59 protein-coding genes and 1 tRNA gene (1 of these 60 cut by a window edge) are annotated in these 56,155 nt (G+C 60.7%); 26 read left to right on the top strand and 34 right to left on the bottom strand.

Features of this window, described 5'->3' with window-relative positions:
- The 7 genes from manA to QM600_RS07365 form a co-directional block, all read right to left on the bottom strand.
- Positions 1–353: the 5' portion of a mannose-6-phosphate isomerase, class I gene (manA, locus tag QM600_RS07395; protein WP_283260815.1), read on the bottom strand. 886 nt of this gene lie to the left of the window's left edge; 353 of the gene's 1,239 nt are visible here — the first part of the coding sequence; the start codon lies at positions 351–353; its stop codon lies beyond the left edge, outside the window.
- A gap of 12 nt (positions 354–365) precedes the next feature.
- Positions 366–1,289 carry a UTP--glucose-1-phosphate uridylyltransferase gene (locus QM600_RS07390; RefSeq protein WP_283260814.1) on the bottom strand — a complete coding sequence of 308 codons (924 nt, stop codon included), beginning with the start codon at positions 1,287–1,289 and terminating at the stop codon, positions 366–368.
- A 301-nt stretch (positions 1,290–1,590) separates the two neighbouring features.
- Positions 1,591–2,733 carry a cellulase family glycosylhydrolase gene (locus QM600_RS07385; protein WP_283260813.1) on the bottom strand — a complete coding sequence of 381 codons (1,143 nt, stop codon included), beginning with the start codon at positions 2,731–2,733 and terminating at the stop codon, positions 1,591–1,593.
- A 91-nt stretch (positions 2,734–2,824) separates the two neighbouring features.
- Complete coding sequence (locus tag QM600_RS07380; RefSeq protein ID WP_283260881.1) at positions 2,825–4,432, bottom strand: ArnT family glycosyltransferase; 1,608 nt, start codon at positions 4,430–4,432, stop codon at positions 2,825–2,827.
- 140 nt (positions 4,433–4,572) lie between these two features.
- Positions 4,573–6,519 carry a hypothetical protein gene (locus QM600_RS07375; protein WP_283260812.1) on the bottom strand — a complete coding sequence of 649 codons (1,947 nt, stop codon included), beginning with the start codon at positions 6,517–6,519 and terminating at the stop codon, positions 4,573–4,575.
- Positions 6,520–6,670: 151 nt separating this feature from the next.
- Positions 6,671–7,057 (bottom strand): ANTAR domain-containing protein, encoded by a 387-nt coding sequence (locus QM600_RS07370; RefSeq protein WP_283260811.1) that lies wholly within the window; start codon positions 7,055–7,057, stop codon positions 6,671–6,673.
- Positions 7,058–7,378: 321 nt separating this feature from the next.
- Positions 7,379–7,663 (bottom strand): ANTAR domain-containing protein, encoded by a 285-nt coding sequence (locus tag QM600_RS07365; RefSeq protein ID WP_283260810.1) that lies wholly within the window; start codon positions 7,661–7,663, stop codon positions 7,379–7,381.
- A gap of 187 nt (positions 7,664–7,850) precedes the next feature.
- On the opposite strand from QM600_RS07365, the gene QM600_RS07360 reads away from it, so the two are divergent.
- The 5 genes from QM600_RS07360 (at position 7,851) to QM600_RS07345 (ending at position 10,487) form a co-directional block, all read left to right on the top strand.
- On the top strand, positions 7,851–8,411 hold the full coding sequence (locus QM600_RS07360; RefSeq protein ID WP_283260809.1) for a GAF domain-containing protein: 561 nt from the start codon (positions 7,851–7,853) through the stop codon (positions 8,409–8,411).
- Positions 8,411–8,539: a hypothetical protein gene (locus QM600_RS29780; RefSeq protein ID WP_502942904.1), complete on the top strand. Its 129-nt coding sequence runs from the start codon at positions 8,411–8,413 to the stop codon at positions 8,537–8,539. The genes QM600_RS07360 and QM600_RS29780 overlap by 1 nt, the downstream gene beginning before the upstream one ends.
- Before the next feature lie 23 nt (positions 8,540–8,562).
- Positions 8,563–9,336: an ANTAR domain-containing response regulator gene (locus QM600_RS07355; protein WP_283260808.1), complete on the top strand. Its 774-nt coding sequence runs from the start codon at positions 8,563–8,565 to the stop codon at positions 9,334–9,336.
- A gap of 199 nt (positions 9,337–9,535) precedes the next feature.
- Positions 9,536–9,994, top strand: coding sequence for an anti-sigma factor (locus QM600_RS07350; RefSeq protein ID WP_283260807.1), 459 nt, complete (start codon positions 9,536–9,538; stop codon positions 9,992–9,994).
- Between the two features lie 289 nt (positions 9,995–10,283).
- Positions 10,284–10,487, top strand: coding sequence for a cold-shock protein (locus QM600_RS07345; RefSeq protein WP_003943666.1), 204 nt, complete (start codon positions 10,284–10,286; stop codon positions 10,485–10,487).
- Positions 10,488–10,593: 106 nt separating this feature from the next.
- Here the strand turns inward: QM600_RS07345 and tatA are convergent, their stop codons facing one another.
- Genes tatA through QM600_RS07330 form a run of 3 tightly spaced genes read right to left on the bottom strand, consistent with a single transcriptional unit; the run spans position 10,594 to position 13,095 of the window.
- A complete protein-coding gene (tatA, locus tag QM600_RS07340; RefSeq protein WP_283260806.1) occupies positions 10,594–10,791 on the bottom strand; it encodes a Sec-independent protein translocase subunit TatA in 198 nt (65 codons plus the stop codon).
- On the bottom strand, positions 10,791–11,462 hold the full coding sequence (locus QM600_RS07335; protein ID WP_283260805.1) for a Rid family hydrolase: 672 nt from the start codon (positions 11,460–11,462) through the stop codon (positions 10,791–10,793). The genes tatA and QM600_RS07335 overlap by 1 nt, the downstream gene beginning before the upstream one ends.
- 52 nt (positions 11,463–11,514) lie before the next feature.
- On the bottom strand, positions 11,515–13,095 hold the full coding sequence (locus tag QM600_RS07330; RefSeq protein ID WP_283260804.1) for a flavin monoamine oxidase family protein: 1,581 nt from the start codon (positions 13,093–13,095) through the stop codon (positions 11,515–11,517).
- A gap of 238 nt (positions 13,096–13,333) precedes the next feature.
- Between QM600_RS07330 and QM600_RS07325 the strand changes: the two genes are divergently transcribed.
- Positions 13,334–14,860 carry an APC family permease gene (locus QM600_RS07325; protein ID WP_283260803.1) on the top strand — a complete coding sequence of 509 codons (1,527 nt, stop codon included), beginning with the start codon at positions 13,334–13,336 and terminating at the stop codon, positions 14,858–14,860.
- The gene (locus tag QM600_RS07320) at positions 14,860–15,612 is read left to right on the top strand and encodes an IclR family transcriptional regulator (RefSeq protein WP_283260802.1); all 753 of its coding nucleotides are present in this window, start codon (positions 14,860–14,862) and stop codon (positions 15,610–15,612) included. The genes QM600_RS07325 and QM600_RS07320 overlap by 1 nt, the downstream gene beginning before the upstream one ends.
- A gap of 3 nt (positions 15,613–15,615) precedes the next feature.
- Here QM600_RS07320 and QM600_RS07315 read toward each other — a convergent pair whose 3' ends face one another.
- The 6 genes from QM600_RS07315 to QM600_RS07290 all read right to left on the bottom strand — a co-directional run bounded on the left by QM600_RS07315 (position 15,616) and on the right by QM600_RS07290 (position 20,730).
- Positions 15,616–17,139: a hypothetical protein gene (locus QM600_RS07315; RefSeq protein WP_283260801.1), complete on the bottom strand. Its 1,524-nt coding sequence runs from the start codon at positions 17,137–17,139 to the stop codon at positions 15,616–15,618.
- 32 nt (positions 17,140–17,171) lie between these two features.
- A complete protein-coding gene (locus tag QM600_RS07310) occupies positions 17,172–17,384 on the bottom strand; it encodes a hypothetical protein (RefSeq protein WP_283260800.1) in 213 nt (70 codons plus the stop codon).
- An 83-nt stretch (positions 17,385–17,467) separates the two neighbouring features.
- On the bottom strand, positions 17,468–17,749 hold the full coding sequence (locus tag QM600_RS07305; protein ID WP_283260799.1) for a hypothetical protein: 282 nt from the start codon (positions 17,747–17,749) through the stop codon (positions 17,468–17,470).
- Positions 17,750–17,779: 30 nt separating this feature from the next.
- Entirely contained in the window at positions 17,780–18,349 is a 570-nt protein-coding gene (gene dcd / locus QM600_RS07300) for a dCTP deaminase (protein WP_283260798.1), read from the bottom strand.
- 74 nt (positions 18,350–18,423) lie between these two features.
- Positions 18,424–19,950: a flavin-containing monooxygenase gene (locus QM600_RS07295; protein ID WP_283260797.1), complete on the bottom strand. Its 1,527-nt coding sequence runs from the start codon at positions 19,948–19,950 to the stop codon at positions 18,424–18,426.
- A 156-nt stretch (positions 19,951–20,106) separates the two neighbouring features.
- The gene (locus QM600_RS07290; RefSeq protein WP_283260796.1) at positions 20,107–20,730 is read right to left on the bottom strand and encodes a TetR/AcrR family transcriptional regulator; all 624 of its coding nucleotides are present in this window, start codon (positions 20,728–20,730) and stop codon (positions 20,107–20,109) included.
- 81 nt (positions 20,731–20,811) lie between these two features.
- On the opposite strand from QM600_RS07290, the gene QM600_RS07285 reads away from it, so the two are divergent.
- Positions 20,812–21,771, top strand: coding sequence for an alpha/beta hydrolase (locus QM600_RS07285; RefSeq protein ID WP_283260795.1), 960 nt, complete (start codon positions 20,812–20,814; stop codon positions 21,769–21,771).
- Between the two features lie 57 nt (positions 21,772–21,828).
- Positions 21,829–21,902: transfer RNA gene (locus QM600_RS07280), tRNA-Gly, on the top strand.
- A gap of 54 nt (positions 21,903–21,956) precedes the next feature.
- On the opposite strand, the gene QM600_RS07275 is transcribed toward QM600_RS07280, so the two are convergent.
- On the bottom strand, positions 21,957–22,715 hold the full coding sequence (locus tag QM600_RS07275) for an MFS transporter (RefSeq protein WP_283260794.1): 759 nt from the start codon (positions 22,713–22,715) through the stop codon (positions 21,957–21,959).
- Between QM600_RS07275 and QM600_RS07270 the strand changes: the two genes are divergently transcribed.
- Together QM600_RS07270 and QM600_RS07265 are read left to right on the top strand one after the other, a co-directional pair.
- The gene (locus QM600_RS07270) at positions 22,714–23,082 is read left to right on the top strand and encodes a thiolase C-terminal domain-containing protein (RefSeq protein ID WP_283260793.1); all 369 of its coding nucleotides are present in this window, start codon (positions 22,714–22,716) and stop codon (positions 23,080–23,082) included. The genes QM600_RS07275 and QM600_RS07270 overlap by 2 nt on opposite strands.
- A 73-nt stretch (positions 23,083–23,155) precedes the next feature.
- Positions 23,156–23,767, top strand: a complete 612-nt coding sequence (locus QM600_RS07265) for an amidohydrolase family protein (protein WP_283260792.1) — start codon at positions 23,156–23,158, stop codon at positions 23,765–23,767.
- A gap of 10 nt (positions 23,768–23,777) precedes the next feature.
- On the opposite strand, the gene QM600_RS07260 is transcribed toward QM600_RS07265, so the two are convergent.
- Complete coding sequence (locus tag QM600_RS07260) at positions 23,778–24,683, bottom strand: hypothetical protein (RefSeq protein WP_283260791.1); 906 nt, start codon at positions 24,681–24,683, stop codon at positions 23,778–23,780.
- Between the two features lie 466 nt (positions 24,684–25,149).
- Between QM600_RS07260 and QM600_RS07255 the strand changes: the two genes are divergently transcribed.
- The 3 genes from QM600_RS07255 (at position 25,150) to QM600_RS07245 (ending at position 28,875) form a co-directional block, all read left to right on the top strand.
- Positions 25,150–26,337 (top strand): sensor histidine kinase, encoded by a 1,188-nt coding sequence (locus tag QM600_RS07255; protein WP_283260790.1) that lies wholly within the window; start codon positions 25,150–25,152, stop codon positions 26,335–26,337.
- Positions 26,334–27,014 (top strand): response regulator transcription factor, encoded by a 681-nt coding sequence (locus QM600_RS07250; RefSeq protein ID WP_283260789.1) that lies wholly within the window; start codon positions 26,334–26,336, stop codon positions 27,012–27,014. The genes QM600_RS07255 and QM600_RS07250 overlap by 4 nt, the downstream gene beginning before the upstream one ends.
- Positions 27,015–27,189: 175 nt before the next feature.
- On the top strand, positions 27,190–28,875 hold the full coding sequence (locus QM600_RS07245; protein WP_283260788.1) for a sulfatase family protein: 1,686 nt from the start codon (positions 27,190–27,192) through the stop codon (positions 28,873–28,875).
- A gap of 29 nt (positions 28,876–28,904) precedes the next feature.
- Here the strand turns inward: QM600_RS07245 and QM600_RS07240 are convergent, their stop codons facing one another.
- The 5 genes from QM600_RS07240 to QM600_RS07220 all read right to left on the bottom strand — a co-directional run bounded on the left by QM600_RS07240 (position 28,905) and on the right by QM600_RS07220 (position 34,978).
- On the bottom strand, positions 28,905–29,897 hold the full coding sequence (locus tag QM600_RS07240; protein ID WP_283260787.1) for a hypothetical protein: 993 nt from the start codon (positions 29,895–29,897) through the stop codon (positions 28,905–28,907).
- Between the two features lie 53 nt (positions 29,898–29,950).
- Positions 29,951–30,655, bottom strand: a complete 705-nt coding sequence (locus QM600_RS07235) for a hypothetical protein (protein WP_283260786.1) — start codon at positions 30,653–30,655, stop codon at positions 29,951–29,953.
- Complete coding sequence (locus tag QM600_RS07230; protein ID WP_283260785.1) at positions 30,652–31,755, bottom strand: hypothetical protein; 1,104 nt, start codon at positions 31,753–31,755, stop codon at positions 30,652–30,654. Before QM600_RS07230 ends, QM600_RS07235 begins: the two co-directional genes overlap by 4 nt.
- Positions 31,752–33,899 (bottom strand): MMPL family transporter, encoded by a 2,148-nt coding sequence (locus QM600_RS07225; RefSeq protein ID WP_283260784.1) that lies wholly within the window; start codon positions 33,897–33,899, stop codon positions 31,752–31,754. Before QM600_RS07225 ends, QM600_RS07230 begins: the two co-directional genes overlap by 4 nt.
- A 197-nt stretch (positions 33,900–34,096) precedes the next feature.
- Positions 34,097–34,978 (bottom strand): mycobacterial-type methylenetetrahydrofolate reductase, encoded by an 882-nt coding sequence (locus QM600_RS07220; RefSeq protein ID WP_283260783.1) that lies wholly within the window; start codon positions 34,976–34,978, stop codon positions 34,097–34,099.
- A gap of 13 nt (positions 34,979–34,991) precedes the next feature.
- Here QM600_RS07220 and QM600_RS07215 point away from each other — a divergent pair, with 13 nt between their 5' ends.
- Both QM600_RS07215 and QM600_RS07210 read left to right on the top strand, forming a co-directional pair.
- Entirely contained in the window at positions 34,992–35,129 is a 138-nt protein-coding gene (locus QM600_RS07215; protein WP_283260782.1) for a hypothetical protein, read from the top strand.
- Between the two features lie 12 nt (positions 35,130–35,141).
- Positions 35,142–36,506 carry an MFS transporter gene (locus QM600_RS07210; RefSeq protein WP_502942906.1) on the top strand — a complete coding sequence of 455 codons (1,365 nt, stop codon included), beginning with the start codon at positions 35,142–35,144 and terminating at the stop codon, positions 36,504–36,506.
- Between the two features lie 130 nt (positions 36,507–36,636).
- On the opposite strand, the gene QM600_RS07205 is transcribed toward QM600_RS07210, so the two are convergent.
- On the bottom strand, positions 36,637–37,731 hold the full coding sequence (locus QM600_RS07205; protein WP_283260880.1) for an AI-2E family transporter: 1,095 nt from the start codon (positions 37,729–37,731) through the stop codon (positions 36,637–36,639).
- A gap of 234 nt (positions 37,732–37,965) precedes the next feature.
- On the opposite strand from QM600_RS07205, the gene QM600_RS07200 reads away from it, so the two are divergent.
- Positions 37,966–38,676, top strand: a complete 711-nt coding sequence (locus tag QM600_RS07200) for an enoyl-CoA hydratase/isomerase family protein (RefSeq protein ID WP_283260781.1) — start codon at positions 37,966–37,968, stop codon at positions 38,674–38,676.
- A gap of 15 nt (positions 38,677–38,691) precedes the next feature.
- On the opposite strand, the gene QM600_RS07195 is transcribed toward QM600_RS07200, so the two are convergent.
- Entirely contained in the window at positions 38,692–41,049 is a 2,358-nt protein-coding gene (locus QM600_RS07195; protein ID WP_283260780.1) for an arylsulfatase, read from the bottom strand.
- Between the two features lie 262 nt (positions 41,050–41,311).
- Between QM600_RS07195 and QM600_RS07190 the strand changes: the two genes are divergently transcribed.
- Positions 41,312–42,190, top strand: coding sequence for an HAD family hydrolase (locus QM600_RS07190; protein ID WP_283260879.1), 879 nt, complete (start codon positions 41,312–41,314; stop codon positions 42,188–42,190).
- A gap of 185 nt (positions 42,191–42,375) precedes the next feature.
- Here the strand turns inward: QM600_RS07190 and QM600_RS07185 are convergent, their stop codons facing one another.
- Entirely contained in the window at positions 42,376–42,564 is a 189-nt protein-coding gene (locus QM600_RS07185; protein WP_283260779.1) for a hypothetical protein, read from the bottom strand.
- 163 nt (positions 42,565–42,727) lie between these two features.
- Here QM600_RS07185 and QM600_RS07180 point away from each other — a divergent pair, with 163 nt between their 5' ends.
- Both QM600_RS07180 and QM600_RS07175 read left to right on the top strand, forming a co-directional pair.
- Positions 42,728–43,078, top strand: coding sequence for a DMT family transporter (locus QM600_RS07180; RefSeq protein WP_283260778.1), 351 nt, complete (start codon positions 42,728–42,730; stop codon positions 43,076–43,078).
- Positions 43,075–43,401, top strand: coding sequence for a DMT family transporter (locus QM600_RS07175; protein WP_283260777.1), 327 nt, complete (start codon positions 43,075–43,077; stop codon positions 43,399–43,401). The genes QM600_RS07180 and QM600_RS07175 overlap by 4 nt, the downstream gene beginning before the upstream one ends.
- Before the next feature lie 33 nt (positions 43,402–43,434).
- Here QM600_RS07175 and QM600_RS07170 read toward each other — a convergent pair whose 3' ends face one another.
- Positions 43,435–44,868 carry a cellulase family glycosylhydrolase gene (locus tag QM600_RS07170; RefSeq protein WP_283260776.1) on the bottom strand — a complete coding sequence of 478 codons (1,434 nt, stop codon included), beginning with the start codon at positions 44,866–44,868 and terminating at the stop codon, positions 43,435–43,437.
- Between the two features lie 53 nt (positions 44,869–44,921).
- Between QM600_RS07170 and QM600_RS07165 the strand changes: the two genes are divergently transcribed.
- Positions 44,922–45,515, top strand: a complete 594-nt coding sequence (locus tag QM600_RS07165; RefSeq protein WP_283260775.1) for a hypothetical protein — start codon at positions 44,922–44,924, stop codon at positions 45,513–45,515.
- 56 nt (positions 45,516–45,571) lie between these two features.
- On the opposite strand, the gene QM600_RS07160 is transcribed toward QM600_RS07165, so the two are convergent.
- Positions 45,572–46,051, bottom strand: coding sequence for an RNA polymerase subunit sigma (locus tag QM600_RS07160; protein WP_283260774.1), 480 nt, complete (start codon positions 46,049–46,051; stop codon positions 45,572–45,574).
- 329 nt (positions 46,052–46,380) lie between these two features.
- Here QM600_RS07160 and QM600_RS07155 point away from each other — a divergent pair, with 329 nt between their 5' ends.
- A complete protein-coding gene (locus QM600_RS07155; RefSeq protein WP_283260773.1) occupies positions 46,381–47,286 on the top strand; it encodes a class I SAM-dependent methyltransferase in 906 nt (301 codons plus the stop codon).
- Here QM600_RS07155 and QM600_RS07150 read toward each other — a convergent pair.
- From QM600_RS07150 to QM600_RS07140, 3 genes are all read right to left on the bottom strand, one after another.
- Positions 47,270–47,710 carry a hypothetical protein gene (locus QM600_RS07150; protein WP_283260772.1) on the bottom strand — a complete coding sequence of 147 codons (441 nt, stop codon included), beginning with the start codon at positions 47,708–47,710 and terminating at the stop codon, positions 47,270–47,272. The two genes, QM600_RS07155 and QM600_RS07150, sit on opposite strands and share 17 nt — an antisense overlap.
- 151 nt (positions 47,711–47,861) lie before the next feature.
- Entirely contained in the window at positions 47,862–48,647 is a 786-nt protein-coding gene (locus QM600_RS07145) for an oxidoreductase (protein WP_283260771.1), read from the bottom strand.
- A 280-nt stretch (positions 48,648–48,927) separates the two neighbouring features.
- Complete coding sequence (locus QM600_RS07140) at positions 48,928–49,083, bottom strand: DUF6131 family protein (RefSeq protein WP_243617966.1); 156 nt, start codon at positions 49,081–49,083, stop codon at positions 48,928–48,930.
- A gap of 204 nt (positions 49,084–49,287) precedes the next feature.
- On the opposite strand from QM600_RS07140, the gene QM600_RS07135 reads away from it, so the two are divergent.
- Entirely contained in the window at positions 49,288–50,373 is a 1,086-nt protein-coding gene (locus tag QM600_RS07135) for a M48 family metallopeptidase (protein WP_283260770.1), read from the top strand.
- Positions 50,374–50,544: 171 nt separating this feature from the next.
- Here the strand turns inward: QM600_RS07135 and QM600_RS07130 are convergent, their stop codons facing one another.
- Positions 50,545–50,910, bottom strand: coding sequence for a hypothetical protein (locus QM600_RS07130; RefSeq protein ID WP_283260769.1), 366 nt, complete (start codon positions 50,908–50,910; stop codon positions 50,545–50,547).
- 112 nt (positions 50,911–51,022) lie between these two features.
- Here QM600_RS07130 and QM600_RS07125 point away from each other — a divergent pair, with 112 nt between their 5' ends.
- Positions 51,023–52,057, top strand: coding sequence for a baeRF2 domain-containing protein (locus QM600_RS07125; RefSeq protein ID WP_283260768.1), 1,035 nt, complete (start codon positions 51,023–51,025; stop codon positions 52,055–52,057).
- A 20-nt stretch (positions 52,058–52,077) separates the two neighbouring features.
- On the opposite strand, the gene QM600_RS07120 is transcribed toward QM600_RS07125, so the two are convergent.
- Together QM600_RS07120 and QM600_RS07115 are read right to left on the bottom strand one after the other, a co-directional pair.
- Positions 52,078–53,013: a MinD/ParA family ATP-binding protein gene (locus QM600_RS07120; protein WP_283260767.1), complete on the bottom strand. Its 936-nt coding sequence runs from the start codon at positions 53,011–53,013 to the stop codon at positions 52,078–52,080.
- 513 nt (positions 53,014–53,526) lie between these two features.
- Positions 53,527–54,225 (bottom strand): carboxypeptidase-like regulatory domain-containing protein, encoded by a 699-nt coding sequence (locus QM600_RS07115; RefSeq protein WP_283260766.1) that lies wholly within the window; start codon positions 54,223–54,225, stop codon positions 53,527–53,529.
- A 204-nt stretch (positions 54,226–54,429) separates the two neighbouring features.
- Between QM600_RS07115 and QM600_RS07110 the strand changes: the two genes are divergently transcribed.
- Positions 54,430–54,957, top strand: a complete 528-nt coding sequence (locus tag QM600_RS07110) for a hypothetical protein (RefSeq protein ID WP_283260765.1) — start codon at positions 54,430–54,432, stop codon at positions 54,955–54,957.
- Positions 54,958–55,068: 111 nt separating this feature from the next.
- Positions 55,069–56,155, top strand: a 1,087-nt coding sequence (locus QM600_RS07105; RefSeq protein WP_283260764.1) for a PepSY-associated TM helix domain-containing protein, incomplete at its 3' end; no start/stop codon positions are given.

Genomic DNA, 56,155 nt, shown 5'->3' with positions numbered 1-56,155 from the left:
GGAATTCCGCCGCGATTCTCGCCGGCATATCCGGCGCGTGCCTGCACTTCCGTGGGATGCGCCTGGAGCGACAAGGATCGCTGCACCGCAAGAACTTTGAGCAGGAACGGCAATCGTCCGCCGAAAGCGTCACGGCATTGCGAACCCAGCGAAGCCAAGGGATCAGTTCCGATCCGCTCCACGAGCGTGGCCGGACCGGAACTCTCGGGCAGCGGCGACGGCGCCGATTCATGGGCACCGAACCACATTTCAGCTTCGGTAGTCGATGACGGGGCAGTTCGTCCAGTGAGTTCGGCCAGGGTTGTCCGCGAACCCCAGTCGTACGATTTGATCACCCCGGCAATCAGTTCCACAGCCGTACCCGATCAGTACGTAAGTTGCGGATCAGGCTGACGCAGACGCTCTTCCAGCCACACACGCAAGGCCGGTCCGTAGTCGTCCCGGCCGAGAGCGTGGTCCAACGATGCACGGAGGAAGCCGCCTGGATTCCCGAGGTCGTGCCGAGTACCTTTGTGAACGACGACATGCACCGGATGCCCTTCGGCGATCATCAGTGCGATGGCGTCCGTCAACTGCAACTCCCCGCCTTTGCCCGGTTCGATCCTGCGAAGAGCATCGAAGATCGTGCGATCGAGAAGGTAGCGCCCGACAGCAGCCAATGTGGAAGGAGCAGAGGCTGTTTCCGGCTTCTCGACCATTCCGACCACTTGCAATACGTCCCGATCACTGTTGTCGCGGGCCGGTAAGACGTCGAAAATTCCGTAGGCACTGACCTCGTCGGGCGCAACCTCGAAGGCACACAGTACCGATCCACCGTACTCGGACCTGACCTTCGCCATTCGATCCAAGACACCGCAGGGATGCACCAAGTCATCCGGCAAGAGAACTGCAAAGGCATCCTCGTCATCACCGAGAACGGATTCGGCAAGACCCACCGCATGTCCGAGTCCCAACGGCGACTCCTGCACAACCGATTCCACCGAGATCAACGCCGGCGCCTTGCGGACCTTCTCGAGTAGATGAAGCTTGCCCGACTCCTGAAGTTTTCCTTCGAGTACAAGATCTTCGAGGAAATGACCCGTCACACCAGCTTTACCGGGCGCCGTGACGATCACCAGACGATTCGCTCCGGCCCGCGCCGCTTCACCGGCTACCAGTTCGATTCCAGGTGTATCCACCACTGGCAGCAACTCTTTCGGCACCGTTTTGGTAGCGGGAAGAAACCGCGTGCCGAGGCCCGCCGCCGGTACGACGGCAGTCTTGACCGAGCACCTGTCAGTCGTAGTCATCAATCACCTTTCAGAGCGTCCGAATGCGCTGCACACCAGCGATACACACCAGCGAGCTATATATCGTGGCCGAAACAACATGTGCCTTCACGCGATTCGCGCGGTACGTACAGACCGATGGCAACGTTGCCATGTCGACAAGTACTTGACCGCGAACCTACCCTACGGACAGCAGCACCCGCGAGAGCAGCAACCACACTCGCGCACTACGTCCACTCCGCGCACAGACGTAAGTCCCGGGCCCTTTGCCGTTCCCGAACTTTCCTCCGGCACAACCGAATCGATCCGGAGCCAATCGACTCTAGTCTGCTTGATCCCCGATCACTGCGTAGAGCGGATCTTCGTACCCGATATCCATCGTGCATTCCGCGAGACGTGGATCCGGCACAAATGCCCACAACAACGCTCCTGCAGTCCCGGCCGCCTTCTGCCCGGACAGCTTGGTATCGATGTGATCCGCCCGGTCATCGAGATCCTCGCAAGACCCTGCGTTCTCCCCGATCTCAGCGACCAGCAGCGGCTTACCGACATCAGCGGCCTGCACGATACGTCGGGCCAGTCCGTTCCACTGATCACCCGGCAGCGGCACTCCGTCCGCTCCGTAGTCGTGATACTGCACCACGTCAACTGCAGGAGACGCACTCACATACTGATAGTCGTCACCAGCGGTTCCGCACTGCCCGCCGCCGGTAAACCCGGCAGTGATCAACGTATTCGGATCCGTGGACCGTAACTCCGCGCCGGCATCATCGAAGAACTCACGCAACACCTGGGCAGCATCAGGCGGACAATTCCGAGTCCACCAATTGCAGGCTGCATCCGTACATTCACTGGTCTCGGGCTCACCCACCAACTCCCACGCCGCCAACGACGGTGAATCCCGCCACCGCAGGGCCGCAGAGTTCATCCAGTCCTGAAAACTCATCGTCTCCCGACCGAACTCGGGTGTGTAGTTCTTCCACCCGTCCACATACCAGTCCCTCGATTTGAACTTCCCGGTTTCACAGGCCCCGTCCTGCGGCGACAGCACCGGTACGAGCAACTGATCGTGCCGCTCAGCGGCATCGAATACCGCATCCATCGGGCCGTAGTCCATCTGACCGGTAAAACGATTGATCGCCAACGCCTGGAAAGCGTCGAACCGTGTGAGCGATCGGGGTGGCAGGGATCCGAAGTACTCGTCGAGATCCACCATCGCACCGCAACCGAAGTTCACCGACCAATCGGTCGCGAGCTGGTACGCGTTGAATCCTGTCGGCCACCACGCCTGACCGTCGAGGCTCAACCCGCTCTCGGAAGCGTCGACGCGAGAGCTTCCCCGGGCACCCACCGGTGAGGAGAACACGCCGACTACAAGAAGGGCGGTCACCACGCTCACCAGCGACATAGCGACACGGGAGTAGCCGGTCCAACGGGGACCTGACCGAAACTCTTCAGCAGACATCTTCGCCCATCATCTCGAATATCGCTTGTCCACGACTGAATCTCTCATCGATCAGTCTCTCACTGCCCTGCAGAATCCACAGCACTTACGATCAACGCCCGGCCTGTTGATTGCCTGTCACGCGGTACAGTCGCCAACTCGACGGATCCATACCGCCGTCGTTGGGCACTTCAAGAACCAGCGCACCCACGCCACCTGCGCCGGTCTCGTACATCGTCGGGTATCGGCGGTTGATCGCGTCGGATGTCCCGCGGCCGGTGTTCGGAACCGACAAAATGTACTCGACACCGAACTCCGAAGGATTGTTCAGGATCCGCACGAAATCACTGTCGGACGGAACCACGAATTGTCTCGGATGATCCGACGCCGCTACGACGGCATAACTTTCCACCGTGTCGAGAAGGACCGATCCTTCCGGCAATTCCAGGTCGTCGAGGTACTTCGCGATCCGCCGTTCGGCTCCGAAGGTCCGTAAATTGGTCTGTTCCTCGAGGTTCTGGCGGCCGGGAATGACAGCGCTCGCTATCGAGTGCTCGAGCACTGCCAGCCGCGCATTTCCCATCGCTACGAGTGTCACGGCGGTAGAGCCGGCGAGCAGGCAGAGTGAGATTACGAGGGGGATGGATGGATGCACGCGCGCCGGGGTTACCGGAGGCGCCGTTGCGGCACGTCCCGGTCGGCGGGAGATCACTGCTGCTCCGCGCGGGGCGATCAGGATCACCAGCACAAAGCACAGCGGTATGACGGAGATGTAGAACCGCAAGAGCGGGAATGTCGATCCCATTGCATAGAGCAAGGTTTGAGCACCCAGTACTGCGCCGAACAACGCCAAAGGAACCACGACGTCAGGGTCGCGGCGGCGGATTGCAAGGAATATCGCGCATCCTGCGAGTACCGGTAGCGTCGGCCCGAGAACTGCGATTTCACTGATGGAGAAGATAATTCGATGGATCGGTGTATCCACGTTCGACCCGGATTGCTCGAGGATGGCACTGTTTCCGTAGACGGACGAGAACTGTTGGAAGGCTTGTCCGGTGATGAGCCAGCTGGCGGACGACCACACCGCGAACGCCAAGAACCCAGGGATGGCAAGTACTGCGCCGTCGAGCGCCGCGGCCCACAGACGGACGACGGGTTGGTCATCACCGTCTTCGGCTTTCGGATACCGGAGCCAACTCACGACAACGACGAGTACGACCGCGACAAACAGCGGAGCGAGAGCGTCGTACCTGGTCAGATATGCCAGGCTCAATGCCAGTCCCGCGGCGATGAGATCGTGCACGTCGTCGTTGTGCATCCACCGCATGAGTCGACGCGCTGCCCAGATCACGAAGAACAGGAATGGCGCCTCGCTCATGCCACTCGCCGCGTACATGACGATCATCGGGTTGACCGCAAAGAGGACCGTCAGTACGGCAGTCACCCATCGATCACACCCACGGTCGCGACTGACACCGCGAATCTGGATTACTGCGCCGGCCATGAACGCAGCCGACATCACCACCGCAGTGATGTTCCATCGCAACAGTTCCGGCCACCAATTGCCAAGTATGCCCATCGGGATCTGTACGGCAGCTGTCAACGGCGTGAACACGAAGCCGATTGCGGCAAAGTGCGGATCACGGCTCAGCAGCATCGCTGATACAGCTGCGACGCGACTGAGCGAATCCGTGAAGATGAAGCCGATTCCGGCATTCATCCACACACCTAACGCGGTGTAGGCCGCGAAGAGGAAGAAGAACAGTCGCCACGGTTTCTGCTCGGGCTTGCCGTGTTCGGTGTCGGCGACCCTCGCCGACCTCGGATGAACGGGCTTCCGATGGGCAGCGCTCGTTACCGTCACTTCGTGCGGCGCCTGACCAACAGCAAGCCACCGACAGCCGCCACCATCAGCACGACCGTGCCTAACCCGATCCAACCCACCGTCACGAGGGAAAGCCCGGTGTCGACGTCCGATGCGGCAACAGTGCCCAGCGGTGCAACGTTCACGCCGATGTCGAATGGTTCGGCGCCCGCCGGAGCCACGACGAGGTCACCGGTGAGTCGGGCGAATCGATTCTTGTCCCCGTCCAACCAGTTCAGGATCGCATCGGCATCGGCAGGATTGCCGTTGGATGTCAATGCCACGACTTCGCTGTGGGAATTCGACATCACCTGGAGCGCACCGTATGCAGAACCGAATTCGAGTCCCCGCAACCGCAGAAGACCCTGATCAACAGTATCCATCGGCAGTTTCACGGAGGTCGGCAATGCGCCGTCAGCTGCGATCAGCAGTGTCGGCAGCGGGCTTGTTGCCGCATCCCCGAATGACAGGACCCGCGGTTGCAGGGGCATGTAGCTCAACCGCTGCATCTGCACGACAAGTCGCTGAGCGCGGACCAGGTCGGCAAAATCGCCACGACTGAGTCCGACGTCGACGGTCGGCAGCATCGACTGCGGCAGTGACTGGAATCCTCCGGGAACAGGAGGAAAGGCATCGGACGACGTGATCGTGCTCGACGGATCTAGCGTCAGGGTGGAGGGACTGCTCGTCCCACATTGAAAGTCTCCCGTGACGTCCAGAGCGACGGCGACGGACATGTTTCGAGTCAGGAGCTCGTTGGGCACCTCGACGGTGACGTCGAAACTGCCACTGCTGTTCGCCGCCGACGACTCGAGACGCTTACCGTCGAGACTGACGGACAATTCACCACTTCTCGAATTCGGTAGGGGCACATACGTTCCTATGAGCCGAATGGAGACGTTTTTGAGTGAGCGACCGAGCTGCGACTGACTGAACGGGACATCCACCTCGATGTGATTGAGCCCGGACGCCGTCAGGGTGCCCAGCCGCAGCTTCTCGAGCGTGATTGCGTCTTGTGAGATCTCGGCGACAGCACTGTCCGGCGATACGACGGCTTTACTCGCAGCCCAGTAGCCGTCGAAGTTGGCTGCCAGCAGACTTACCTGTGGTATCAGAGTCTTGTTGTCACCCACGATCTTCAGAACCGGGAACCCGTTCGGTGCAGACACCAGTTCGATACCGGCATTATTGTCGGTTCCGACAACGATGGCGCGCTCGAACAGATTCGGCGCCACGTCCGGCAATACCTGGCCTGGCGGCAACTGCTCGACCACAACCGTTTCGGGTTGACTGCCGTACTGGTTGACGATTGCAGTACTCAGTTGCAGCGCCGCACTCTGCTGAGCGGGAGAGGAGCCGTCGGCGACGAAGATCGTTGCCTTTCGCAGGATCGGAGGAAAGAAGGTGGCGACTGTCGTCGGCTGCTGCTCAATTCCGTCAAACACCACGGATGTATCACGTAGAGATAAGGATTGGTAGTGGCTTCGGTCATAACAGCGGTCGTCAAGTGGCACCACGTGTGCAGCCATCGAGAGAGTGATCGCCCGATCAGCGACAGCCAATCCGTTCAGCGGTATGGATACGGGAAGTCCCTGCCCGACAGTTCCCGCGTCGAAGTCGGTCCGCGACACGAACCGGCCGTCTGCACTTACCTCGAGCCACCCCCGACTGAAATCTGTCGGGGCGGTGAGAGTTCCGATCACCGTGGTAGCAGTCAGTCCGTCCGGCACCGGAATCGTGACGATGACCGGGGTGTCCTGCGCGGGAAACGCCACGTCGGCGCCCCGTCCGAGTTCGGTGAAGGAGATTGCCCCAACCTCGCCGGTTGTGGTTGTTTCCCCGGATGAGTCACCGAGATCCTGCGCCTGCGCAGGGAAACCGATTAAGGACACGGCCACCATCAGAGCGGCAGATGCCACCACCACCGTACGACGTACTCTCACAACCGGAGTCTCCCTCTACACCTTGCGGGGGTACCGAAATTCGGTCACTGCCCGAACAAACCATATCGGTCGATTTGTCAGTTCGTTGAAACAGCCACGAAGATACGCAACAGCCGCCTACCCGTCGCGGTGATCGGACACCACTAGCGGATCACCGAAGCCCCGGCTCGTTGACAACTTTCTGTGCATACTGCGCCAGTGATATTCCCCGTGCCTTCGCCGCCACGGACAACGCCTCCGTTGCCGCATAGATATCGAGACCGTCGAGTTCGGCAATCATTCCCACTGCCAGCTCGATCATGTTCCGAGACAAGAGAATATGTTGCGTGGTGACTGCCGCCGCATCGGCCATCGATTGCCCGTAAGCGTTGCTCAGCTCCCGCGAGTTCCACAAATCAGCCGTGAACACGACCAACGACCCCAGCGGAGTCAGCGCGAGCTTCAGCGGAAATGCACGGAAACCACCGAGACCATGGAGCGCAGCGCTCTCCGCGAACGAGGTCCACGGAGAGCTCGCGATGTCGAAATCATCGATCATGACACCGACCCGTGGAGCGCACTCATCGCAACAGGAGCACGATTAACCAGGCCACGAGGCGGTTCGAATCCGGGTTCGATGGATTCACACACGATCTCGACTCCAGATCCGTCGGTCGATTTCAGCACGAGCACACACCACGTTGCATCGAAAGCGCGACGCGAACGCTCGGTGACGACCGAAAGCAGATACCGAGAGTCGAAATCGGTAGTCAACAAATGAGTAATCTCGGCGATCGCCACCTACCCCAAGAGAGTGATCATCGGTGGCCTTCCTCCCTCGTCGACTCGGGCCATACTCACACGACACCGGGTTGATTCGTCATTCGCCCTCGCCTCCGGTCTCGGAGAAGCGCGTGCGCCGATGAACAACGGCGGTAGCTACTTCCCAAATCGACTGACCGGTTGAATAGGCAGTTGCTCGCAATCTCGACAATGCCTCGGCAACAGGCATTTTCAGTTGCACCGCAATCATCCCTATCCCCTGATTGACTTCCGAAAGGTGAAAAGCATTGATCATGCCCCCGGTTTCCGCACGTTCGTCCAGCAGCAACTCGTCCAGCAATGTGGCCGCGATGGCCTCCGCGGATACTGTCGCAATCTCCATCTGACTATCCGTCAAGGGACCGGGCTCGCAACCAGGTTAGACGTGTCGATGCCACAGTTTTATCAGGTTGCGGTTATCCGGCGCGCAGATCGGGACCCGATACAAATTGGTCATTTCCCGTGAACCTCGCGAGTCTCCGGGTAGCTCCGACTCGTTCCGACTCGTTCACCTTGTGAATCCGATCGGAATGGACCGACTCCAGCGCCACTTGGACGTCGCTGCCCCCACTCCCGATCGCGTGATCGAATTGATGACTCGGTGCACCGGTGCCGCAGTCGAACTCGTACCGGGCGTCCATCACGCGAGTGTGACCGCAACGTTGGACAACATACCGCTCACGGTCGCCCCGACGGACCCCTTGTTAGTCGCCTTCGATCTCGCCCAGTACTCATTCGGCGAAGGACCATGTCTCACTGCATCGAGAACCGGCAATTCCGTGCGCCTTTCACTCGACGAACTCGAAGCGCGCCGGCCGGTACTGGGACAGACAGCCAGGGATGCACAGCTCACCGATTTCCTGGCGGTACCTCTGCTCGTCGAACAGTCATCGGTGGGATCACTCAACCTCTACTCGGAGAACAGCATCGTCCACTCGATCCGCGACCGTGACCTGGTGACTGCCCTGGCCGATTACCTGGGAAATGCACTCGAAGCTGCGGCTCACGATCAGCGGCAGGGGCAGGCTGCTGCCGCTTTGCGCCATGCCGTCGGGCTCGGGTCGACATCGAGCGCGCAGTCGGCGTTTTGATGCACTGTCACGATTGTGATGCGGCAACCGTATTTCGCGAACTCGAAGCACTTTCCGATCTAAAATCGGTCAATATACTCGAGGTAGCCCGCCAGATCCTCGGATCGACCGAGAACGAACACGTCTGAGAGAACACACGCGCGAGGTAGCCATGACTGATCGGACTGAAGTCGAACTACTCGATACCGACTACAGCAACATTGCCGACAGCAACGTCACCACCAAACTTGATGCCCTCGCAAGTGCATTATCCGATATCGCAGCCGGACTGGGCTCTCATGTCGTGATCGATGACCTGCTGCATCGCGTGTGCACCCTCATCGTCAATACGATCTCAGGCGCCGACATGGCCGGCGTAACTCTCCTCTCCGAAACTGGTTCTCCTCGTACTGCGGCAAGTACCGACAGCGCCGTGATCGACGTCGATTTGAATCAGTACGCCTCCCGCGAAGGGCCATGCCTCGAGGCTGCACGAACACGATCCGTCGTATGTGCCACCGTCGTCGAATCCGAATCACGCTGGCCAACTTTCAGTGCACATCTCAGCGATGTCGGCGTACAGAGTTTCCTTTCTGCGCCGTTGTGGGTCGACGAACGCCATGCCGGCGCCCTCAATATCTACGGTCGCGACCCTCATGGATTCAGCGAAGTGGACGCATTGATCGTGCGTGTCTATACGACGTCGATCGAAGCCCTGCTTCGTGTCGCGCGTGAAGTCGAGTGCGCCAGGAACGAGATTGCCGGTCTCAACACCGCTATGAAATCCCGGGCAACGATCGAGCAGGCCAAAGGGATACTGATGGCAATACGTGGGTTCGATTCCGAATCGGCGTTTCGGGTCCTCGTAGCCGAGTCTCAACGATCGCAACAGAAGTTGAGTACGATCGCCGAGCAGATAGTGAAGGGCGCGGAAGCGGCGCAGTGAAACACAAGACCTGATTGACACAAAACGGACCGAAGGTCCGTCTTGTGTCATTTTTCATAACCATTGGTTTACCCAGTACTGCGACCGGGTATTGCTGAGTCCGTAGGGGTCGGTCAACACTCGCCCGACACCCTGCGGAACGTAACCACCAGCCGGCTTCTCGGAGTCCGGACCAGGCAGTATTCGACTCAGGAGACACATGCCCGTGACCATCTTCCCGACCGAAGTGGACGCAGGATCTTCCATCCCCACAATCGCAACTGTTCGCGTACGCGCCGCAGCGGAACAATTGAGCACCCTGCGCGGCTTTACCGGCACTATCGCACTCAACCACGGTTTCGACGTCGATGCCGTCGCCGATCTCGAACTTGCCATCGACGAAACCGCCGGCATGTTGATGCCTCTGGCAACGCCGGGCACTGATATTGTCTGCACTTTCGAAGCCCCTGTCGACGCACTCCGGATAGTCATGTCCGTGACGGCCAGTTCCAGCGTGGCTTCTTCTCAACACTCGTTCGGATGGTTTGTACTCGAGGCACTTACCGACAGCGCGATATTCGAACAAACTCCCCTCGACCAGAGTCGATCGGGTGATGCAAATAACAGCTCGACGGTGACAGTGACACTGCTGAAGAACCTTCTTCAACGAGGCGAGTAACACAGACCTCGGCCACTTTTTACTTGATCGAAGGCCTTCGATAACTCGTCGGGAGCAAAAAAATCTTTACCGACACCCTGCCAGCACGACACCCCAAAAAACATCGTTATTGCAGGTCAAATGCAATATTGCGAGAGTGGGACACCAACACCAAAGTCCCGAATGTCCATACTCGTTAGGGATTAGTGCAAGTTATCGAAGACAGAAAAAGAAGAGCATGGCAGGATCAAGGGTGAGACCGAACTCTCGATGGGAGGGCTCGGCTCGATGGATCCAGGAGAATTTGGTTATGGCTCAGGGCAGTGTCAAGTGGTTCAACGGTGAAAAGGGCTTCGGATTCATCGAGCAGGAAGGTGGCGGACCGGATGTGTTCGTTCACTACTCGGAGATCCAGGGCAGCGGCTACAAGTCCCTCGACGAGGGCCAGAAGGTCGAGTTCGAGATCGGACAGGGCCAGAAGGGCCCCCAGGCTCAGAACGTTCGCGCCATCTGAGTTCGATCCCCGTCTGACTTCAGACTGAAAAGGCTGGACGCTCGCACTAAGTGCAAGCATCCAGCCTTTTCTTATGCCTCAAGCCTCATGTCTCGAGGGTTTTGTTTTATCTACGGCTCTGCCTCAGTGATGCTTCGGGATCGAGTGCGAGGTCGCTAACGGACTGCAGTTCACCGACTTCGGTTTTGAGGATCCGCATCGACCTGCCCAATCCCCTGGCTGCGTCGGGCAGCTTCTTCGAACCGAACAACACCAGCAGCACAACTGCCACGATTGCCCAGTGGGCTGGGCTGAGCGCACCCATCAGGCGGGTTCCTTACCTTCGGGGTACACGGCATCGACCTCGACCTCGACGAGCCACCCCGCTATGGGTAGTCCGGCAACTTCGAGCGCGAAGCGAGTGGGGCGCGCACTGTTACGTTCGATCGGTGCAATCGGTGCCGCCGTCCCCATCGGAACCAACTCCGTGTCCCCGGTATCGAGGTTCGTGTTGGCGAAGAACTGGCGGTAGGCGCGATTCCATCCGGTGTAGTCGGCCTTGTCTGCACCCGGCGCGTTGTCGAGGAATACACGCATCGTGACGACGTCTTCGAGACTAAGCCCCTGGGCTTCGAGATTGTCGCGAATCTTCTTGAGTACGTTGATGCCTTGAGCCTCGGTGACGCTCACTCCGGCCGGCAGAACTCCGCCGGAGAACTGGGAGTCGATGTACGACTCAGGAGAGCCTTCAGGTGCAGTCTTGTTTCCGGCCGACGGTCCGATACCACTGGTCTTGTACACCGCGGTGTCAGCACCGATGGCCACACCCTGCGCGATCATCGGATTGGCTTGTCCGGCTTCGAGTACCGACTTCGAGATGAAGGAGCTTTTGGCGGTGTCTGCTTCAGCTGTGTCCGTCGTGCAGGCTGTGGCGGTGCCGAGCAGGACTGTGGCAGCGAATGCGGCGGCAACAACTTTGGTGGTGCGAGATTTCATGGTGTGCTCCTCGGAGAGTGATAGATGGAGACGGTCTGCTGCGCGGTCCGCGCTAGGCACCCTGCGCGACACGCTGGTGAAGGTGAGTGACGACGTCCTGCGCCGACGTGAAAGCCCCGTGCTGCCAAGCGATTGCGTTCGAGAGGTGATCGCCGGCGAAGTAGATTCGATCGACAGGTTCGAGCAACTTGGTGTATTCGGGAGTTGCCATGCCGCCGTGGGAATCTCCGGCGCCGGCCCAGGACGCCCAGGCCGACTCCGAGTACTTGGTACGACGCCAGCTGCCCGAGAAGGAAGAAGAAATGTCGCGGGTGTACTTCTCGCCGTGGATCTCCGAGCCTTCGGCAATCGCCTTGGCGAGGCGCTGCTTGTGAGTGAGGGATTCGAAAGCCTGCTGACGCTTGCCCGAACTGTAGTAGGCGACAACAATTCCCCGGTCAGAGTTGTAGTGGTCGTAGGGAAACATGATCTGAGAAATGTCGCGGTCGGTGTTGGACGCACCGCCGTAGATACGGTCCTCCGTCTCCCACCAACGACGCGAGTATTCGATGCCGAGCTTGCCCGACGAACTCGGCTTGGCTGCATCCAACGCCAGCAGAATATCGGCGGGCAGATTGTTGTCCAGCCGCTTGATCAGGTGTGGCGGAATGGTGCAGATGGCGTACTCGGCCGTGATCGACTTAGCCTTGCCGTCTACGACGTAGTCGACGGTAACTCCCTCGGGCACGTTCTTCATGCCGCTGACCTCGGCACCGAATTCGATGTTCTCCATACCGATTGCGTCTTGGAACTTGTAGTAGATCCGATCCATTCCGCCGACGGGAGTCATCATCGTCATGGCCTGGTCGTAACCGAACTCGAAGGAGAACGCGCGTCCGATACCGCCCTGGATGACGTCGCTCATGCCGAAGGGGTCGATCTCGGTACCGAAGTTCAGACCCGCTCCCGGCTCCACCGAATGTCCACGACGCGAGGACCCGACGTAACGTCCGTCGCTGGAGAGGTCACCGAAGTCTTTGAGGAACGATGACAGAGCTTCCTTGTCCTCCTTGGTCAGTTCCTCGTCGAGGGCTCCCTTGTTGGTGGCCTTCTGCAACAGTTCCGACATGTAGCCGTAGGTGTCGGCCTTGGCTGCACGGTAGGTGATCGACTGGTTGGCGAGCGGTTTGGTGCCGGTGTAGTTGACCATCGTGTTGGCATTCTGGTTGCCGAACATCTGAAGTTCGACGCCCAGTTCACGGCAGTAGTCGATGGTGTTGTGGTTCTGTGGAATTCGGGTGGCACCGAGATTGTAGAAATGCCCCTCGGAGAACGTGCAGGTCTGGGTCTCGCCGTTGAGATCCGTCTCCGTCGTTCCATTGCGAATCGAATAGACTCGGCCACCCGGACGATTGCGGGCTTCGAGGACAGTGACCTTGTATCCGGCCTTCTGCAATTCGTAGGCCGAGCACAGGCCGGCCGGGCCACCGCCGAGAATGACGACAGAGTGGCTGCCCTTGACTTGTCCGATGAGGTCGCCGGCCGCTGGTGCTTGAAAACGACGCGGGGTCGCCGATGCTGCCGGCGCCAAACCGATGGAGGACATTGCCCCGAATGCCAGGCCTGCGCCGCCGGTGATTCCCAGACTGCGCATGAAAGATCTACGTGTGTACGACAATTCAAGCTCCCAAGTGTGCGCCCGGCGACCCGGGTGGTTGGTTCGAAAGCAAGCATGGCCTGGCGAAGGGTCCAGAACTTGACGCCCAGGAAACAGTCCGTGAGGTTCGAGTGGGAATTCTTCTGCGACATTGCCACCCAGTCTCAGGCGAGTGCGATCAGCGGAAGCATGTTCGAAATATTGCCGTTACAGAGCCCGACTAGCGTGACGCGACATGTCCGCCCTCACCGAAGCCATCGCGAAGTCCTTCGCGACGCGCGCCAAGCAGCCACCGGCTCGCTCTCCGCTGCGAGCCCTTGGGCGTAGGCAACTTTCGGGTGCCGAAGTACTGGCGCAATCGGTGGCAACGACGGCGCCCGCGGTCTCGATGGTCGTCCTGCCCGTCACCATGCTGACACACGGACATCTGCTCGGCGGAATGATCACGATCATCGTCGCAACAGTGCTGGTGACTCTGATCGCGTTCTGCGTATCTCAATTCACCAGGCGAATGGCAGCGTCGGGCGGGCTTCACAGTTTTGTATTCCGAGGACTCGGCACCCGAGCCGCCCTCACAACTGGCGTAGCCATGCTGGTCAAGTACCTCGGTAGCGCGGTTATGACCTTGTATCACGGCGGACAAGCGGCCATTGCGCTACTTGGGTTTGCCGGCATAAACCTGCACAACACATTTCAGGTGACTGCTCTGTATGCGGGCATCTCCGCGCTGATACTCGGTGCCCTGGTCCGCAGCGTCAGATTTGCGGCCTGGGCAATCCTGATCGTCGAGGCCTGTTCACTGCTCTTCATCATCGCGCTCATGCTGATCGGCGGGTCGGGAAGTCAACAAGCACAGATTGTTCCGCCGACATCGAGTCACGGACTGTTGCTCACGGCGTTGGCTGCCGTATTTGCACTCGCCGGCTTCGAGAGCGCCGCATTCTTCGGTCCCGAAGCTCGACGACCCCTGGTGACCGTCACGCGCACAGTACTTCTCACGCCATTGATCTGTGGTGGACTGTTCGTCTTTGCCGGCTGGGCAGCGTGGTCCGGACGCAGCGATACTCTGGTCAACGCATATCTTCACGGCACCGCAACCGGCGTCAGCCCGGCAGTGGTGATCGCGCTCAACATCGGGTTGGGGTGCTCGTGGCTGGCTTCGTCGATGGCATCGTCGAATGCTGCTTCGCGCCTGATCTATTCGTTCGGGATCGAGCGTCTTATCCCCCGCCGATTCGCTTCCGTGCACAGCGTCTTCCGCACTCCCCACATCGCCTTGAGTGCTGTCATCACCGCAGTCCTGCTGGGTGGCGGCGCATTTGCGGTTCTCGGACGAGGTGAGATTTTCGAAGATCTACGTCTGACGGTGCGCGGTGCAGTCATCCTCGCCTACACACTGGTGGCAATCGCGTCCCTCGTATTCCTCACGCGCATCAGCGAACACACTCCCGGCATTCTTGCTGCTGCATCGTGTGGTAGCGGCGCAGGCGGCGTGACTCTCGGTTATCTGGTGTATGTCAACATGATCGACCATTCCTATGTCACACCGATCGCCGTGCTGTCGATCTTGATGTCAGGCACACTCTGGCAGCTCTATCTTGCTCAGCGCAGCCCGAAAAGCCTTCTCCACGTCGGAGCCTTCGACAGACCCGAGACCGAGGACGTACTCCCGGGCGCGGGGGTATTCGCCACCGATGCAGCCGGAAACATCGTACTGGTGGGCGAATCGGCTGTAGGCGAATCGGCGATGGGTGCCCGCTGATGGTCGGTGGACCTCGAGATCTGGGCGGCCATGAACCGCGAGCCGTCCAGCGTGCGCTGGCACTCCTGGAATCAGTTGCCCGCCTGGGATCCGGCGCACGAGCCAAAGACATTGCCGCACTTGCCGAAATTCCACCGGCAACCGCATATCGGCTGCTCAACATCCTCGTCGCCGATGGATACCTGGTTCGGATCGCGGACCTTTCCGGATTTGCGCTCGGCCGACGCACCCGCGAATTGGCTGGAGCAGCCGGCGAACCCACGGCTGTGGACAACGTCGCGATTCTCGAAGAACTCCGGGAGCAACTCCGCTACGGAATCTACCTCGTGTCGTACACCGACGGAAAGATCAGACTCGTCGACCGCGATCCTGATCACGAACTCAGTGGTGAGCGCACTCTGGTGAGCGTGCTGCATGCGTCTGCAATCGGCAAGGTTTTGCTTGCTTCTCTGGCCGAGCCGGCCGTTCTGCCGCTTCGGAAAGTTACCGCATACACCATCATTGATGCGGATCGCCTCGAATTGGAGCTCTCGCGGATCAGGCGCGGTGAGCCGGCTCGTGAAGTGGATGAAATTCGAGTGGGCCGCTCAGCTGTCGCCGTACCGATTCACGATGCGCAACACAGCGTCGTCGGAGCGCTCGCAGCGATCGGACCGACAGGCAGACTATCTACGGAGGACACCGAGCTGTCGGGTTTGCTCCGTGAATACGCCGACAAGATGGTGTCTCCGGAACTCTCCCGTGCAAGCTGAGCGTCACAGCCCGAATATTCGTTTCAGAAAACCGAGATGTTCGTCAGCCCAGCCGATGAGCCCGAGAGTTTCGTCGAGGTTCTGCGGCGGGTTCCGTACCAGTGTGTCCCGCCTGACCAGACGATCGAAATCCACAGTCTCGGAATCAAACTGCACCCCCGCAACCGACATGATTTTCACCAGTTCCTGTGCCAGAACTCCGTACGCCACCGTGGTCGGGTGAACTCCGTCCAGCGAGAACAGGCCGCCGGACGCTCGACCTCCCTGTCCGTCGGCGGACAGGAACCGTGAATCCGGTACCGGCACAAGATCAGTGAGCGCCTTGGACAGTGGATAGGGTGTCCACCACGACGGCCGTGCGTTGACGTCTGCGATGTATCTTCGCGATGCCACGCGCTCGAGAAGTCCCGCGACATCGAAGAGGTGCCAATCTTTACCCACCCGTCGAGCGTTGGACACCGCCTGTTCGATCCCCTTGTTGCACAGGTCGATCGCCGTGTCGACTGCCCAGGCCTCGGCTCCGGTGATGTGCTGATCGCGTCGTGGATCGAAGTCGGCGTCACGCACCCAAGGCCGGGCGTAAAACGGGAAGTACCGCGAACCGGTTTCGACCTTGCCACCCAGACCGCGCGCTATCGGGGCAATCGTGACGTGCGGAACCGTGCAGAGGATCACGTGCTGCGCATTGATTCTCCGAATCGCAGTGAGTACATCGGCGTACTCCGAAGCGAAGTGACTCGGCTGCCACACTGTGTAGTCACGCTTGGCATCCTGGTCACGAAAGTTGTTGCCGCTCCACTGCACCCGAAGCTCTGTCACCGTCCGAAGCGCATTGTTCGCGCCGAGAAAGACAATCAGAGTTTCGATTCCCTCCTTGCCCATTTCTGCGGCCGCGTCGAATGCCGTCATGTGTTTCTCGGCATCCGTACCGCGTGGGAGTACCCGCAGTGCGGCGCGCTCGCCGTTGTTTTCGACGATCTGACTGAGCACATCGTCGTGAGGCTGATGCATCGCCGCTTCGCAGGATGCTGCGGTCTTTGTCAGCGCATCCCTCAAATCCCAACCGTAAACCGAGAGATTGTGATTGATCGCCGAGAATGTGGGTGCGAAGCTGCCCGGGCCACGTTCCCAGTAATCCTCGACCTGATCCACGAATCCGCGTGCCGCGAACAGTGCCAGCGGAATCTCCCACAAGTCAGTCGTAGTTCCGAAACGCTCTTCCAACGTTCGCAGGAGCAGTTCGATGTTGAGCGGAAGCCCACCAGGGCCTCCGTATCGAGGGAATCGAAATTGGTCGAACCAGCCCAGTTGATACGCGATGATCGCCGGATACGACAGATCGGTATTGAACACCGCCCCGCTCTGAAATCCCTGACTCAAGGAGTCCCCGATTACCACCAACCGATGGCGGGCGGAGCCGGCAGACGGAACGACGGGGATTCCGAATGTGGAATCGAATTGTGGAACACGCGGCCCGGCGGCTGCTGCGGCCACGACGTCGGCCGGAGTATCAGAAGGCAGTTCCATGCACGTTCACCTCCAACGAGGTCCCGCAAATGTCAGCCGATCAGCGGTGGATTACGACGATCATTTTGCGGACGTTCGGATGATGCGTCCGCTTCGAACAACGCGACAGTCCGATCCGCCCAGGCTTGATTGCGGCTTGTGAATTCGGCGCGGTCACGCTTCGCAATGGCCCGACCGAAAAGAATGGCGATCGGAATGGCACAGACCACCCACACGAGCAGTACGCCGCCCACAATCCACCACATAACACGCAATTATGCCCGAATAGTGGCGAAGATCCCGACAGCTATCCCAGGAGTCCCCAATGTGACATCGGAGATGCCACTCGTCAGTCGGCCGAATTGTTGACTTCTCGGCGGCTACGGACCCGAATCCATCCTCGAACTGCGATGCCGAATGCCGCAAAACCCAGCAAATCAGACACCGTTAGTCCGTGCTGCGAGTTGAGCGACCACAACACCTGACCCTCGAGGGGTCCGTTGAAAAGTATCCACGCCACTGCTGCAACTGCAGTGGCCACAGCACTGGCCGTCGAGGGCTTGAGCAGACACACAGCGCTGGTGACAAACAGCAAATTCATGAAGATCAGGCCGTAGAACAGGCTGGTCATCGCGAAACCCTCCGTCAGCAACGCCCTCCGTCAGCCGCGATTGAAGTTCAGGTATGCCTTCGACGGGGTCGGTCCGCGCTGGCCCTGGTACTTGGAACCCGCCTCGGAACTTCCGTACGGGAACTCGGCTGCGCTCGACAGTCGCAGTAGGCACAGCTGACCGATTTTCATTCCCGGCCACAACGTGATCGGGAGATTCGCGACGTTGGACAACTCCAGCGTGATGTGACCGTTGAAGCCGGGATCGATAAATCCTGCGGTGGAGTGCGTCAGCAGGCCCAGACGCCCCAAGCTGGACTTACCTTCGAGGCGTCCCGCCAGATCGTCGGGCAGTGAGCACACCTCGAGCGTCGACCCCAATACGAACTCACCGGGGTGCAGAACAAACGGCTCGCCCTCGGCCGGCTCGACTAAACTGGTCAGCTCGTCCTGGCGCAGCGCCGGATCGATATGGGTGTACTTCGTGTTGTTGAAGACGCGGAACAGACCGTCCAGTCGCACATCGACGCTCGACGGCTGAACCATGGAATCGTCATAGGGGTCGATACCCAGGCGTCCAGAGGTTACTTCGGCACGGATGTCACGATCAGAGAGCAGCACACGTAGAGGTTACCGGTTGCGCCCCCTCGAGCCGACCACACTCCAGCGCCGTCACACCGTGCTGCACAGATTGATCACACCGTGATGCGACGAACTGCTCGGGTCTTGTAGGCCGACAGGTCGAAGCGTGAGAGCTTACGACGCAGATTGCTCATCGACCCCGGCCACGGCAGCGCCACCCGGCCGTTGTCTGCGAGGTAGTAGCTCGCGCAACCGCCCAGCGCAAAGGTCGATGATTTCATCGTCTTGTCCACGGCGTCGACAAAGGCCTGCTGCTCTTCCTCCCGAACCTCGATGCTGGTCAGTCCGTGCGATCGCAAGGATTCGAGCGCCCCGAGGATGTAGTCGGTTTGCGCCTCGGCCATCACGAAACCCGACAAGGTTCCCGCGTTGGGTCCGAACATTATGTACGCGTTGGGGAATCCCGCCATGGTGGTTCCCATGTATGCCGTCGGGTTGCCGTCCCACACGTCTGCGAGGCTCCGGCCGTCTTTGCCGTGAATGCGTTCGGCTACCGGATGATTTTGCAGAGTATGAAATCCGGTGCCCAGAACGATGGCATCGGCGACGGCTTCTCGGCCGTCCGCCGCAATGACGGAGTTCTCGGTTATCCGAGCTGCCGGGGACGTCCAGAGGTCGACGTTGTCGCTCGCCAACGCCGGGTAGAAGTCGTTGGAGAACCCCAATCGCTTGCAGGCAGGCGCATAGTCGGGAGTGAGATCGGCAATCATCTGCGGGTCGGTAATCGACTTCCGGATGTGCGCCTTCGCCACAGTTGACATCGCACGCGCGAAACGCGGAAACTTCGTCGCGAGAACAAAGAAGATGTCCATCGGAATCCAGATCCCCAGTCGCATCGCCTTCATCAAGGCCGGGAATCTGCGCAGCATTCGACGCTCGAATGCTGTTGTCTTCCAATTCGGTTTGGCCATCACCCACGACGGGGTTCGCTGCAGGACCGTCATCTGCTTCACCGCCGGCTGAATGGCCGGCACAAACTGAATTGCCGACGCGCCCGTGCCGATGACTACGACATTCTTGCCCGTCGGATCGAAGTCTTTCGGCCAGTTCGACGAGTGGAAGACTTCACCCTTGAAATCCTCCAGGCCCGGCAACGACGGGATGATCGGCTCGTGGAGCGGACCTGCGGCAGTGATGAATGAACGAGCTTGGTAGACAACTTGATTGGTCGTAATTTGCCACCGTTGCAAGCTGTCGTCCCACGTCGCGTCGAGCACTTCGGTTCCCAGTTCGAATTTCTCCGCCAACTGGTACTTCTCACACACACGATTCAGGTAGGTCTCGACTTCATCCTGGGGTGAGAATCCGGCACTCCAATCGGGATTGAGCTCGAACGAAAATGAATAGACATGCGACGGAATATCTACGGCGCAACCGGGATACGTGTTGTGATGCCAGGTCCCGCCGACGCTGTGCGCTCGTTCGACGATCACGATGTCGTCGATCCCTTTTCGTAGGCAGCCGATCGCGGCCGAGATACCGCAGAGTCCCCCACCCAGAATCAGCACGTCGACGACGCGCTCGCCTTGCCCTTCAGCACCGTGAGTCGGCTCCGCGATTGTCAGGTCCTGTGTAGGCATGTGTGTTCACCTTCCCGATCGGCCGAAATTGGCCATTGAAGTGATGCACACCACATATTAGTCAGTAACCACTTACTTGTCTAGAGCCAATTTCAGCACGTCAGGGCCCTTGACAAGCCCACCACAAGCGAGAAGTATGCAAACACTTACTTGCAATCAGGAGTTTCGTTCGACCAAACCGTCGATCACGATCGCGGTGATCTGTTCCGCTAGGGCCACCCGATCACGCGAGCGCTGATTGAGCTGATCCGAGACAGTGAGAAACCATGCCGCTCCGAAGATCATCTGAACAACCAGCTCGGCATCAAATTTCTTGTGTGCCCAGGCTTTCAGATTGATTTCGACAACTTCTTGAATCTTATCCAGCGACGGCATGATTCGAGTTCGGAAATAGTCGGTCGACGCTTCCGACTGACCGAACAGCATCACACCCAGCAGGGGCGCAACCTCCCCCATCACATCGAGGAGTTCGGCGATGAATGCGGATGTACGAGCGCGCATGACCTCGGCAGTCACGTCGAATTCTTCGGGCGGGGCACCAGAGGCGGCGACCAAACGCAGCACCGCGGCCTCGAGGGGCGCGGCCACCGCAGCCTCGAACAACTCTTCCTTGGATGCGAAGTGCCGGTACAGCAACGCCTCGTTGACGCCGGCTTCCACAGCGATATCGCGGGTTCTGGCCCCAGCGAGGCCGGTGCGCGAGAAGACAGTTCGAGCAGAACGAACAATTTGTTCCCGCCGGTCGTCGGCGCTCAAACGTTTGCGCGGCGCGGTCACCATTCACGCTCCGATTGCACTGCCACAGCTCTCGTCCGGTTCTGCACCATCCGACCCTACCTCCCGTCTCCAGAAAGAAATCCGATGAAACTACGAATGCCTCCCGCACTCCTCCGAATGGGACTTCGCGGTGCCCGCCCCCTCTTCACTTCATCTCGCCTACCGATTTCGACAAAACGCACACTCGTCGACCTGCTGTCGCAAGGTGCGCAGCTGCCTCGAGGAACCCGAATCCAAGGCACCGATCACATTGGCGGCGTCGAAGTCGAGCGGGTACTGCCGCCCAATTCTTCGGACTCCCACACACTCCTGTACCTGCACGGCGGTGGCTACGCCCTGGGAAGTGCCCGCGGCTACACCGGATTTGCGGCGAACCTCGGAGCTGCAGCGGGCATGAAGGTCATCCTGGTCGAGTACCGCCGCGCCCCCGAACATCCGTTTCCACACGCCCTCGATGACGCACTGGCCGTGTACCGGGCACTCGTCTCCAGCGCAGAAGATGCATCGAAGGTGGTGATTGCCGGCGATTCGGCCGGAGGTGGCCTGACCCTGGCACTCGCTATGGCCTTGCGTGACAACGGAGATCATCTACCCGCAGCCCTCGGATTGATCTGCCCGTGGGCCGACCTGGCTGCCGACGTCGAACACCGTCGAAAAGCCGGAACCGATCCCCTGATCATTCCTTCCCTCATCTCCGATTGGGCGCCCGCCTACGTCGGGAGTGCCGACGCGGCCAATCCGTTGATATCCCCCGTGTATGGCGACCTGCACGGCCTACCGCCCGTCGTACTTCATTCAGCTGGGCAAGATCCGATCTCAGCAGATTCCCATCTGCTAGAAAAATTGTTCCACGACAACAACTCTGGTTCCATTGTCGAGCACTTTCACAACCCGCGCCGGTGGCACGTCTATCACCTGCAGGTCGGATTTCTCCGTGACGCAGACGATGCCGTCAAACACTTGGGCCAACGACTGGCTGCCTATGCAAAACACCCGCGGCAGCAACGCCAGTCAGGCTTCACACACAATGGGCAGGTCGTCTGATAATGTTCGCAACGCAGGGTGTCGGATGTGATGTGAACGTCCCCGATCCCTAGTTGTGCCGGTGTGGTGAAGTGGTATCACGTGACCTTCCCAAGGTCGAGTTGCGGGTTCGATTCCCGTCACCGGCTCCATCCACCAACACCAACCCTCCGCACATCGGTCACGATAACGACCGCACCCGGTCCTCAGCGCGGCAGAAGCAGCGCATACGGCCACACCACGGCAGCGCCACGAGAAGTTGCTGCGCAGTTTTCTGTACGGCGTGACACACGAGGACCGGGACGGGGTGGATCGCTGACTAGACGGCTGCGAACTTCGCGGTCGCGTCGACCGTCGTCCGGCTGTTGCGAATCTGTGCGTAGGCGATCCCCAGCGCTGCGAGCAAAGCCGGGACGACGAACGTGAGGAAGATCGAACTGGTCGGCCAGCCGAGGTCCACCATCGCGCCCCACGATCATCGGGGCCGCAATGCTGCCGACCCGGCCGAGACCTGCGGCGATGCCCATGGCCGAGACTCGGGCCTCCGGACGGAACAGGATGGGCACCATGACGTACAGGCCGGTGAAGGTCGCCATAAGGCAGACACCGAGCAGTGCTGTGGAGATCAGAACCGGGTTGAGCTGGGTCGAGACAATCGACATGAAGCTGAACAGCACCGCACCTCCGAGGGCGAAACCACAGGCCACCCACATGGCGGGGAATCGAATTGCGAGCGCAGCAAAGATCAGCGTGCCGATCACGGCACCGAGGGAGAACAGCTGCCCGCCGCCGATCCCCTCGTTCTGGGACATGCCCGCAAGCGTCAGGAGCTTCGGCGTCCACGAGTTTCCGAAGAAGTAGACGGAGTTGACCAGGACGAACACCACACACGTGACGACGAGCGCCCACGACTTCAGCGCCGCGGTTGCGGAGAGCGACAAGTGGCACAAGGCCGGCGCATTCATGCCGGACCTCACCGTCACCAGGAGGACCTCGTCGAAGGCCTTCGCGCAGTCCGGCATCACGCCGGAGCAGCTCGACGTTGTCGAGGTGCACGAGGCGTTCAGCGTCGAGGAGCTGCAGTACATCGACGACCTGGGGCTGGCCCCCGAGGGCAAGGCGTCCGTCGCGATGGCTGACGGGGACTTCCACATCGGCGGCCGCGCCGCGGCCAGCCCCAGCGGCGGGCTCATCGGCCGCGGACACCCTGGCGGCGCGACCGGTATGCCGCAGTTCGTCGAGATCGTCCAGCAGCTGCGCGGGCAATCCGGCGAGCGCCGGCAGCCCAACCCCGGATCGGCTTCGCACACAAGATCGGGGCCGGCGGCGTGAACTACGCGCACATCATGGTGGGCGAGGACTAGCCAGTCCGCCGTCCCGAACCCCGACAAACGGAGAATTGCCGATGACTGTTCCTGACTGCGTGTTCGTCAACGGAGCCATCCAGACCATGTCCGAAGAGCAGGAAACCACTACTCTGCCGACCGCGATGGCTTGCGAGGCAGGGATATTCACGGCAGTCGGATCCGACGCGGAAGTCCTGGCGCTGGCCGGACCTGCCACCGAGTCGGTCGTCGAGGCACTGGCGGCGCGGGCCGAGCAGACCCCCGCGGACACACTCGTCGAGGCCTGGGGGTTCGACGACTCGCTGGTCGCGGAGGACCGGAGACTGACCGTCATCGACCTCGACCGGGCCTCCACCCGGCATCCGATCATGGTGCGGCACACCTCCAACCACGGGATCTACCTCAACTCCGTGGCGCTGGCAGAGGCCGGGATCAATACGGACACGCCGGCCCCGGGAGGGGGCGTCATCGTCCGCTTCACGGATGGCACGCCGACCGGCGAACTCCGCGAGATCCCGGCGAAGCGGATCGAGCCAGGACTGCGGGCGGACTTCGTCGTGCTCGACGCGGACCCCCTCGCCGACGAGTCCCACTCCGAGGGGCCGGCTGACTTGTCTGCAATAGGCGTCCTGCGCACGGTCGTGGGCGGCGATACGGTCTACCAAGCCTGACTGTATCGAATCATTCGAAGTACGAAGCATAGTCACTGAAAGGAACCTGGCCGGTGGGACTCGACTTCACGGCGTCGGCAACCACTGAAGGAATGGGCGCCCAGTGTGCCGGCATCGCGGCCGCCAGGGAGGGATTCACAATGTAGAGCAGCGCGAAGTTCACTATCCAGAGCGGCGGTGCCATTGACATGCCCACCTCCGAACTCACTCCGCCCTTGGTGTTCGTCACCAGTTGAGCGTTGCCCGAAATCTGTTGCGATGCAATACCAAAGGGTAGCTGCACCGTGTAGGCCGACCGATAGAGCGCGATCAGCGTTTGTGTCGCGCCATTGTTCCGCAACCAGGTGCCGACATACCCGCCGGGAGCAATCAAAGCGTTCACCTGCCGGGTAGGCGCATCTGCGTTGGCCGGACTTTGCAACATCCCATTGGTGTTCACGTAGAGCCCATAGCTGGCCAGAACCGACGGCGTGAGGTGACCGTCGGCGTTGGAAAAGAGTGGACGGCCGTTCGTATTGGTGAGGATGAGGATGCTGGCCTCGATCATCTCGGCAGCGTCGCGACTGCCGCCGACTCCGCCGCCGGTGATGAGGTCGCGATACTGCTGCTCCGATAATGCGTCAGCCCGGTTGAGCCCGATCTGACTGGCAATCTCGTCCGCCGCTTGCTGGCCGAGTGGCGCGTTGAGCTGATCCGGACTGGTCATCTGCGTCGGCCCCAACCGCTCGTAGCCGGGCGCCCCGACAAAGGGCATCGAGAACCCCGTGTCGCTCGTGATTACTACTGATTCGGCGCTGGCCGTCTGGGGAACTGTCAGAGCAAGAAGGCACGCTCCAACCAATGTCAGTACCGAGATGGCCCAGCGGTGGGGTGCTCCGCTTCGATCTACCGGACCCGCAAACCCTATGTCGCGCATACGTCAACCTCCCAGAACACAGTCGGGCGATTCAACACAAGCAAGTACATCAGTCAAACGCCGAGACTGATGCCGTGTCAAGACCTGGCCTTGACCCGCACACTATCCGTGGGAGAGGACGAGGCCGTCGATACCGGAACCGCCACAGCGGAAATGAACGATGCGCGACCCAGAAAGGTACCCCCTGACAGATACCCCTTGGCGAACTCTCTTTCATTGCACCCCAAGAGAACTTGGCGAATGAATACCGTAAATACCCCCGGCAGTGCACCTTTCGATACTCATCGACCACAGCCTGCGCGGCGCACATTTCCAGCCGGCATGGACCGTGCAACGACAATTCGTGCAGGCAGCTCCAAAACCAGTCACACCGCTGTGCCTTTCACGCAACGTGACAGCGCCCGCGATACTGCGTACGCAGTAGATGACTGTCGCAAATGCCCACTTGACTCCTATTCTTCTCCTCATGGATGTGGTGGAACGGTGGGTGCAGTTGTCGTATCGACGGCCGGTGCTGACGGCGGGCGTGGTCGCCGTGTTCGTCGGGGCCTGCGGGGTCATCGCGCTGCGATTCGAACAACGCGGCGGACGCCCGGGTGACACGTCGACGATCGCCGCGCTGATCGTCGCGTCGACTGCTGCCGCACTCACGGTCAAACGCACCCACCCCTGGTGGGCGCTCGCCATCACCACCGCAGGCACCGTCGCCTACATTGCCTACTCGGGCCAGTTCAACGCGGCCGCAACCTTGCCCCTCAGCGCCTGTCTGTGCACACTCGCTTCACGATTCGAGGCACGTACTGCGATGGCGGCGACAGCTGCAGTGTGCGTCGGATTAACCTGTGTTGCTGCGATACTCGGCCCGCAATGGCTGCTCGTGGAACGTGTCGGACTGATCGGCTGGCCGCTGCTGGGCGCGTCCATCGGTGGCGTGACGCGAGCCCGCAACCGCTACGTGACGGCGGTGGAGACACGCGCGCAGGTGTCGGCGGCACTCTACGAATACGAAGCGGAGCGTCGGGTCACCGAGGAACGACTGCGCATCAGCCGAGACATCCACGACGTGGTCGCGCATCACCTGGCCGCACTCAACTTGCAGATCGGGACCGCACGCCATGTGCTCGACCGCCCCGAACTCGCGGCGCAGGCACTGGCCGGCATGCACGAGAACTCCGAGGCCGCCCTCCGCGAGATCAAAGGACTCGTCGGAATGCTTCGTGCCGAGGATGACGAGCCGCGAGGGCCGGTGCCCGGGCTGGGCGATGTGGACGCGCTTGTCGACGCGGCCCTCGCTTCCGGCCTCGACGTACGGACAATCGTCGGCGGCAGTGTCCGCCCGGCCACCCCGGATGTGGAACTGGCCGCTTACCGGGTCATTCAGGAGGCGCTCACCAACGCTGCCAAGCACGCCCCCGGCGAACCTGTGACGCTGACCATGACGTACCGACTGGCGACACTGACCATCGAGGTCGGAAACCGGATCGCCGCGTCGGGCGTGCGCAAGACGGGAGGTGGTTTCGGACTCGCCGGAATGAGCGAGCGAGTGCGTGCCGCGGGCGGACACCTGGACGCCGACGACGGCTGCGGCGGAGGCCGGTTCGTGGTCGCCGTCGAACTCCCACTCGCCGCCGCCTACGAGGTGCGGAGCCGATGACGATACGGGTGGTCATCGCCGACGACCAGGCACTGTTTCGCAGCACATTGCGTCTGCTCGTCGATTCCGAGCGAGACATGGAGGTAGTCGCCGAAGCTCGCGACGGCGCCGAAGCCGTCCGCGCGACGCGTCGGACGGTGCCCGATGTGGCGATCGTCGACATTCGCATGCCGAACCTCGACGGCATCGAGGCGACCAGAGCGATCGTGAGCGATCCGCTGCTGGCGCGAACGCGCGTGCTGATCCTGACGACGTTCGAGTTCGACGAGAATGTTGCCAAGGCACTGCGCGCGGGCGCAGCTGGATTCTTGGGCAAGGATGCGCGCCCGGCGGAGTTACTCGACGCCGTCCGCTCGGTGGCCCACGGGACCATACCGCTCTCGCCGACCGCCACCAGGTTGTTGGTCGACGAGTTCCTGGCGCGGCCCGTCGGCTCTGCGATTCGCGGCGAGAGCCTGCTTCACGATCTGACCCCTCGCGAGCATGAGGTGGTGGTCCAGGTGGCGGGCGGCGCCGCCAACGACGAGATCGCACGCACGCTGGGGATCACGGTGCTCACCGCCAAAACCCATGTGAACCGGGCGATGACCAAACTCGTTGCCCGCGACCGGGCGCAGCTCGTAGTGCGCGCCTACGAGCTGGGCATCGTCTCACCCGGGCGTACCCCGGTCCGGTAACTTATGGCTCCTACTGCATGCGCAGTAGAGGGGCATATGTCCGAATCCCGTGACCGTAGTAGTCCGTCCAGGTAACTCTTCGGCGGTGGCGCGGAGGGGTTCGGCAGTCGCCGAAAACACAGTCGATGCCGCGGTACGTTTCGCGTTTCCGGTCGATCACAGGAGGAAGCCCCCGATGCCCGTAGAAACGCAGCCCGCAGAACCGATGTCCGCAGAAATGCGGCCCGCAGAATCACAGCCCGGCGCTCGGAGACATTCACGCCGGCACTTTCTCTCCGGGATCGGTGCGATCGCCGCCGGTGCGGCAGTCGCAGCACCCGGCCTCGCAGCACCCGACCTCGCATCGGCCTCGACTGCCGCTGCGCCGACCGACGGCTGGATTCCGTCCCAGCCGAACATCCTGCTGTTCATCACCGATCAAGAGCGCAAGCCCATGCACTGGCCCGCCGGGTGGGCGGACAAAAACCTGCCCAATCGTGCGCGCCTGACCAAGCACGGTCTCAACTTCGAGAACGCTTTCTGCTCCGCGGCCATGTGCTCACCGAGTCGGAGCACGTTCTTCACCGGCAAGTACCCGGCCGAGCACGGCGTCACCAGCACTCTCACCGAAGGTGGCACCGTCTCCCCCACCGAGCCGACTCTGCCGGTGGAGGAACAGAACATGGCAAAGGTCTTGCAGGAGGCCGGATATCGGGTCCACTACCGCGGCAAATGGCATATGAGTAAGGGCACCGACGGAGGATCCCCCGCTCCCGACGACATCGCCCGCTACGGCTTCGAAGGCTGGCGTTCCCCCGACTTCGGCGGTGACACCAAGCCGTCGAACTTCGGTGGTGGATGCGCCGACCACGACGGTGATGTCACCGAGCAAGCCGTGGACTTCCTACGCCACGACGCACCGAACGGCGGTCCGTGGGCACTGATCGTCTCGCTGGCGAACCCGCACGACATCCTCTCGTTCCCGAGCAGCTGGAACGAGCGTGTCGGAGACTGTGACAACTACGGTTCGGTCGCGCCCGGCGCGTTCCATCAGGGCATCGATCTGCCGGCGTCCTTCACGGAAAACCTGCTCTTCAATCACAAGCCCTCGGCGCAGGTACAGTCGCAACTCCTGCTGGCGGGTGCACTCGGCCTGCTGCCGACGCCGACCGACGCCCTCAACTACGTGAACTTCTACGCGTATCTGCACAAGGTGGTCGATCAGAGACTGGGCGAGGTGCTCGACGCGCTGGAGGAGGATCCGGACATGTATCGCGACACCGTCGTGGTCCGCATCTCCGATCACGGCGAGATGGGCATGTCGCACGGCGGACTCCGGCAGAAGACGTTCAACGCCTACGAGGAGACGTTGCGCGTCCCCCTTATCGTGAGCAACCCGGTCATGTTCCCGGAGGGTGCCACGACGCAGGCGCTCGCCTCGCTCGTCGACTTGGTCCCGACGTTCGCCACCCTCGCCGGAGTGCCCGACCAGGCGGACTTCGTCTTCCGCGGCACTGATCTGACGCCAGTGATCGCCGACGCCGTCGCACATCCGCGGCAGCCTACTGTCGTGGTCCAGGACAGCGTGTTGTTCACCTTTGACGACGAGAACACCGCGGCGCCCAACGGTCAGCAAATCGTCCGACAGCCCAACCATATTCGCGCGATTCGCGATGACCGTTGGAAGTACACCGTGTACTTCGACCCGAGCGGTCGTGAACCCGCGCAGCGGGAACTGTACGACCTGCACTCCGACCCCGACGAGCAACAGAACCTCGCGGACCCGTGGGTGCCTGGTTACCACCCGGATCAGGTCGCTGTGATGGATCGCAAGCTGGCGGCGAAGATGCAGGCGACCCGAACAACGCCCGCGACAATGTGATTCGCGGGCGCTGAGGCTTTCGGTACCGGTCAGGGATGTTCGACCGGCACCGACAGCGGCGGCACCGGGCTGCTCACCTGATCGATCCGGCCGGGACGGCCGGGGTCCGGAACGTCGTAGTAGACGTCCTCGAGGTAGATCACGCCGGCGCCTTTCAACGAGAACTTGAAATCGCCGGTATACCGGATGACGGGCGAGCGTGCCTGCACCCAGAAGTACACGTCCGCAGGCACGTTGTACGTCGTGTTCTCCGTGTACGAATGCGACTTGGTAGTCGACGTCCCGTACTCGCGGGCGACCGACGCACTCATCACGTCGTAGGCGATGCCGACCTCGGTGCCGCTGGTGATCGACGAGGTGGCCTCGCTGGTGACGGTCACTTCCCGCGAAAATACCCACGGCACGTCCGAGTAGACCACCGGAGTCACCCGATGGGGATCGGAAAGGGTGTTCATCTTGCCACCGACCCGATACTCGCACTGCACTCCCGACGTGGTGGTGCAGAGGGTGCGGAGCATGTCGAACTGGGTTTGTGCATCGGTGGCGGGCACGTCGCGGACTGCCGCCGCGGGATAATTGGCCACGTCGTCGAGTATGTAGATTGAGTCTTTGCCGTCGGTCACACACGTGTAGCCCGAGCCGGTGCACTCGACGGTCGAGCGGTTATTCGACGAGTCGTCGTCGGTGATGATCGCGACGGTGACACCCCGCCCGGACGGCTGCGCCGACTCGTAGCGCAGCTGCACAGCGTGCATCTTGATGTTCGGCTTGATTGACACCTCGTGGTAGTCGCCCGGTGCTGCCGTCGCACCGCCCGTCGGCCTGGCGGTGATGATGGCGTCCGGGTCGGTGGGATTGGGCAAGCCCCAGTCGGTTTGGGCGAAACGCAGGTCGTAAGTAGTGAAGTCGTACACACGGATATTTGCGGACGACAACCGTCCCGTCGAGGAGGCAGTATCAGCCGATGCAGATGCGGTGGCTGCGGCACCGACAACAGCAACAGCGGCCAGCACCGCAGTCACGCGGCGAACCATCGATCGCGTGTTCGTCGATCGCGTGTTCAGCGGTCGCGTGTTCATCGGTCGCCCCGCGCACGGTCGAGCGGAGCGAGCGGGAAGTTGGAGTCCAGCGGAGCGAGGGGGGAGTTGGAGCCGAGCGAACCCGTGCTGAGCGAGCCGGTGTCCAGGACCCCGGTGTCGAGCGAGCCGAGACTGCCGGCGTCGTCACCAAGTGGCCCGCCCTGCACGATCTGCACCTGGCGGGATCCAGTGTCTACCCGCACCAACAGTTTTGGACCGGCGTAGCCGGCGCGACTGTCAAAAACGTATCTGAATTCAGTGTTGGTGTGCCACGCCTGAGGTCCATCGGACGACGGCAGGATCGTGCCTTTGATGTTCACCAGCGCCGTGTGGTCGGCGTTCATATAGACCGCAGATGTGTTGTGGGTGTTGTGCATTTCGATCCCGTAGTGGTAGTCGTCGCAGGCGTTGTCACGCAGGGTGGACAGCACCGGGTACTGCGCGAGGCCGCGGATGCTTGGACTGACGTCGAACATTGCGGCGGCGTCCGTGAACAAGTTCACGAGCTGAAGGTCGACGCCCGAGAAGTTGCAGATGCTGTATGCCCGGGTCCGGTCGAGCTCGCCGGCGCCGTGGTCGGAACTTTTGCGCGCCGGGTCACCGGGATCGGCAACCGCCAACGCGGTCCCGACTGCGAGGACGGCCGCGCACGTCGCGGCAAGTACCGCGAGTGTTCTGCCGCGTCGGAGATGGATGGTCATGAGAAAGCCCTCTCAGTCGAGCCGAAATTGATGGTGGATCCGAGGCCACCTGACGATCCGGTGCCGAGCGACCCGACCCAGGAGGGCAGCCGAGTACCGGGGAACTGCGCGGAGTCCAGCACGGTCCCGAGGCCGGGGTCTGTCAGTGTTGCGCGCGCCATCATCATCGACGTGCGTGAGGTGTCCGACACGTCGTAGTGGACGCCGGACAGCCTGATGGTGCTGTTGCCCATTTGCAGCACGAACTCGCCGGTGTAGCGGAGCACCGCTGATTGGCCTTCGATCCAGAAGTAGTAATCCGGCGGCACCGTGAAAATCAAATTGTCAGTCTCGGTGCGCGAGTCGGTGATGCTGGTCGAATAGGTTTTGGAGACCGAAGCCTTGAACACGTCGTACGACGCACCAACTGTCACCGTCTCGGAGAACGACGTCGTGGTGGAGGTGTAGATCGTCTCGCCGTGCGAGTAAATCATCTCGCTCGCCTGATGGTAGACGTTTTCGGTGATCATTTTCGTGTCGCCGAACTGCGCCACCCGGGAAGTGGTGGTGAACATGCACGACGGCGCGCCCGACCCGCCCGTGCAGAGGTTCTGGAGCAGGCCGTACTGGGATTGCGCGTCGGACACCGTGCGCGTCGCCAGATCCGGGAAGGCGGCCGTGTCGTCGACCAGGTAGATGGCAGTCCCGCGGACCTGACAGATGTATCCGGTGCCCGAACATGCGACGTGCACGATGTTGTTGTCGGACGTGTCCGACGTGGTGAGGGTGATCTTCAGCGACCGAGACCCGTACCCGGGGCTCGCCGGGTCGGCGTCACCGAATGACAATGTGGCGGTGTGCTTCTTGATATTTTTCTTGAAGGCCCAGGTGCCGCCGTCGCCAGGAAGGTAGGACGTGCCGTCCTTGGGTCGGGTCGTCAACATTTGATCAGCGTCGGCGGCGCCGCGGTACTGCACCTCGTACGAGCCGTAATCGATCACCTGAAACTGGTTGGAGGGAAGGTCGGGTAGCGTTGCGCCACTGGCAATCCCGGTTCCAGCCGTCAGACCGACCGCGAACACGAGTGCGGCGATAACAAGGGCTGAAAGTCGATTCATCATGAAACTGCCTCTCTTGCAGACTGATCGGATTCGATGATCACTTCATCATCGGGCGGATCGTCTGGCACGCCACCTCTGGTCGGCCACCAGAACGGCCGACCTACCAGCGCGGACAACGCCGGAATCAGTACCGGCGCCATCACGAGCGATGCCAGCGCGACACCCACCGCGACCCCGGTGCCCAGTTCCACAAGATTGTCCAGACCTGTGAGGGCCAGGGAGCCGAAGGTTGCGGCGAGGATAACGCCGGCGACGGCGACCGTCGGCGCGTCCATACTGATCGCTATACGCGCCGATTCACGCGGCGACTTTCCATCGCGGAACTCTTCGCGGACCCGCTCGGCCATCAGAATGTTGTAGTCGGTGCCGATCGCGACGACGAACAGGTACAGCACCACCGGCGTCGTGAAGTCAACACCGTCGAATCCCATGCCGTGCAAGAAGATCAGAGTAAGTACCCCGAGTGTCGCGGCGAAGGTCAACGCGACGGCGACGATGAGACCGAGCGGAGCAAGCAGCGACCGCAGCAGGAGCACCAGAATGGCGACGACGATCAGTGCCGCGACGGGAAACACCAACGCGGTGTCTGCGTTCAGCTGAGACCGCACGTCAGCCAGGACCGCGGTCTGCCCGCCGACGGCAACCTGAGCATCTGGGAACGCGGCGTGTGCAGCATCGCGCACAGGCCCGGCTACGGTATCCAAAGCCGTAGCGGAGAAAGGACTTTCGGCCAGGATCACATTGAATGCCGCAACGGTGCCATTTGCAGCCAGCTGCGGGGGCACCACCGACGCGACACCCGGAACCTGGGACAGTGCGGCCGCCGCAGACTGCAGTTCGGATTCACCGAGTGGTTGTTCCGCCTCGACAAAAACCTGGGCAGGACTGAGTGCGCCCGATGGGAACACCGTCGCGAGCTCGGCGTAAGCGACTGCGGCCGGGGTGTCGTCCGGTAATTCGGACAGGGTGTCGTAGGTGGCGTGATATCCGGTGGCAAAGGCACCCAGAGCGGCGAGTGTCACCGCGATGATGCCGACGAAGGCTGCCGGACGCCGGGAGACAACCGTGCCGACGGCGCCGAACCGAGACTCGCGGTGCACGCCCGGTCCGGCGGGCCAGAACAGGGTACGGCCGAGCAGGGCGAACACCGCGGGCACCACGGTGAGCGCAGTGAACAGCATGTACGCCACCGCGATGATCAGTCCGGGAGCCAGTGATGTCAACGAACCAAGGTCAGCCAGGAAGAGCGCGGCGAACGCGCCGATCACGGTGAGTGCCGACGACGCGATCACCCGACCGACTGATGCCGTGCTTGCCGCGAGCGCCGACGCCGGGTCGACGCCGTCGCGCAGACGTTCTCGGTAGCGGAACAGCAGGAACACTATGTAGTCGGCACCCACGCCGAACAGAACGACGATCATGATCGATGAGAGGGAAGTGCTGACCTGGAACCCGAACACGTCGGCCGCCCACGCCGTCAGCCCCTGCGCCGCAGCGAATGTTGCGGCGATCACCACGATCGGGATGAGCGCGATGATCGGCGACCGGAATACCGCTCCCAGCAGCAGCACGATAATCAGAACCGTCGCGATCGAGATGACCTTCTCAGCACCGTCGTAGGCATGGGCGGTGTCGACGGCGATCGCGGCGTTGCCGGTGACCCCGCCATGCATACCGGTTCCGGCAAGCGCGGCATCGATGTCGGATCGCAGTGTCTGGACCGCCGAGTTCACGACGTCGTCGCCCTGCCGCCCCGTGAAGTTCACGCCGAGCGCCGCGACCCGGCCGTCCGGTGACAGCGATCGTGGGGTGGCGGTCACAGCTCCGACGCCCGGGACAGCCGCGTTGGTCAGCTCCCCCGCCAGCGCGACCGCACGCTGCTGCTGATCGGGTGTGAGGGGCGCTCCGTCGTCACGGGCGATGACGACGGTCCCGCCCGCACCCGAGGTCGCGGGGAAGAACTCGTCCGACATCTGCTGGGCGGTAACGGATTCGAATGTGCTCGGTAGGAACGCCTGTTGATCCCCGGTGACGTAGTCGTCGAGGTCTGGCGAGAAGGCGATGATGGAAACCGTCACCACCAGCCACCCGACGAGGACTCGCCACGGGTGTCGAACAATTCCAGCGATTACGTTGCCGATCATGCGAGGAAGTGTGCAGGCGGCGCTATGGCAGGCACCAGAGGCCGTCCGTACACCCCTCAAATCGGGACACAAGGGACATGTCGTGACCTGCGGATAGGCAGGATCGACGGTGTATGGAGTCGATACGGATGCTGCGATCGCAGTATGGTTCGGCTACTGCCACGGCATGACGACAGCAATGTGCACCGCACCGTATGTCAGCGCGGCGACCAGTGGTCGAGCATCGCGGCGAAGGTCTCACACGCCGGCCCGGAGACTCCGTAAGGCGCCTCGAGATGGACACTCAGCGGAAATCCGAGATCATGTACGCCGTCCACGACGCGGCGGTACAGATCAACCAGATCGCGTCGGCGCTTGCCCTGCGAACTACTCGCCGCGCAAGCGACAAACTCCTGCTCCTGACGGACCAGCTCGTTCCTCTCGTCGTGGATCAGCCAATCGATCAGTCGCACACGCTGTTCCATTCCCGGGAGGTAGCCGAACGACAGCAGTATCTCCGGGCGGTGTTCCGAACGCATCGTGAACTCGCGCAGAAATCCCACGATCCGCTCGGAGTACAGCAATTGGGTCAGGGCGAAAGTCGCGCCGTGCTCGCACTTGCTCGCAAACCTACCGAGCTCGCCCCGCCGCGTGGGTATCAGCACGACGCCGCGGTGTGGGATCAGGCTCCGGCAGCGGGTCACCGCCTCGCCCGGAGAAGCTCCGGGAGCCTCGACGGCAGCTAGTCCCTGCGGCTTGCCGACGAAGGTAATTCCGTCCAGACCGACATCGCGCAACCGCTGGACGCGTGTGGCGAGTTGCTCGACGTCCAGAAAAACCGTCACCTGAGTACACAGACCTGCGATCGTGCCGATCGAAGGACGAATTATCTCCCAGAAGTCCAGCACATCCATCCGCGAAGTCAGCTCTACCGGCCGATCCTCCCCCTCGGCAATGATGCCCGGAATCATCACGTGCCCAACATGTTCTGCCAACCCGTACCGACAGCACTGCTCGGCAGCGGTGCGAGACTCTTCGATCGCCCGGCCCGCTCCCGCCTGCAACTCGGGTGGAACCAACTCCAAGGCCACAGTATTCATGGACGCTGTATTCATGCCTGGAGATCTGGCAGTAGTCATGGCCGTCTGGGACAGTTCACGGCAGTCAAGGGTGCTCGGCTGTGACCAGCCAGGCCGGGACGAGGAGTCGGTTGCTCGAGTCGAAGCCAAGGCCGTCAACAATTGCAGCTAAGGGCGAAGTGGGCTGACCCGCAAGATCATTCCGCATCTGCCCGAATACTTGAACGCACCCGCGTCGGATACCACGTGGGCCGTGACGGCCACATTGTTGGCCGCGTCCGTAGCGGTCCCGACGATGGGCCGGTTGGGCGACATGTTCGGCAAGCGCCGACTACTTCTGATCAGCCTGGCACTTCTCGTAGCCGGCTCGGTTATCGGAGCGCTGAGTTCGAGCTTGGTGCCGCTCATCGTCGGACGCGTGTTGCAGGGACTCGCCGCCGGTGTCATCCCACTGGGCATCAGCATCATGCGCGACGTACTTCCCCCGAAGAAGCTTGCGGGCGCCGTCGCGGCGATGGGTGCATCAATGGGAGTCGTTGGCGCACTTGGTCTCCCCCTTGCAGCCCTTATCGCTGAGTACTCCAACTGGCATGTTCTGTTCTGGACGTCGGCTGCCCTGGGCGTACTCGTGACAGCGTTGGTCGTCGTCAAGGTTCCGGAATCCACGGTTCGGACCGGCGGCACGTTCGACTTCGTCGGCGCTGTATCACTCTCAGCCGCTCTGATCGCCCTCCTCCTAGCGATATCCAAGGGCAACTCCTGGGGCTGGACAAGTACTCAAACCCTCACCATGCTCGGTTTCTCGCTGGTTGCGTTTGTCATCTGGGGATGGTGGGAACTGCGAACCCCTCAGCCACTGGTCAACCTGCGAGTGTCCGTACGTCCACAGGTACTGTTCACCAACCTCGCATCCATCGTCTTCGGGTTTGCGATGTTCGCCCTGAGTATGGTTTTCCCGCAGATTGTTCAGCTGCCCGAAGCTACCGGCTTCGGACTGGGCGGGTCCATGCTTGCCGCAGGCCTGGTTATGGCGCCGTCCGGCATCGTCATGATGTTGATCGCGCCCGTCTCCTCCCGCATCACCAACTTGTACGGTCCCAAAATCACCCTCATGATCGGCGCCGTTGTAGTCGCGGTCGGTTACGTAATCGGCGTCTTCGCCATGCATTCGATCTGGCAGCTGGTCATGATCGCAATCATCACCGGTGCAGGTACCGGAATGGCCTACGGCGCAATGCCTGCCCTCATCATGGGCGCCGTTCCACTATCGGAAACCGGTGCAGCCAACAGTTTCAACACACTGATGCGCTCACTGGGAACGTCGTTCGCCAGCGCTATTGCCGGCGTTGTCATCGCCCAAATGACGATGACGCTCGGCAGCGCAACGCTGCCTTCCGAAAACGCTTTCCGTGTGATCATGGCTCTGGCCGCAGGATCCGCGATTATCGCTCTCATCGTGTCCTCGTTCATTCCCAAGTTCCAAAAACCGAACGCCACCAAGGAAACTCACGACAACTCAGCCGTGAGGGAACCTGCCACCGCGAACTGAATTCCAACCGAGGACAGATAGACGTTCCGAGCAGTTTGATTGACCGGGCCGCTGACGAGAATTCCGTCAGCGACCTGTTCCATCACGGAGGTGCCGCTCCACCACGGCCGGATCAATCCAATCGCTGCGCTCAGGACGCGTCGAGTCGAGGGAACAGAGTCTCCCTCGCCAGCAGAAGGAGTGCCGCAGCGATCGGAATCGCCAGTAGCGCACCGACAATCCCCATCAACGCCCCACCCAGCAGTACCGCAACAACGGTAACCAGCGCTGGGACCGCAACCGTCTTGCCGATGATTTTCGGGACCAATAGATAGTCCTCGATCAGACGAAGCGCGATGAAGAATCCGACCGTCGCCACTGCTGTCGGTACCGAGACTGTCAGCGAAACCAACGCAACGATCACACCGGCAACGGTGGAACCGACGACGGGGATGAGATCGAGTAGGGCAACGAGGAGGGCGAGGATCAGCGGGTAGGGCACATCGAAAAGCAATAGCCATCCGAATGTGCACCCCGCTGTGATGGCGGAGATCAACAGGTTGCCGAGGACGTAACCACCGACGCCGGCCAGTATCTGATCTCCGATCACAATTGCTCGGGGTCGACGCGAATGCGGTACCAGGCGATACAGATTCGTTCTGATTCGCGGAAAGTCGATCAGGAAGTACGCGGTCAGTACGACGACGATTCCAGTGTCGGTGACAGCGCTGAATACCACTCGCCCGGCACCGAGCAGACCTGTCACCAGAGTGGAACTCGAGCCCTCCAGTTCCGTCGTGAGGCGGTCCTGGAGGTGGTATTTCTCGTCGAACTCCCCGATGATCGGGTACTGGACCCGAATATGTGTGAATAGATCCGGGGCGTAGGAGACGAACTGACGACCCTGGTCGAGGAGGGGCACGATAGCGGCAACAAGAAATGCCACCAGCATCGCGGCAAGGCTCAGAAGCACCACGGTGACTGCGAGCCAACGGGGCATCGCCTTCCCCACCAGCCAGGCCACAACCGGTTCGATACCGATCGCGAGAAACAGTGCAACAACGATCAATACAAGCATTCCCCGCGCAGCCAGCAGTATCTCGATCAATGCGTAGGTCACCGCGACTCCGGCGGCTGCAGTCAGGCCTATGAAGAACGGTGATCGACGATCGAATCTGGGACCTGGTTCGCCGAGCGGTCGCACAGGTGTGGCGAGGGCTGCGGCCTGGCGTTCGGCCTCTGCCATCCGGTCGACAGCTTCATCTGCGCGAGCCTCGGCTTGACGGTTGGCTTCCGGCACTTCGTCGTCGGCCGGTCTCGCGCCGATCGGATTCACACGACACCACCCAAGGTAAGCACGGACATCCAGCGAGACAGTGGATACCCCGGCCAGGGTGCTTCAACCGTCGGCAACTTTCATTGCACCCAAATAGTCCTCAACTCGAGATATTTTCGCGCGACGTCAGTATTGTCGCCCGATATGCCGTATTTGGAACGCGACGAAGATGTCTTCATCCTGAATTTCGGAAACACCGGAGAACGCGATACCCCCAATCCATTTCATCCGGACTGGCTCGATACCGTCGACGCCCTGCTCGACGAGGTCGAGGCCCACACCGGCCCGTGCGCCTTGGTCACGACAGCCACCGGAAAGTTCTATTCCACCGGACTGGACACGGCCTGGATCCTCCAGAACACCGACCAGGCAAACCAGTACATCGATCGTGTGGAGACGCTCTTCGAACGTATGTTGACCTTCCCGATGTCGACAACCGCCGCTGTCGTCGGACACGCATTCGGCGGCGGCGCAATCCTGGCAGCGTCGCACGACCACACCGTGATGCGTGAAGATCGCGGATACTTCTGTCTGCCTGGTATCACCATCGGGGCAAGTTACACACCCGGCAGCATTGCGTTGCTCGCGTCGCGGCTACCTACGCGCGCAGCGCACACTGCGCTTGTCACTGGTCGACGGTACGGCGGAATCGACGCGCTGACAGCAGGACTCGTCGATGAAGTCGCTTCCGAAGCCGACGTTCTGACCAAGGCAGTCGAACGCGCTCGCACACTGACCACCACCCGGAGCGACACTCTCGGAGAAATCAAGAAACAGTTGTATGCCGCTCCCCTTGCATTACTACACACGCCGGCAGCAGGCATCGCCGATCAGAAGATCCTGCAAGAGAACTGAATACACCGTCACCAGCTATTCACGCGAAAGCATGGCGACGGCCTCACGTTCCAGATCAACATACGGTTCACCGCTGACATCGACTGCTACCCGTTTGAGCGTTGCCCCAGTGAAGGCCCACGGCGACGCACCCGAGTAGTCGTCGGTGACGGGTTCACCGCTGTCACGTCCGGCGTTGAGACCTTCACCTGTCAGACTGAATTTGCCGGGCTGAGTACGGATTCTGCCCTCACCGACCTTGCGGTCACCGTAATAAAGGCTCAGAACCCCGCGGGCAGTTCCGGGAGGATCATCGCCTTCCTTTTCGAAAGATGCTGCCAATACCAGATTTTCACCAACCGGCAAGTCCTCGTCCGCGGAGATCGTCTGCTGTTCCATGCCTAGGAAGTTATACACGTAATGCAGCCGGTTGTTTTTGACGTACAGCGAGTGTCCACCAAACCGCCCGCCGTGCGACAACAGCACCCCGGTGGCACCCGGTTCGGCAATGTCAACGACCGCCCCGATCGAGTAGGACCGATTGCGGATGTTCACTGCCACGGATTCGGGCACCTCGGCACCACCAGGACGGTAGATGTACCGGTTGCGCGGGGGCGCGAGTTGCGGACGCGGTGTGGTGAGGATTTCGACGCCCGAGCGATCGTCAAGCGGTAGAGCCTGATTGGCTCCCGCTTCATGGAACCACAGCCCGACGAGTTCAGCGAGCCTACCGGGTTCGTCAGCGGCGAGGTCGTGGAGTTCGGAGCGGTCCACATCCGTGTGGTAGAGCTCCCAAGTGTCTTCCGGAAAGTGGCCCCACCCGCTGATGGTGGGATGAGTGGTGACCGCCTTCCACCCGTCGTGCCAGATTCCCCGGCTGCCGAGCATGGAGTAGAACTGGGTGTGCTTGGCGGTAGGGATATTTCCGGCGTCGAAGTTGTAGCGCATGCTCACACCCTGGATCGGGTGCTGGGTGTATCCCTTGACCGTCTCGGGAAGTTCGATCCCGATGCAGTCGAGCAGTGTCGGGACCACGTCGACAGCGTGGTGATACTGATCGCGAATTTCGCCGTGGGCGTCAATTCCGGCCGGCCACGAAATCACGCATGGGTCGCATGTCCCCCCGTTGAACGAGTACCGCTTCCACATCTTGAACGGGGTGTTGAAGGCCATCGCCCACCCATTGGGGTAGTGGTTGTAGGTCTCGGTGCCGCCCAACTCGTCGAGCATCGCCAGATTGTCGGCAAGGTCGTCCGGGACGCCGTTGGCAAACTTGTTCTCGTTGACTGATCCGTTGGGGCCGCCCTCACCGCTGGCGCCGTTGTCGGAAACTACAACGATGATGGTGTTGTCGAGTTGTTCGATCTCCTCGAGGTACGCGAGAATGCGTCCGATCTGATCGTCGCAGTGCGAAACGAAACCGGCGTATACCTCCGCCATCCGAGCGAACAGTCTCTTCTCGTCATCGGAGAGGGTGCCCCAAGGGCGTGTGTCGTCGAGCGGCGGAAACGGTACGCCGTCGGGTCCAGTTCGGGTAGCGGAAGTGCCGATCGGGTTCATCGTTGGAAGCTCGGTGTCTTGTGGAATCAGACCCATTTCCTTCTGCCGGACCAAGATTTCCTCGCGCATCGCTTCGTAGCCTGCGTCGAATCGCCCCTGATAACGATCGGCCCACTCACGGGGGACCTGATGCGGAGCGTGTGCGCAGCCCGGCGCGTAGTACAGGAACACGGGCCTGTCCGGCGCTATGGCTTTCACATCGCCGAGGAAGTCCAGCGCATGGTCAGTGATGTCGACACCGAAGTGATAGCCGTCTTCGGGAGTAGCCGGTTGCTCGACGGGGTGGTTGTCGTGCACCAGGTCCGGATACCACTGGTTGGTCTCGGCGCCGAGGAAGCCGTAGAAGCGCTCGAAACCTCGCCCGACCGGCCAATTCCGTTTAGTGGAAGCAAGATTCATCTCGTCTTCAGCACACAGATGCCATTTGCCGACCATCGCGGTGCTGAATCCTTGCTCGACCAGAACCTCGGCCAGAGTGGCGCATTCCGGCGGAATGTGCCCGTTCGAGCTCGGAAACCCATTCGCGGCCTCACTGATGCACGCCATCCCGTTGGTGGTGTGGTTGCGTCCTGTCAGCAGACATGACCGCGTCGGGGAACACAGCGCCGTGGTGTGCCATTGGCCGTACCGCAATCCGTTTGCCGCGATCCGGTCGATGTTGGGAGTCTCGATCGGCCCGCCGTAACAGCCAAGTGCACCGAAGCCAACGTCGTCGAGCACGATGTAGAGAATGTTCGGCGTACCGGGTGCCGCTTTCGGTTGCTCGTACGGCCGCCAGTCGGGGACCGAGTCACGAATATCGAGATTGACGACGCCGTTGAATGGTTTGGCCATGACCGGGCTCCTTATGTGTGGTCTTACTTCCAGCCTCCGCGGCCGCGTAGTCGGTGGCATCCCCCAAAACGGGTGACCGAAACCAGGCTCGCCCGAAACGGGCGATGACTTACTCGTCTCCAGACCCGATGATGGACCGGACTGGGAATCGAGAATCGTTCAACAGGAAGCCGATGATGTGAGCCAACCACTTCGGGGTACCCCGAGTTCCGACGCGCGCGATCCTCTCTCGACCTGGCATGGCTGCGAGAGCAAGCAAGCCATCGTGGACTTCGTCGATCGCGTGACCACCCGAGGTGGTCCTGACGAAGTCCCACTGGAAGACCGGATCGCAGTCTTCGACAACGACGGCACCTTGTGGTGTGAGAAGCCGATGCCGATCCAACTCGACTTCATCCTGCGCCGTCTCGTGGAGATGGCGGAACATGACCCGCAGCTCCGCACCCGCCAACCCTGGCAGGCTGCCTACACCCAGGACTATGCGTGGTTGAACGACGTAATCACCGCGCACTACCGCGGCGACGACACCACCTTGAAGGTCCTCGCTGCCGGCGTGCTGAGCGGTTTCGCCGAAGTAACCGTCGAAGAATTCGAAGCCCAGGCCGACACATTTCTGCGTTCCGCTCGGCATCCCACCCTTGATCGCAGCTACTTGACGTGCAGCTATGAACCCATGGTCGAGTTGCTGAAATATTTGAGAGACAACGGTTTCCGAAACTACATGGTCTCCGGCGGCGGACGCGACTTCATGCGGCCCATCAGCGAAGAGGTATACGGTATCCCGCGGCAGCGAGTCATAGGCAGTGGCGTGTCACTTGCCTGGAGGGACGACGGCCCCAGCGGCAATATCATTCGCAAACCCGAGGCAGACGTAGTCGACGACGGTCCTGAGAAACCGATACGGATCTGGAACCGAACGGGCCGACGGCCTCTGCTGGCAGCAGGAAACAGCAACGGGGACATTCCCATGCTGAAGTTTTCGGAGCAGCCGAACCGTCCCGCTCTACGACTTCTGGTCCTCCATGACGATCCCGACCGTGAGTTCGATTATGTAGCGGGCGCCGAAGAGGCACTCGAACTGGCCCGCGACAACAATTGGACGATGGTCAGCATCAAAGACGACTGGACCACCGTGTTCTAGCTGCCTTGAGGTTCACGCTGACTCGAGCCGACCGAAGGCCAGCTGAGGCGACTGCACGGGAACACGGAAGCCGCTGATGCCGATCGGGCGCCGGCGGCTTCCGTATACCGCGGCACGGCAACATCCCAAAGGCGTCAACGAACCGAAATCTAACTTACGCAAGCTTTCTGAGAATTCTCTGAGTGCTAACGATCCGCGATGTGGCGATCGAGCGCCTCGTCGATCACCGAATCCTCGGTGTAGAAGAACCTCGGCATCGTTTCTCCGTTGTCGGCGAGGGCCACGATCAACTGTGTCAGCCGCAAGTCGGGGTTTGCGCGCCAGAGGGCGCCGAGCTTGGTCAGTATCGGATCGATCCGGTCTGGGCTTCTCATCAATGTCCTCCTGGCGTAACGATTCTCGAGGGTGCATCAAAGTTTGCGGTGCGACCCGACGCGCAGGCCAACGAATTTCGTCGACGCCCTCGCGGCTACCATGCACTCGGCAAGGCAGATCATCGCAGCCTGACTGCTCACTACTGAAAGACGAGACACATTGATGCAGAAGTGGATACTGCTGGCGGCAGCGATTGTCTGCGAGGTCACCGCCACACTCTCACTCCGTGCCGCACTCGATCATTCTGCCTGGTACACCGTGGTGATCACCGGGTATATCGGCGCGTTTGTCGCCCTCGGCCTCGCACTGCGCACGGGAATGGGTATCGGTGTCGCCTACGGAATCTGGGGCGCCACTGGTGTCGCACTGACGGCGGTCCTCGCTACCGCCATTTTCGGCGATCCGCTCACCGGACTCATGGGACTGGGCATCACGCTCGTCATCGCCGGTGTCCTGTGCGTAGAGTTCGGGGCTCAGAAGGCGCGGGCCACGCAGCCAGGAACCATCGCGTGATCTGGCTCCTTCTTGTCGGAGCAATCGTCACGGAAGTCACTGCGACCCTGTCTCTCCGGATGGTTTCCCTGCCAGGCGCGAAGAAGGCCTGGTTCATCCCTGTTGCCATCGGCTACCTCACCGCGTTCATATTCCTCAGCCTCGCATTGCGCGGCGGCATGGCGTTGGGCGTTGCTTACGGAATCTGGACAGCATGCGGTGTTGCATTGACCGCCGTCGCCTCTCGCATCCTGTTCTCCGAACCTCTGACGAAGATCATGTGCGGAGGTTTGGCACTGATCACCGTCGGCGTCTTGTTCATCGAACTCGGTGCGGCGCACTGAGCAAGACGGAGCTTTGTCACATCTCGGCGAATATCACGCCGCGGGAGTGATCACCACGGCCTTATCCACTACATCGATGGGCCTTTTCAGTTCGAGGATGCGGGTTTCGGGGTTCCACCGCCCGACATCTGCGCCGACTACCGCACCACCGTTCGGGAAGGTCCGGGCGGGCAGGTAGATTTCGGTCGGTGCCGTGATCGATAAGTCCGGGGTGTAAGAGAATTCGAGCCGATTGCTCTCGATGACTAACACGAGCGGCTGACCTGCAATTGCCCGTGGGTACGGATTATCCAGCGCCGCAACCAGGTTACGTTCGGTTCCGTCCTTCTCGTACGGACCCCATGAACCTGGATCGCGTGACCAGTAGGCCACCCCCGCACCCATTTCTGCCGCCGTCGAGTACACCCTGTCGACGTAGTCGAGTGCCCCGGGCAATGTTGTATCCAAACCGAACTCGCCCAGAATAATCGGCACATCACCCAACGCTGCCGCTGTACTCAGGGCGTTGTCGCGCCACGCATCGACAGTGATATCCACTGCGCTCCGCGAACTACCGACGTAACCACCGCCGAGGTCCATCGGCAGCGGATAGATGTGTGGACAGTAGGCAATTCGCGGATCTCCGTCACGTCGATCGTCGACTGCGCCGAGTCCACTCGGCGTACCCCAGTTGGTACCCATGGCCTGAGGAGCCACGCATACCCAAGTGTCCTGATCGACGGTTCGGATCGCGTCGGCGGTCTTTTGATACAGAGAGGTAAGTGGTCCGGCCTCGAACACCGGGCCCTGCAGCGTGCCGCCGTACGGTTCGTTCATCAGGTCGTACGCCACCACGGCAGGATTGTCCGCAAACCGTTGCGCGACAACCTTCCAGGCGTTGGCATAGTGATCGGACAGTTCCGGATGTTGCCCGGTTGTGTTCCAGAAATTGTCGAAAGCACGAATCACCCCGGCATCGAGGTAGTACATCTCCCACATGTCGTGCTCCCCCACGGGAAGTCCGTCCATGTAGGTGGCCCACGGCGGCGCACCGTTACCCGATTGCCCACTGGGAGTGATTGCGCTCGAGTACAGATCCTGGTGCATGTCGAGCATCACCGAGTACCCACGCTCGGAAAACCAACCGACCCGCTCAGTAACTCGATCGAGGTACGCGTCGTCGTACTGACCGGGCGACGGCTCCACAGCGCGCCACGAAATCAGGAATCGAACGAAGTTGGTCCCCATGTCCGTATGTTCGCGGTCGAGGTCGACCTCCGTGAATTCGGGCATGCCGTCCGGGACGCTCTTGGAACTCGAAGCCGTATTGAATCCCCGCAAGATCAGTGCGCGGCCGGCGTCATCGGTGAGGTATGAAGCAGACGGCACCGGATCTGAGCGCACAGCGGCGCCGATCCCGCCGGCGAGAACCAGCGCACCGACAGTGGCCAACGTGACCAGCGTGCCCCTGCGCATTCCGAGTGCCACCAATACCCTCCAAAGTTGGACGATCGTCCTATCAATTGGGTTAATGTTGCGCCATGTCAGCAAACGCGGTGGCGTTTTCACAAACGACGCAGTTCCGACGCCTCCGCAGGCCTGCAGTCTCAGCTGCAGCGACAGTCACAGCAATCTCCGTGCTTCTCGGATTTTGGCCTCTCACCGGGCGTTGGCTGACGTCGATGCCGGAAGCCCTCGTTCCGAGTGCCATCGGATTGCCCTTCGCGGTGCCGCCATTGCGATTGTTCCCGTTGGGCGAGACAACCTGGATGTACTGGGCAGTCGATGTTCTTGCGGCATTCGTGATGATCGGGATCGTGTTGCTGTACCTGAATTCGTGGGCGAACCGGCACCCACAGTCCGGTCGCGCTCGCGCCTTCCTTGCCGGTGTAACCGCCACCGTCGCCGGGGCAGTGATCGGCAACGTCATTCGAATTGTGTTCCTCAGCTTTGATTCTCACCACAATTTGGCCACCTACGTCGTTGCGGTGGCAGCAACGGTGCTTGTCACGTTGATCTGGGGTGCGATCCTCGGAATCCTCACCGGAGTAGTACACGCCGCGATTCGACCACAGCAGGTAAGAGAAACAGAAGATGCCGGTTCACCGCCGGTCGCCGACTACGAAAGTGTGTAGATCCGACTTGCCAAGTCAGCCACCGAGCAACGAAATCCCGTGGTGATAGCCGGTTGTCACGGCGCCACTTCCCCATAGCCTCCGTGGGAAACACCAAGCGTTCGCAGTGCCCGGTGTTGGGCCAGCAATACCTGACTTCGTGTGTTTCCGAGTGCGATCGCTGTGTCGTCCGCATCGAGTCCGACAATCACCCGCAAGATCAGCACCTCACGTTCACCCTCCGGCAATACGTCGATCCCGGCTGGAAGTCGAGTCCTTGACTCCGCTCCCGTACGCGCGACCATCCGACTTGTCGTCGAATACACCAAGTGCAACAGAGGTTCATCCGGCGCAGCCTTGTCGGGAACCGAGTTCACGACCGCAAAACAGGCAGCATCCGCAACCGACTCCGCCTCGGCGGGATCGAGTTCGGCGCGTGCACGTTGCACCACCATCGGCCGGATAGCGAGATACAGCCCGGCCATCGACGCAGCGTTTCCACTGCGTGCCGCTGCTGCCAGGCGGTCAAGCGAATCGTGTTGCAGTGAAGGTGTCATCGCGCCTCAGCTACCTGTCTGCGTAGCAGCAGCGCGTAAAAACCCACATAGTGGTTGGGTCGCATGTAATCAGTCAAAGCGGTCAACCTGACGACCCGCTGGGACAACTCTGTCAAGTCCCTGGCACTATTGATCCGACTCGAAAGATGTTGGACTACAACAATTCCAGAGTATCTATGATACTCGCCTACGCTCACCAAATCCGCGAACCTGCCCTGGTTTCGCGACGAGCGTAGGATCGAGAATGGTCGGCGGGTAAGAGCAGACGTGCACCCACAACACTCGTGCATCGAAACAAGCGTGCACCAAAATCGAGAGGAAACTCAACGATGCGCACAGATGGAGATACTTGGGACATTGTCAGCAGCGTCGGCCTGACTGCATTGGGAGTGGCAACATTTCGAGCGATCGAATCATTGCGCCCCAATGCGCTGATCCAGGATCCGTACGCGCCCTGGTTCGTAGAGTCCGCCGGTGAACCACATTTCACCGCACTACTAGCCAGTCCGTCGTCGTTGGACGACCTGCCCTTCTCCGGCTTCATGGGGATGGGCATGGGTATCAGGACCAAATTTTTCGACGACTTTTTCCTGACTGCTGCCCGATCAGGAGTAGCTCAATCGACGATCCTTGCGTCCGGCTTGGATGCGCGGGCCTACCGACTGGATTGGCCAACCGGCACTACGGTTTTCGAGGTCGACCAACCAAAGGTGTTGGAATTCAAAGAGCGGGTACTCACCGAACACGGCGCAGAACCGAAAGCAGACCGTCGCACTGTCGCAGTCGATCTACGAGATGACTGGCCCACTGCGCTCAAAGCTGCGGGGTTCGAGCCGAGCACATCCTCCGCGTGGTCCGCGGAGGGACTCTTGGCGTACCTCCCTGGCCCCGCACACGACGCACTATTCGAACGAATCGACAAACTGTCGTCGTCCGGTAGCCGACTTGCGTTGAACTACTTCCCATCTGGAATGGATGCGCAACGATTCGCGGACATACGGGCAAAGTATTTCAGCAAGGATCCGTTCGGAGACATCGACATGGCTGCGCTGTTCTACGAGGACGAGCGTGCTGATCCGATGCAGTGGTTGACCGCGCACGACTGGTCGGTCGAGTGCCTCAATTCCATCGAATTGGCGAACATGTACGGCGAACCGATCCCGGATCTCCCACCGGAACTCGCTGACCTGGCCGAACAATCGGGATATCTCACGGCGATCAAGACCGCGAACTAGCTTGAACGCCCAGGTCCTCCATCACGATCAACGTCGGCCGTGGATATCGATTACGAGCGCACGCGTCGTCAAGAAGGTCATCGAAGGCCCTCGACAACGTGTCTTCGTCTCGAACTTGCACAAGTAGGTCCGGCGTTGTCTGCGCCTCGATCTCGATAATCAACTCCGACATCAGGATTCGATATTCACGATGGACTCGTTCCATCAATCCAACGGTGCTGTCAGCGGCCCTCCGCAGGTCGACCTCGTCACGATGACCGACGCCCAGATTGACGCACAGTCCGACCAATTTCAGATGTGGCCGCGCAATCATCGATTCCAGCACGGCGTAGGTTTCCGCCGATTCGATATCGGTCAACTCGACGCGGGCCAGGACGCATCGCGTCGTTGCACGTTCCGAAGCGAGGAAATGAAGAATAGTCATGACAGACCTTTCGTGGACCTCCGGAGTTGCGAGTACACCGGTACTTCAGCTCGCTTTCAGGACTACCCTGAAAACGTTGATCCGTACGGCTCACTGACGTCGTCTTGACGCCCAAAGGCCCATCCTGACACCGTGTTTACGCCTACAGCGTTCAGAGTGTCTTGATCAATCCGCCGTCGATCACAAAATCTGCACCTGTCACATTCGCCGCCCGATCCCCAGCGAGAAACAGCACCAGATCCGCGACTTCCTCGGGAAGCGTGAATCGACCCGTCTCCGAACCCGCTGCCGCACTGTTCACCACTTCCTGCGCACTGACACCGCTGACCTCGGCAAGCGTCGACGCAACTCCGCCGTCTGCCAGCCACAGGGCGGTTCGAACCGGACCCGGACTGACGGTATTCACACGGATCCCCTTCGAAGCAAACTCCTTCGACAATGATTTGCACAGGTTGGTCAGTGCAGCTTTTGCCGCGCTGTAGTCGATGACGGCAGGGTCGGGCAGGAATGCGTTTACCGAACTGACCGTGACAATGCTTCCGCCGCCGCGACGCTCCATCTCGGGTAGCGCTGCCCTGATCGTCCGTACCGCGGACATGAAAGTGAGATTCAGTGATGACTCCCAGTCAGCATCCGCGACACTGACAAATCCTCCTGTCCGCGGCGTCACGGCACCGACGTTGTTGATCAGTACGTCGATTCCGCCATGTTCTGCCGCAACCGCGACGAGCGTCTCCGCCCCCTTCGTACTCGACAGGTCAACCCTGACGAAGGTGATTGCGCCGGCGGCCTCGAGCGCATCGATGTCTGCCGTACGAGTCCGCGAACCCGCAATCACGTAGGCGCCTTCTTCGGCCAACGCCCGAGTTATCGCAAGCCCGATGCCTTTGCCGGCACCCGTCACGACGGCAGTCTTACCTTTCAGATGTAGATCCATCGAACCTCCGATTTACCCGACCGAATCAAACATCGAGCCGGTGGGCCATCCGTTACCAAAGCTGGGCAGAATCCAAAGGATGAATTCCAGGGTGATTTCTCTGTAAATCGCGGGCAAACCGGCAGAGCCCGTCGTACTCTCGTTGACGCGCGCTTCGGTGCGCTCGGACTCGTTGACGCTCTAAGAGATGTTGGCAAGACCTGTCGAAGGCAGGCCCCGCACTCCCATGGGGCGCAGGGCCTGTCCTCGATCCGGTACTGCAGTAGGCGTACCAGACACATCAGTAATAGTGCCGCCTCCCGCCAACTGCTCGTCCTGTCGACCCCAGCACGAACAGAATCAATCCGATCACCAAGAGAACAACGCCGATGGTCCACAGAATCGGAATGTTCACCAGGAATCCGATAATCAGCAAGATAATTCCGAGAATAATCATGGCAGTCCTTCTCAGCCGACTGGCCAGTTACGTGCGCTCGAAACGAAGGCACTGCACTGCGAGTACCCAAAATATTGGCCGTCCATACCCGCTCTGACCGGCTATTTTCTCCCGGACGACGCATGCCGAACCACAACTCTCAATTTTTCAAACCAACTAGTCGTTAGTCTTGAGGTGATTCAACAACACCGAAGCGAGGCGCACGTGACTACAGCACCAGACCGCACCAGAATCGAGTTCCCCGACATCAGTTCCCGCGCTTGGGAGCATCCGGCAGACCGCGCAGCCTTGGTCACACTCCGCACCCTTCGCGGATTCGACACGGTGCTGCGGACACTGTCGGGACTTCTCCAAGAGCGTCAACACAGGCTGATGTATCTGGCCACTGCTGTCCGCGTGGACGAACGCCAATTCCGCGACCTTCACGATCTACGACGCGATTGTGTCGACATCTTGGGAGCGGACGAAACTCCTGAACTCTTTGTTCTACAGACGCCGATGGTCAATGCCTTCACCATCGGCATGGACCGGCCGTTCATGGTAGTGACAACTGGCCTACTCGACGTAATGAATTACGAGGAACAGCGATTTATCATCGGGCACGAACTCGGACACGCGTTGTCCGGTCACGCCGTCTATCGCACCATCCTGATGCACCTGATGCGTTTGGCCGGGACCATCGGTTGGCTACCCGTCGGAGGCTGGGCGTTACGTGCGATCATCGCCGCATTACTGGAATGGCAACGCAAATCCGAACTCTCGGGCGACCGTGCCGGTCTCCTCTGCGGGCAGGACGTTCACGCCGCCATTCGAGTGCAGATGAAGTTGGCCGGCGGGTCGCGTGTGAGTGAGGTCGACATCGAAGCCTTCCTTGACCAGGCCGCTGAGTACGACTCCAGTGGAGACCTCCGGGACGGCGTGCTCAAACTCCTCAACATCGAACTACTGACACACCCATTTTCGGTACTGCGCGCCGCCGAGCTGAAGAAGTGGGTGGACAGTGGGGCGTACTCCGACGTTCTGCGCGGTAACTACCCGCGCCGCGTCGACGATGACGACGCAAAGATCAGCGACGAGTTCAAGAACGCCGCCAAGACGTACAAGCAGAACTTCGACGAATCCGACGATCCACTGATCCGGATGCTCCGCGATATCGGCAGCGGACTCGGTGGAGCTGTCGGTGCCGTGGGCAACGGCGTCGGCGACGTCGCATCCGACATCAAGGAACGCTTCACCCACTGGCGCCGGAGTTCGGAAACCAAGAATGACGAATCCAACAAAGACAACTGAACGCTGAATCCCGTAAATCGGTGCCTGACGTAAATCGGTGCCTGACACTGAAGGCAGTCAGCGTCAGGCACCAGATTTTGGCGTGTGGGTGGTGCAGGCTTCCCTCTGCACCACCCTCACGATAACCGACACTAGCAACTATCGAACAAATGTGCGACTCGGGCAGGGGGCCTACTCCGGGCCACCGTAGTCTGAGGCTGCCAAACCCAGGCTGAACAGCATCAATACCATCAGAAACCAACCCGCGCCCTGCCAGATCGGCCAGGTGCCGCCCCGTCGCCAGACCCGATACGTCTGAACGAAGGCAGCCAATCCTCCGATCAGAAAGACCGCCGACGGCGCAAATGCGAGAACACCGATGCCGGATATTCCAGATTCTGCGCCTCCCGACTGTCGGTTTACCGCGAGCGCGTCGAGCAACAGGACCGCAAGCGCTGCGCATACCACCACGATCGTGAAAATTGCAGCCCTACGGAACTCTTCGGGATCCGACCACCGCTTCTCGGTATCCGATCCGTTGCGCCGCCCAGCAGACATCGGGCACTCCCTTCACCAATCAGATTGGGTACCCCATCCTCGTGTCGGATCAACCTCGAGGGGGTACGCCTGGCAAGACAACTACAGATACGACGACAAGAGAGGAGTCGCCATGCATGCTGGGCGACTGAAGAAGGTCGGTTCGAGCGAAGGACCATTTGCCTCCGTGTACTTCGAGGACGTCAGAAACCGTGAAGATTCACGTGAGCGTTTCGAGCAGGAATGGCGGTCGATGCGAGGCCAACTGTCCAAGCAGGAGGCTCCAGCGTCGTTGATCGAACAGTTCGACAGCGTAAAAGACAACCACCACGGAATTTCCGGTCGCGCCGGCCGAGCAATCATCGTGACACCTGACGCTGTTCTGGTCGACGACATCCTGCTCGAGCCCACGACGTCGACCATTGTGACTGTCGGGTCACTGCCCTATCTGATTCCGCTGATTGCGCACGGTTACGACACAGAACCGTTCATCATCGCGAAGGTCGATCACACCGGAGCTGATCTGTGTGTTCGCGATGCGCGCGGTCGAGACGTGTTCGCCGAATCTGTGGACGGTGACGGATTTCCGGTACACAAGGCCCGGGTGGGTGGCCCGGACCGCTACATCGACACTCAATCCCTGGCCGAGGAGAATGTACGCAAGAACTTGACCCAAGCCGCAACTCGCACTGCAACATTAGCGCGCGAGCACAAGGTTCAACTGGTGGTGATCATCGGAGAAGTACAGTCGCGGAACGCATTCGCCCAGCACCTTCCGTCGTCGTTGCGGTCCGTCGAAATCGAGAGGGGGTCGCGTGCGGCGGGTTCCTCACCAACGGAGGTTGCCAAGGAAATCCGCGAACTCATCGATACGGAACGACTCCGCCGAATGGATGTGGAGACCGAACGCTTTGTGGCAGAACAGGGCCGAGACAGCAATCTGTCCGTGGACGGTACCGCCCGCGTGCTGGACGCTTTGGAACAGGGAAAGGTCGAGACCTTGCTCTTCACCGATCCCGATGACAAAGAGGTGTCCAGCGATTCCCTCTTCGCCCCCGCTGATCGCCTACTGCCGTATTTGGCGATCCGGACTGGCGCAGAGCTAGTGCAAATCGACGAACGTCTCACTCTCGCAGACGGATACGGGGCAATACTGAGACATATCTGACACTCAACTACACGCGCCGGTCATCTGGACGCGTGTTTACCCGGAGACTCGGGGAATCCGTCGGCGATAGCGGCAACCAACTCGAGGTAGGCGCGCGCTGTGCGTTTGTTCAACAACTTCAAGTCGATAGGACCACCTTCACCAAGGTGATCGTCGTACGGCAACGTGCGTACCGCCCGAACTCCTCGCTGAGTGAACACATCCTCCAGTTGATCGAGATCGAGTGACGAAGACCCGGGACGGGTCGAGTTGATCGCAACCACCGACCGACTCACCAAATCGCCGTAGCCGTGCTTGGTCAGCCAACTCAAAGTGGCTGCGGCGCTGCGCGCACCGTCCTGGGCCGTCGGGCTGACGACAACCAAAGCGTCTGCCTCATCGAGGATTCCGTACATTGCCGAGTGCATGATGCCAGTTCCACAGTCGGTGATGACGATGTTGTAGTGCACTTCGAGGATGCGGAGGGTGTCGAGATAGTCCTGCTCGTTGAACGACTCCGACGTTTCCGGATCCGCTTCACTGGCAAGGATTTCCAGTCGACTGTCCCCTTGCGAGGTGTAATAGCGCACGTCACTGTAGGTGCGAATATCTCCGTCGGCCAACAGGTCACGGACCGTCAGGTGATGTTCGCGTCGTTCCCGATCAGCCAGGGTACCCAGATCCGGATTGGCGTCGATCGCGACAATCCGATCGCCCCGAATCGACGCGAACGTGGAGCCGACGGTCTTGGCTGCCGTCGTCTTCCCCACTCCGCCCTTGAGTGAGATGAACGCAATCTTGTAAACACCACGCACAGTCTGATTAGCGCGACGAACCAACGCTTGATGTTCGAGTTCGGCCGCCGACTGCCCGGTATTGATTCGTCCGCCCGAGAGCTTGAACAACACACTGCCCAAACCTCGTTCGGGAGGACGCTTCGCGCGCTTGATGATGTCCAGATCGTCGACGGATGTCATTTCCACAGGTGTTGAGGTCCGGAAATCGGTCGGTTCTTCGCGCCGTGTCTGCCGCATTCTCTGACTGGGCAACGGCCGGGGAGGAACCTCGTCGAACTGCGGAGTGAAGGTGACCGTTCGAATCGTATTGGCATGGGAATCGTCCGTCCCGACCGATCCTGAACCGCTCCGTAGAAATCCGCCATTCGAGCCGTTGTTATCGCTGCGCACCGTTTTCCCAGTTCGAGTTCGGAATCATTCGGACATAATGTTTCGGACGCTATCACTCTGCGGCCTTGTTGCTCTGCTGTCGATACCGTGATCGAGCGCCAGTCCGTTACACCCGCAATTCGGTGACTTTGGTCCCATCGGCTGTCCAGGCCTCAGCAATTCGAGAACTCGAACCAGCTGCTGCACTTATCCGTTCGTTCCGCAATAAAATTCTCATTCCGCAACCCTCAGGCAAATTCATTGCCCCAGAACGACATAACGCGGCGGAAAGAACCAGGTTCCTCCCGCCGTGCGCTGTCACGCTCAGCTGAAACAGAATTCCGAGCTACCGAGGCTGCCGAAAATGCTTCCGAACATACTTCCGGGATTTCCGCTGCTGCAGTCTCGGATGAAAGCAAAATCGACACCTTCGACATCGTCGACACTCAGATTCACCGGAACGGAGGGCGAATCTGCACCGCATCCTGCTCCGGGCGCAACCTCGACCGTGTAGCCGTCCTTGGCCGGCTTGTACTGGAAGAAGTAGTCACCGAAATTGTCGGTGGTCGTAGACGCGATCTGGTTTCCGCCGTCGAGGAGATTGACCGTCACATCCGGCGTCCCGACGCCTTCGTCTTCAGGGCAACCCGTCACCTGACCGAAAATGCTGAAGACCTTGACCATCTCGAAGTCGATGCCTGTGGCATCGGCGGACGTCAAGTCCACCGGAGTGCTGTTGGGCACCGACCCACATCCAGCCGGGGCGTACGGACTGACCGTGTAGGAACCTGGCGGCACTCCGGCAATGGTGTAGACGCCACCGGGTCCGGTTGTCGCGGAAGCAACCTGAGTCGCTCCGTTCCACACAACCATCCACACCCCGACCGGGTTACCGAGTGGATCGCAGGTGTTGGTGAGTGTCCCGGATACCGAATGTGTCACGGGATCAGCCGACGCCACCGAAGGCAGAAAAAGACCGAGTGAAGCAACTAGAGCGAATACCGCAAAGATTCCTCGCCTCATGATTTCTCCTTGCTTGGGATATTCCGAGTTGGACCTGCCTGGTTGATCGACACCCTCATTGACGACACGCCGTAGACTAACACCCGTTTTGTACCGACTTTCCCGTTTTGTCCGGATACATTGAAGGGTTTTGTCATCAGGACAAACGTCCAGAAATTCACGGCGCTACTAGTTCCTGTAGTAGATACCGGTATCCTGTGGACCATGACCGCCGGGCCCGCAGACGTCGCGCAGTTGCGCGGGGCATTCGTGGGCGGCACATCCGGCGCCGTCAGCATCGCTGCCCACGCAATCGGCGGCGGTATGGCCCCCTCGGAAAGCGCAGTGGCCTTGTTGATCTTCGCGTGCGCGAGCGTCGGAGCGGTTGTGTCGTCCATCGACATCCGCCGCTCCCCAGCAGTCGCACTTGCACTCATGCTTGCCGCGGGTCAGGCAATAGGCCACACAACGCTGACCATCGCTTCGGAACATCAGCACGGCATTCTTCTGTCCTTTCCGATGCTCGCAGCGCATATTGCCGCCATCGGGTTCTGCGCCTTGCTGATTCGGGCAGCAGAACACGGCTATGTTGTCGCCGCATCGACAGTTGCTGTCATCGTTGCCGTCCTCCTGCATCCCGAGACCCCCGAACCCGCATCCGCCTCGATGCGCACGTACTACCGCGCCAAAGTTGTTCTGCGACAACTTGTCACTTCAGGTACCGGCACTCGCAGTCCACCGGCAATCGTGTAACTCACCTATTCCCTTATTGCTTCGCGCACGAAAACCCGTGCGCCACTTTGCTGTGCGCCTTTATTAACCTTGGGCGGTTAACAAAGGCGCACAGCGGGATCGAGTACACGCATGTCCGCACCCAAAATGGAGCGCGCGCCCGAACGCGCTTCCAATGACAGTTCTCCCCCGAAGAAAAAGCCTGGCTCCGCCAGGCCCTTGATCCTGCGTCTGCACTTCTACGCCGGAATCCTGATCGGGCCCTTTATCCTCATCGCAGCGTTGAGCGGCGGCCTCTACGCGATTGCACCCGCCATCGAGAAGATCGTCTACAGCGACTACCTCCAGACCGACAGCACCGGACAGATCGCATCGTTGAACGACCAGATCCGTTCCGCTCAGCAGTACCGCCCAGACCTCACGGTCTCTGCGGTCCGCCCTGCCGCTGAACCCGGAGAGACAACTCGGGTCTTGTTCACGGATCCGTCACTCGGCGAATCCGAAAGGCTCGCAGTCTTTGTCGACCCAGTCGTGGCCAAGTCCGTCGGCGAGTTAGCTGTGTACGGAAGCAGCGGTTCGCTGCCGGTCCGCACGTGGATTTCGCAACTCCATCGCAATCTTCATCTCGGCGAACCCGGTCGCCTCTACAGCGAGTTGGCTGCGTCATGGATGTGGGTCGTCGCCCTCGGCGGTGTCTATCTCTGGTTCCGTCGGTACCGCACCGCCCGCAATGCGCGACTCCTCACCATGGATCAAACGTCCACAGGGCGCAGGCGAACCCTGAACTGGCATGGCGTCGTCGGCATCTGGATAGCAGTTGCCCTGATCTTTCTCTCGGCAACCGGTCTCACGTGGTCGACCTATGCCGGCGAAAATGTGAGCAGCTTACGGACTGCGCTGAGTTGGACCACGCCCTCGGTGGTCAAGACTCTTGGCGACGCTCCCCCACCGGCTACGGGTGGACACGAAGGCCACGGCAGCGCCCCCGCTGCCACCGGAATGATGAACGATACCAACGTCGGTCGCGTCGACACCGTTCTCGGTATCGCGAGATACCACGGCATCACCGGCCCGGTCGAAGTGTCGATCCCCGCCAACGCGGAGACTGCCTTCACCGTCACCCAAACTCGTCAGCCATGGGTGTTCAGCAACAACACCATCGCAATTGACGGGGCGACTCACAAGGTCACCGACGAACTGTGGTTTTCGGATTGGCCTC

Origin of the sequence: Rhodococcus sp. IEGM 1379 (genome assembly GCF_030056815.1) — a bacterium.
Lineage (GTDB): Bacteria > Actinomycetota > Actinomycetes > Mycobacteriales > Mycobacteriaceae > Rhodococcus_F.
Note: the sequence above shows the minus strand (reverse complement) of the source record. Positions and strands in the feature narration are given on the sequence as shown.

Coding starts and splice junctions, on each gene's coding strand:
- QM600_RS07130 (WP_283260769.1), bottom strand. CDS start 50,910: ATGTCTGCTGGGCGGCGCAACGGATCGGATACCGAGAAGCGGTGGTCG.
- QM600_RS07320 (WP_283260802.1), top strand. CDS start 14,860: ATGGTCGGTGGACCTCGAGATCTGGGCGGCCATGAACCGCGAGCCGTC.
- QM600_RS07290 (WP_283260796.1), bottom strand. CDS start 20,730: ATGGTGACCGCGCCGCGCAAACGTTTGAGCGCCGACGACCGGCGGGAA.
- QM600_RS07310 (WP_283260800.1), bottom strand. CDS start 17,384: ATGTGGTGGATTGTGGGCGGCGTACTGCTCGTGTGGGTGGTCTGTGCC.
- QM600_RS07335 (WP_283260805.1), bottom strand. CDS start 11,462: ATGAAATCTCGCACCACCAAAGTTGTTGCCGCCGCATTCGCTGCCACA.
- QM600_RS07140 (WP_243617966.1), bottom strand. CDS start 49,083: ATGATTATTCTCGGAATTATCTTGCTGATTATCGGATTCCTGGTGAAC.
- QM600_RS07325 (WP_283260803.1), top strand. CDS start 13,334: ATGTCCGCCCTCACCGAAGCCATCGCGAAGTCCTTCGCGACGCGCGCC.
- QM600_RS07200 (WP_283260781.1), top strand. CDS start 37,966: ATGCCGTATTTGGAACGCGACGAAGATGTCTTCATCCTGAATTTCGGA.
- QM600_RS29780 (WP_502942904.1), top strand. CDS start 8,411: ATGCACTGTCACGATTGTGATGCGGCAACCGTATTTCGCGAACTCGAA.
- QM600_RS07220 (WP_283260783.1), bottom strand. CDS start 34,978: ATGAATACTGTGGCCTTGGAGTTGGTTCCACCCGAGTTGCAGGCGGGA.
- tatA (WP_283260806.1), bottom strand. CDS start 10,791: ATGGGTGCGCTCAGCCCAGCCCACTGGGCAATCGTGGCAGTTGTGCTG.
- QM600_RS07185 (WP_283260779.1), bottom strand. CDS start 42,564: ATGAGAAGCCCAGACCGGATCGATCCGATACTGACCAAGCTCGGCGCC.
- QM600_RS07360 (WP_283260809.1), top strand. CDS start 7,851: ATGGACCGACTCCAGCGCCACTTGGACGTCGCTGCCCCCACTCCCGAT.
- QM600_RS07245 (WP_283260788.1), top strand. CDS start 27,190: ATGCCCGTAGAAACGCAGCCCGCAGAACCGATGTCCGCAGAAATGCGG.
- QM600_RS07350 (WP_283260807.1), top strand. CDS start 9,536: ATGCCCGTGACCATCTTCCCGACCGAAGTGGACGCAGGATCTTCCATC.
- QM600_RS07115 (WP_283260766.1), bottom strand. CDS start 54,225: ATGAGGCGAGGAATCTTTGCGGTATTCGCTCTAGTTGCTTCACTCGGT.
- QM600_RS07155 (WP_283260773.1), top strand. CDS start 46,381: ATGCGCACAGATGGAGATACTTGGGACATTGTCAGCAGCGTCGGCCTG.
- QM600_RS07110 (WP_283260765.1), top strand. CDS start 54,430: ATGACCGCCGGGCCCGCAGACGTCGCGCAGTTGCGCGGGGCATTCGTG.
- QM600_RS07195 (WP_283260780.1), bottom strand. CDS start 41,049: ATGGCCAAACCATTCAACGGCGTCGTCAATCTCGATATTCGTGACTCG.
- QM600_RS07370 (WP_283260811.1), bottom strand. CDS start 7,057: ATGATCGATGATTTCGACATCGCGAGCTCTCCGTGGACCTCGTTCGCG.
- QM600_RS07160 (WP_283260774.1), bottom strand. CDS start 46,051: ATGACACCTTCACTGCAACACGATTCGCTTGACCGCCTGGCAGCAGCG.
- QM600_RS07295 (WP_283260797.1), bottom strand. CDS start 19,950: ATGCCTACACAGGACCTGACAATCGCGGAGCCGACTCACGGTGCTGAA.
- QM600_RS07165 (WP_283260775.1), top strand. CDS start 44,922: ATGTCAGCAAACGCGGTGGCGTTTTCACAAACGACGCAGTTCCGACGC.
- QM600_RS07285 (WP_283260795.1), top strand. CDS start 20,812: ATGAAACTACGAATGCCTCCCGCACTCCTCCGAATGGGACTTCGCGGT.
- QM600_RS07255 (WP_283260790.1), top strand. CDS start 25,150: ATGGATGTGGTGGAACGGTGGGTGCAGTTGTCGTATCGACGGCCGGTG.
- QM600_RS07265 (WP_283260792.1), top strand. CDS start 23,156: ATGACTGTTCCTGACTGCGTGTTCGTCAACGGAGCCATCCAGACCATG.
- QM600_RS07145 (WP_283260771.1), bottom strand. CDS start 48,647: ATGGATCTACATCTGAAAGGTAAGACTGCCGTCGTGACGGGTGCCGGC.
- QM600_RS07125 (WP_283260768.1), top strand. CDS start 51,023: ATGCATGCTGGGCGACTGAAGAAGGTCGGTTCGAGCGAAGGACCATTT.
- QM600_RS07230 (WP_283260785.1), bottom strand. CDS start 31,755: ATGATGAATCGACTTTCAGCCCTTGTTATCGCCGCACTCGTGTTCGCG.
- QM600_RS07380 (WP_283260881.1), bottom strand. CDS start 4,432: ATGAATGCCGGAATCGGCTTCATCTTCACGGATTCGCTCAGTCGCGTC.
- QM600_RS07215 (WP_283260782.1), top strand. CDS start 34,992: ATGCCTGGAGATCTGGCAGTAGTCATGGCCGTCTGGGACAGTTCACGG.
- QM600_RS07345 (WP_003943666.1), top strand. CDS start 10,284: ATGGCTCAGGGCAGTGTCAAGTGGTTCAACGGTGAAAAGGGCTTCGGA.
- QM600_RS07120 (WP_283260767.1), bottom strand. CDS start 53,013: ATGACATCCGTCGACGATCTGGACATCATCAAGCGCGCGAAGCGTCCT.
- QM600_RS07270 (WP_283260793.1), top strand. CDS start 22,714: ATGCCGGACCTCACCGTCACCAGGAGGACCTCGTCGAAGGCCTTCGCG.
- QM600_RS07235 (WP_283260786.1), bottom strand. CDS start 30,655: ATGACCATCCATCTCCGACGCGGCAGAACACTCGCGGTACTTGCCGCG.
- QM600_RS07385 (WP_283260813.1), bottom strand. CDS start 2,733: ATGTCTGCTGAAGAGTTTCGGTCAGGTCCCCGTTGGACCGGCTACTCC.
- QM600_RS07180 (WP_283260778.1), top strand. CDS start 42,728: ATGCAGAAGTGGATACTGCTGGCGGCAGCGATTGTCTGCGAGGTCACC.
- QM600_RS07390 (WP_283260814.1), bottom strand. CDS start 1,289: ATGACTACGACTGACAGGTGCTCGGTCAAGACTGCCGTCGTACCGGCG.
- QM600_RS07225 (WP_283260784.1), bottom strand. CDS start 33,899: ATGATCGGCAACGTAATCGCTGGAATTGTTCGACACCCGTGGCGAGTC.
- QM600_RS07260 (WP_283260791.1), bottom strand. CDS start 24,683: ATGCGCGACATAGGGTTTGCGGGTCCGGTAGATCGAAGCGGAGCACCC.
- QM600_RS07330 (WP_283260804.1), bottom strand. CDS start 13,095: ATGCGCAGTCTGGGAATCACCGGCGGCGCAGGCCTGGCATTCGGGGCA.
- QM600_RS07365 (WP_283260810.1), bottom strand. CDS start 7,663: ATGGAGATTGCGACAGTATCCGCGGAGGCCATCGCGGCCACATTGCTG.
- QM600_RS07205 (WP_283260880.1), bottom strand. CDS start 37,731: ATGGCAGAGGCCGAACGCCAGGCCGCAGCCCTCGCCACACCTGTGCGA.
- QM600_RS07150 (WP_283260772.1), bottom strand. CDS start 47,710: ATGACTATTCTTCATTTCCTCGCTTCGGAACGTGCAACGACGCGATGC.
- QM600_RS07305 (WP_283260799.1), bottom strand. CDS start 17,749: ATGACCAGCCTGTTCTACGGCCTGATCTTCATGAATTTGCTGTTTGTC.
- QM600_RS07275 (WP_283260794.1), bottom strand. CDS start 22,715: ATGAATGCGCCGGCCTTGTGCCACTTGTCGCTCTCCGCAACCGCGGCG.
- QM600_RS07315 (WP_283260801.1), bottom strand. CDS start 17,139: ATGGAACTGCCTTCTGATACTCCGGCCGACGTCGTGGCCGCAGCAGCC.
- QM600_RS07355 (WP_283260808.1), top strand. CDS start 8,563: ATGACTGATCGGACTGAAGTCGAACTACTCGATACCGACTACAGCAAC.
- QM600_RS07250 (WP_283260789.1), top strand. CDS start 26,334: ATGACGATACGGGTGGTCATCGCCGACGACCAGGCACTGTTTCGCAGC.